Annotated in this window: 27 protein-coding genes (2 of these 27 running past the window's edge); 18 read left to right on the plus strand and 9 right to left on the minus strand. The window is 58.5% G+C overall.

Annotated elements, in window-relative coordinates:
* Both SH410x_RS23115 and epmA read right to left on the minus strand, forming a co-directional pair.
* Positions 1–733, minus strand: partial view of a divalent metal cation transporter gene (locus tag SH410x_RS23115; protein ID WP_473671143.1) — the 5' end (the start) only. Its footprint begins 1073 nt before the window's first position; the window shows 733 of its 1806 coding nt (coding positions 1–733); its start codon is at positions 731–733; its stop codon lies beyond the left edge, outside the window.
* Positions 734–941: 208 nt separating this feature from the next.
* The gene (gene epmA / locus SH410x_RS23120; protein ID WP_473671145.1) at positions 942–2018 is read right to left on the minus strand and encodes an EF-P lysine aminoacylase EpmA; all 1077 of its coding nucleotides are present in this window, start codon (positions 2016–2018) and stop codon (positions 942–944) included.
* Between the two features lie 305 nt (positions 2019–2323).
* On the opposite strand from epmA, the gene SH410x_RS23125 reads away from it, so the two are divergent.
* On the plus strand, positions 2324–3334 hold the full coding sequence (locus SH410x_RS23125) for an acyl-CoA desaturase (RefSeq protein ID WP_473677379.1): 1011 nt from the start codon (positions 2324–2326) through the stop codon (positions 3332–3334).
* Positions 3335–3409: 75 nt separating this feature from the next.
* Here the strand turns inward: SH410x_RS23125 and SH410x_RS23130 are convergent, their stop codons facing one another.
* The 3 genes from SH410x_RS23130 to SH410x_RS23140 all read right to left on the minus strand — a co-directional run bounded on the left by SH410x_RS23130 (position 3410) and on the right by SH410x_RS23140 (position 7702).
* Entirely contained in the window at positions 3410–4927 is a 1518-nt protein-coding gene (locus SH410x_RS23130; RefSeq protein WP_473671147.1) for a sulfatase family protein, read from the minus strand.
* A gap of 189 nt (positions 4928–5116) precedes the next feature.
* Complete coding sequence (locus SH410x_RS23135) at positions 5117–5284, minus strand: hypothetical protein (RefSeq protein ID WP_473671149.1); 168 nt, start codon at positions 5282–5284, stop codon at positions 5117–5119.
* 1302 nt (positions 5285–6586) lie between these two features.
* Positions 6587–7702 (minus strand): transposase, encoded by a 1116-nt coding sequence (locus SH410x_RS23140; protein ID WP_473671151.1) that lies wholly within the window; start codon positions 7700–7702, stop codon positions 6587–6589.
* Positions 7703–7825: 123 nt separating this feature from the next.
* Between SH410x_RS23140 and SH410x_RS23145 the strand changes: the two genes are divergently transcribed.
* Positions 7826–8233 (plus strand): DUF1559 family PulG-like putative transporter, encoded by a 408-nt coding sequence (locus tag SH410x_RS23145; protein ID WP_473671153.1) that lies wholly within the window; start codon positions 7826–7828, stop codon positions 8231–8233.
* A gap of 159 nt (positions 8234–8392) precedes the next feature.
* Here SH410x_RS23145 and SH410x_RS23150 read toward each other — a convergent pair whose 3' ends face one another.
* Complete coding sequence (locus tag SH410x_RS23150; RefSeq protein WP_473671155.1) at positions 8393–11164, minus strand: hypothetical protein; 2772 nt, start codon at positions 11162–11164, stop codon at positions 8393–8395.
* Positions 11165–11605: 441 nt separating this feature from the next.
* Between SH410x_RS23150 and SH410x_RS23155 the strand changes: the two genes are divergently transcribed.
* The 14 genes from SH410x_RS23155 (at position 11606) to SH410x_RS23220 (ending at position 50206) form a co-directional block, all read left to right on the plus strand.
* Positions 11606–12655, plus strand: a complete 1050-nt coding sequence (locus SH410x_RS23155) for a TIGR03009 domain-containing protein (protein WP_473671157.1) — start codon at positions 11606–11608, stop codon at positions 12653–12655.
* 130 nt (positions 12656–12785) lie between these two features.
* On the plus strand, positions 12786–13982 hold the full coding sequence (locus tag SH410x_RS23160; protein WP_473671159.1) for a cysteine desulfurase family protein: 1197 nt from the start codon (positions 12786–12788) through the stop codon (positions 13980–13982).
* A gap of 162 nt (positions 13983–14144) precedes the next feature.
* Positions 14145–15434, plus strand: a complete 1290-nt coding sequence (locus SH410x_RS23165; RefSeq protein ID WP_473677380.1) for a beta-ketoacyl-[acyl-carrier-protein] synthase family protein — start codon at positions 14145–14147, stop codon at positions 15432–15434.
* A 441-nt stretch (positions 15435–15875) separates the two neighbouring features.
* Positions 15876–16874, plus strand: a complete 999-nt coding sequence (locus SH410x_RS23170) for a hypothetical protein (protein WP_473671161.1) — start codon at positions 15876–15878, stop codon at positions 16872–16874.
* A gap of 155 nt (positions 16875–17029) precedes the next feature.
* On the plus strand, positions 17030–17290 hold the full coding sequence (locus SH410x_RS23175; RefSeq protein WP_473671163.1) for a membrane or secreted protein: 261 nt from the start codon (positions 17030–17032) through the stop codon (positions 17288–17290).
* 334 nt (positions 17291–17624) lie between these two features.
* Positions 17625–20681: a zinc-dependent metalloprotease gene (locus SH410x_RS23180; RefSeq protein WP_473671165.1), complete on the plus strand. Its 3057-nt coding sequence runs from the start codon at positions 17625–17627 to the stop codon at positions 20679–20681.
* Between the two features lie 440 nt (positions 20682–21121).
* A complete protein-coding gene (locus SH410x_RS23185) occupies positions 21122–21547 on the plus strand; it encodes a DoxX family protein (RefSeq protein ID WP_473671166.1) in 426 nt (141 codons plus the stop codon).
* Positions 21548–21870: 323 nt separating this feature from the next.
* Positions 21871–23178 carry a phosphoribosylamine--glycine ligase gene (gene purD / locus SH410x_RS23190; RefSeq protein WP_473671167.1) on the plus strand — a complete coding sequence of 436 codons (1308 nt, stop codon included), beginning with the start codon at positions 21871–21873 and terminating at the stop codon, positions 23176–23178.
* A gap of 148 nt (positions 23179–23326) precedes the next feature.
* Positions 23327–24730, plus strand: a complete 1404-nt coding sequence (locus SH410x_RS23195; RefSeq protein WP_473671169.1) for a UTP--glucose-1-phosphate uridylyltransferase — start codon at positions 23327–23329, stop codon at positions 24728–24730.
* A 359-nt stretch (positions 24731–25089) separates the two neighbouring features.
* On the plus strand, positions 25090–26706 hold the full coding sequence (locus tag SH410x_RS23200; RefSeq protein ID WP_473671171.1) for an efflux RND transporter periplasmic adaptor subunit: 1617 nt from the start codon (positions 25090–25092) through the stop codon (positions 26704–26706).
* On the plus strand, positions 26703–27566 hold the full coding sequence (locus tag SH410x_RS23205) for an ABC transporter ATP-binding protein (protein ID WP_473671173.1): 864 nt from the start codon (positions 26703–26705) through the stop codon (positions 27564–27566). Before SH410x_RS23200 ends, SH410x_RS23205 begins: the two co-directional genes overlap by 4 nt.
* A 16-nt stretch (positions 27567–27582) precedes the next feature.
* A complete protein-coding gene (locus SH410x_RS23210; protein WP_473677381.1) occupies positions 27583–28914 on the plus strand; it encodes an ABC transporter permease in 1332 nt (443 codons plus the stop codon).
* A 217-nt stretch (positions 28915–29131) separates the two neighbouring features.
* The gene (locus tag SH410x_RS23215) at positions 29132–39787 is read left to right on the plus strand and encodes a dockerin type I domain-containing protein (RefSeq protein WP_473671175.1); all 10656 of its coding nucleotides are present in this window, start codon (positions 29132–29134) and stop codon (positions 39785–39787) included.
* Positions 39788–40510: 723 nt separating this feature from the next.
* A complete protein-coding gene (locus SH410x_RS23220; RefSeq protein WP_473671177.1) occupies positions 40511–50206 on the plus strand; it encodes a dockerin type I domain-containing protein in 9696 nt (3231 codons plus the stop codon).
* Between the two features lie 77 nt (positions 50207–50283).
* On the opposite strand, the gene SH410x_RS23225 is transcribed toward SH410x_RS23220, so the two are convergent.
* Positions 50284–51483, minus strand: a complete 1200-nt coding sequence (locus tag SH410x_RS23225) for an Lpg1974 family pore-forming outer membrane protein (RefSeq protein WP_473671179.1) — start codon at positions 51481–51483, stop codon at positions 50284–50286.
* A gap of 542 nt (positions 51484–52025) precedes the next feature.
* Here SH410x_RS23225 and SH410x_RS23230 point away from each other — a divergent pair.
* Entirely contained in the window at positions 52026–53489 is a 1464-nt protein-coding gene (locus SH410x_RS23230; RefSeq protein WP_473671181.1) for a sulfatase family protein, read from the plus strand.
* A 145-nt stretch (positions 53490–53634) separates the two neighbouring features.
* Positions 53635–54006: a hypothetical protein gene (locus tag SH410x_RS23235; protein ID WP_473671183.1), complete on the plus strand. Its 372-nt coding sequence runs from the start codon at positions 53635–53637 to the stop codon at positions 54004–54006.
* 133 nt (positions 54007–54139) lie between these two features.
* Here the strand turns inward: SH410x_RS23235 and SH410x_RS23240 are convergent, their stop codons facing one another.
* Both SH410x_RS23240 and SH410x_RS23245 read right to left on the minus strand, forming a co-directional pair.
* Positions 54140–55045, minus strand: coding sequence for a polysaccharide biosynthesis/export family protein (locus SH410x_RS23240; RefSeq protein ID WP_473671185.1), 906 nt, complete (start codon positions 55043–55045; stop codon positions 54140–54142).
* 14 nt (positions 55046–55059) lie between these two features.
* Positions 55060–57671, minus strand: the 3' portion of a protein-coding gene (locus SH410x_RS23245) for a hypothetical protein (RefSeq protein WP_473671187.1). It continues 1279 nt past the right edge of the window; 2612 of the gene's 3891 nt are visible here — the last part of the coding sequence; the start codon falls outside the window, past its right edge; its stop codon occupies positions 55060–55062.

Raw genomic sequence — 57671 nt, forward strand, 5'->3', positions numbered from 1 at the left:
ACTGCGTGAAGTCAGGGATCATCCCGGTCATCATGCTGATGATATTGATTTCTCCCTTGGCCAACAGCAGGATCGCGACGCCAAAGAAGCAGAGCACAATCATGCCGATCAGCCCTTTCAGAAACACGTCAAATATCTTCGCTGCCTTGCCACCACGCAGGTTCAGCATCACGATGCCACCGGCGGCCAACAGCAACGCGATCGTGACGGTCCACTTCGTCGCCGCCTCGCCGCCAAGTCCAGCACCGCCGCCGATCGAAGAGAGATTTTTGTCGAGGGCGTCATAGCACAGGCTGAACTGTGGCATGCAGAAGATCATGTTGGCCATCACGGTCGCGATAACCCAGCCCCAGCCCAGTGCAGGATTGATTTCACTATTGATGGCTTCGAAAGGTCGGCGACCCGTCGACAAAGTCACGTAGCTGATCGCCGACAGCATCACCACGCCCAACACAATCGCGACGAGCTGCAGCCACAGCATGCTGGTGCCCCCCAGCACGCCGAGAAAGAGCGATCCGGCGAGCGAACCACCGCCCAGGGTGATCGCACTCTGTAGCCATCCTGGACCCGACAATTTGACGTACGCCCGCCACGCCGTGCCTTCCGCATGCGCTTTGCGGAGCGTCTCCCGGTCCGCACGAACCTTGTCGCTGATTTCTGCAGGCCCTCCTGTCAGTGGGTTTTCAGTTGGACCGGTGGGGCCTTGCGGCGCGGATTCAGGGGCGGACGCCATGAGCGAGTCGAGCGGGTTTTTGAGAATGGAAGGGGTGAGTTAGGTGCGCAAGTCAAACGCGTAGGGGCGAATCATAGCAGGCGAGGGCGGGAGAGTGGGAGAGCGGGATGGCAGCCAGACGACTCCGCCCGCCTGAACTGGGACGCGCCCCTTCCTCACGACGGATAGAACCGTCGAACGACCATCGTCACGCGATCGTGATCCATCGTCACGCGATCGTGATCGGCAGCGGAATCACTTCGTCAATCGAGCGGGCCCCGCTGAGCAGCATCTGCAGTCGATCAACGCCCACCGCCACGCCGCTGCAGGCGGGCAGCCCACGCCGCATCGCCGCGACGAGAGTTGTGTCAACAGCCAGCGGGTCACGCCCTGTTTGACGCCGGATTTCATTGTTGACTTCGTATCGACGGACCAACTCATCGGCGTCGAGGAGCTCATCGTAGCCGTTGGCCAACTCGACGCCGCGATAGAACAATTCAAATCGATGGGCAAATCGTGGGTCATCCGCACACGGACGCGCCAAAGCCGCCTGCGTGACCGGATATCGACTTAGGATCGCCGGTACGGCCCTGCCCAATTGCGGTTCGATGAAGTGCGACAGCAACACGTCCAACAGCCCATCACGGTCTTCGCCGATGGAAATCGCCAACCCCGAGTCGATCCCTCGGACGAGTTCGGAAACCCGTGCGATTGATGCCTCCACCGGATCGATAGCGAGGTGCTGGCCAAATGCATCGCGGTAGCTGATCGTTTCAAAATGGGGCGTTCGGAAAACCTGGGCAGCCAGATTCCCCAGCAGTTCCATAGCGGACGCGGCATCCCCCCCCACCTCATACCACTCGAGCATCGTGAACTCGACATTATGCCGAACGCCAATTTCACCCCGCCGGAAAACGGGTGAGATCGCGAAAATGGAGGGGGCCCCCTGAGCCAATAGGCGTTTCATCGCAGACTCTGCGGACGTCTGCAAAAAATATCGAGACGACGAGCTTGCATCGGGCGACTGGGGTATCCCAAGTTCGGTGCTGGGGATACCGATCGGGTCGAGGTAGGCATCGATCACACAGTCACGGCTCAGGCAGGGCGGCTGGACCTCGAGGAAGCGTTTTTCGTGAAAGTACTCACGAAGCTGCCTCAAAAGTCGGTCACGCAACTCCAATTGTCCCACAAAATCGACAAAACCGGTGCTCCCCAGCGGGAAATCAGACTCTGAGGCGCCGTCCCCGGAGGATCCGCAGAAATTCACCCTAACAGCGTTTTCCGCGGCTTTTTTCGCTAATTCCATCAGTGATCGTCTGCCTAAAGAACGCTGCGGTGAGAGTGTCGTCAAAACAATTACAAACCCGTTACATAGTAGTGCAACGAATGTGACATGGGACGGGCCGAGGCCCTGTATTCTACTGACAGTTTCAATATTTCCCTATCGCACGACGAGTTCAGGACCGCACTCTCATGTCGACTGTTACCGAACCCTCCCGCAATCGCGGCGGCAAAAAACATCATAATCATCATCCGATTTCCAACGTCACCCACGCAGCGGATACCGACACGCTCGATCCCGTTGACGCGGAAATCTGGAACCGTTCGGGCATGGCAGAGACTCCGAAGCTAGACACAGAGGGGGACATTCACCGCCCCGCAGCGGAGGATGCCGACGGTTTCTCGTCCCTCGTCGATCAGAAAGCGGCCAAGAAGCGCGACATGGCTCGGCCGACGAAAGAGGAGCGAGTTCGCACCGATAACTTGAGTTACTGGGCGATTGGTTGGTTGGGGATCGCCCACGTGGCCTGCCTCGCCGCCCCGTTCTACTTTTCCTGGCAAGCCGTCGTCACCGCGTTTGTGCTGCACTGGGTCGCGGGCAGCCTGGGGATTTGCTTGGGCTACCACCGCATGCTGACCCACACCGGCATGAAAACATACAATTGGGTACGCTACCTGTTCGCCGGCATCGGCTGCTTTGCGGGCGAAGGCTCGCCGCTGGACTGGGTTGCCGACCACCGCAAACACCACGCCCACAGCGATCAAGAAGGCGACCCGCACTCGCCGCGTGACGGCGGCCTGTGGAGCCACATCACCTGGCTGGCCTTCCACACTCACAATGGCGATCGCAAAGAGTATCTCGAGCGTTGGGCACCCGATTTGTACCGCGACCCCATGATGCGTGCCTTTGACAAGCTATTCTTGCCCATCCACATCATCGTCTCGCTGGCCCTGTTTGGTGGCGGATACTACTTCGGTGGGTTCTACATGGGCATGTCAATGCTGCTGTGGGGCATGTTCGTACGCCTCGTCTTCGTGCTGCACGCGACCTGGATGGTCAACAGTGCCTCGCACATGTTCGGATACAAGAACTACGAAACGACCGACGACAGCCGCAACAATTGGCTCGTCGCCATCGTCGCTTACGGCGAAGGCTGGCACAACAATCACCACGCCTACCCCCGCATGGCCAAGCACGGTCACAAATGGTGGGAGTTCGACATCACCTGGCAGTCGGTCCGATTGCTTCGCGCACTCGGTCTGGTCTGGGACGTCGTCGACTACCGCACGGCCGCCGAAAAACGTGCCGCCGCTGCCGCCAAGAAAGCCGCTGCGAAATAGCTCGGCGGTGATCGTAGGATGGGACCATTGTCCCGTCCGAGAAGTCCTTCCCCCGCTCGGGACAATGGTCCCGAGCTACGGCAGCCACACGACATTGCGATCGTTGCTCAGCTTTTTGCCTGGCGTGCAGCGCCCGTTGGTCACCTGTTCTTTGAGTAACGCGAGCAGTTCGGCAACTTTGTCGGGATATTCGGCGATCAGATTCGTTTCCTCACCCGGATCCACATCGAGATTGAAGAGCTGCATTTTGGGTAAGTTCTGCTTTTTGGCGAGCGCTTCCCGTGGCGCACTCCAACCGCCGCTGCCAGCACACAAACAGAGTTTCCAAGGACCCTGACGAATCGCGAACGAGCCTCCAATCGAGTGGCTGATTAACGTGTCACGCGCCGATGTGTCAGCCCCCGCCCATAGGGGCGAGAGGTCGAAACCGTCCTCGCCACCGCGGTCCTGACGAGGCACTCCAGCGATGGATTCGAGAGTCGAATAGATGTCCGTCAGACAGACGAGTGCATCGGTGTTGGTTCCAGGGGCGATATGTCCGGGCCAGCGCGCGATTAGCGGCACGCGGTGCCCGCCTTCATAGATGTCGGCTTTGTGACCGCGAAAACCACCGCTGGGGTCATGTTCGTGTTTGGCCAGGACGTCGAAGTTGGCCTCTGGCGAGCAACCATTGTCACTGGTGAAAATGACCAACGTATCCTGGTCCGCGCCCGCTTCCTTCAGGGCCGCCATCAGCTCACCCACATGATGATCGACCTGCATCACAAAGTCAGCATACGGATTCATGCCACTGGCGTCTTTGAACGGCGGGACAGGAACAATCGGGGTGTGGGGCGCCGGGAGCGCCAAATAGAGGAAGAAAGGCTTGTCTGATTTCGCGGAGTCTGCCTGAGACTTGACGTGCGTGATAGCTTTGCCGAATAAATGCGGCAGCACATCATTGATGACGAAGTCAGGAGCAATCGGCCCGTTACGGTACCAGCCATACGGTGCTTGATTTCGTGTAACGCCTTCTTCTCGCGTTGGGATGGCCGTGGCGTGTCCAGTGTCGACCCACACATAGGGCGGCATGTCGAGGGACCCGCAGTGCGCGTAGTACTGATCAAAACCATTGATATCAGGGCCGTTGGGGACGGGCTTGGAAAAATCAATTTTCCCATCGGTCTTGTTCCAATCCCAACCGAGATGCCATTTGCCGATCATCGCCGTGTGGTAGCCCGCATCATGCATGAGATGCCCGAGCGTCGGCCGATCGGCAGGAATCAGATGCTCACTGGTACCGCTGAGCACGCCCTTGGCGAGTCGTGATCGCCAATTGTACCTTCCCGTCAACAGCCCATATCGCGTCGGTGTGCAGACCGCGCTGGGCGTATGGGCGTCGTGGAAAGTCATCCCCTCGTCGGCAAGTTGTTGCAGGTGAGGTGTGGGGATTTTGCACTGCGGGTTCGTGGGTGAGATATCACCAATCCCCATGTCATCGGCGAGCACCACGATCACGTTGGGATGGGCTCCCATGGCGGGGGAAACCGAGCCAACGAGTGTGGTGATCAAACTGCCGATCATCAGCAGAGGAATGAAGCATCGGCGCATCATGTATCCGTTTCCGTCGTGAGAATTAGGAGGTTCAATGGGAGTCCATAATATAGCACGAATCATTTCCCAACGAATCAAATGATTCCACTTCGATGGGACGTAGGATGGGACCATTGTCCCTGACGAATCCCAATCGTTATCAGAACTCATGCGACTTTTCGAAGCGATCGACTGGGCGTGAGTGAAGGTTTAGCGGCTCGTCCGTGCCACCGATTGATCCGATTCGATCCGGCCGTCTCGCATGCGAATCACACGCTGTTCTGCCAGTGCAACTTCTTCGCTGTGCGTCACGGTGATCAGAACTCCACAGAGGATCCACAAAGGGACACAGCACTTCGTCCAGGATTCCGGATCCACAGAGAGGATCCACAAAGGGACACAGCACTTCGTCCAGGATTCTAACTTGCCCGTCGACCGGGAAGCTGATTTTGATGCTTTCTGTCGATCTCGGTTAGGAATCGAGCCACTTTCGCGGTCGTGAAGAAAGCTCAGACCGCAAGGGTGCCCGGCATTCCTCACGCAACAGGAACTCGTAAATCCTTTATAGACAATGCTTTAGTGTGACCCAGGACGGTTGCCGCGAGGCAACCGCTGTGACTTTCACACATTAGCCACTCCGCGAAAGTGGTACGAAGTAAAACCGCGAGCGACAATGCTTTCCGCTATTTTCGTGCGAAGATGCTATGTCCCTGGGATTTTCTGGTGCGAAGATGCTATGTCCCTGGGATTTTCCACTGGGATTTCTGGGATTGACGTTGAGGGATATTTGCTATGGAGTCGGAGTGACGAAGTCACGGCAGGCAATAGCCCCGGTCGCGGGTCCGGGGAACCGGTTGCAAACGATGATCGCGTAGTCCTGGAGGGACGGCAGGTCGCTCATAAACCGAACGATTTGCGGGAATATCATCGAAAAACGCCTGCCATCGCTTCGCGATTTCAAATGGCAGAGCGTTTGTGCCCCCGGACTGACGTCCGGGGCTATCGCATGCCACCGCTTTGCGGTTCCAGAGCAACGTCTCACCAGCCCATCCCCTTCAAAAAGACCCAAGGTCGGTGCTTCCAGACGGATCTCCAAAGGGGGCGTACGGGGCTCCACAGAGGGACACAGCACTTCGTCCAGGATTCTAACTTGCCCGTCGACCGGGAAGCTGATTTTGATGCTTTCCGCTATTTTCTTGCGAAGATGCTATGTCCCTCGGCTTTATTCGAAGATGCTATGTCCCTCGGCTTTACTCTAGTCAATCAGACCTTGCCAGTCCGCACGTGCACCGTTTTGTTATTCTCGGGTCTGGATTAATTGACGGGAATCATGTATCGCATCTGCAGTCTGTCGATCAATGGCCGTCACACGTAAACCACGTTCGCCTTTTTCGTCGGGAGTTAGTCGTAGGAACGCTTGGTCACGCATGTATCCGACGTAGCGACCGTCTCGTTCGTGTAGCAGCTTTAGCGGAACCTGAGGGACACAGCACCTTTCCAGGTTGTGCAATACCGAACCTATCGGGTGGGATTCCGATTGCCGCCGTCAGAACGTGGTCGCAAGTGACAGTCGGGTTGCATCACGCCCGAAAAACGACAGTTGGGATGCTGTGTGCGCGCACCTCTCTGCGTCGGCAACCCTAACCGAGGACCTTCATTCCGAACGAGGTGCGAGACGAACTAGTCCGTGGCAGTTAGAAGCTCACGGGCGCGGCGGCGAAGATGATAACGACGATGCGTCCGATGACAACGCATCGAGTCGACACACTCAGGACGCCCCGCCACACTGCAGAACAATCGACCAAAGTCGCCCACCAGTTCACACCAAGTCGCGGTATCCAGGCCCAGCCGAACTAGAATCGGTGGCGAGCCGCCGGGTGTGCGACCTCGTTTACCAGGGGCCGTCTGTTTCGCTGTCCAGTCCAGCAACTCCAGGTAATCCTCGATCGGCATCGCCAGAAAGCCTTTGTCGCTACAGCGTTCTCCCGATTCACTCTCGCACGCCCCAATCGGATCGGACTGCTCATCAATGAAGACAGGCGACAAAAAACCGTTACCGCCCCTGGCCGACCGACGACTCCGCCCGTCACAGGCCTCTCCACCACAGTCCGCAGCATTACTACCCGCCCCGCTGGCGACCGCCGCTTCGTCCACCAGCGCCTCGATCCGCCGCTGGACCGACGTGTGATCGCTCTGCTCCAGCGTCTCGGCCATCGCAGCCCGGATGGGATTGAGGTCCACATATGCGGCGCACGCCAGCAGCGAAGACTCATCAGCCAGCCGAGTGGCATGATACCTATCTTGGAAGAATCGACCGTTTTGCTCGTCTTCACGGTTGGCCCGCATTGCTACACGCTGGCACAACAGTCGCATCCACCAACTGAAACTACTCAATCGCTTGCGGATTTCCGCTCGCTTGATCGGGCAACCTGCGATGGACTTGATCTCAGGAACCGTCGGCGTCATCGGTGAACCGTCCGCTTGACGTCCCTGGGGACACAGCATCAGCCAGCGTCTGGCCACCTCCTCATCACTCCAGCTTGCCACGACATCCGGCCGTGACCTGAGTATCAGATGAAAATGGTTCGACAGAATCGAAAAACAGAGCAGATCGACCCCGAAATAAGCAGCGAATTGCCGCAAATACTCCTCAATCCATACCTTCCGATGGTCGAAGTTTTTACCCGAGACCGGGTCATCTCCCAACAGAAAGCACCTGCGACAAACGCGGGTGTAAACATGCGCCACCGCTACCTCGTCGGGATCAAAGATCTCGCACCGTGCCATTCGAGACATCACACACCTTGCATTCTCAGGGAAATTGCCGCAAGCGTCAAACTCAGCCTAGCCCCTCGCATGGCCATAGTCAAACTACACGGCAACGTGCTGTGTCCCTAATGTCGAGATGGATACGAAAAAATGATCGATCCACAACGTCCTGCGTTTTACTTGGAGACGACACCACTGAGCGAGTCCGGACGCGGCGGACGCTGGGCCGACGGTAGTGCGGGCGTCGCTTTGGCCAACACAATTTTGCCGCCCAACAGTATTAGTTTTGCTGTGGGAGGAGACGACGCCGTCGATGGGATCTACTCCGGTGGGAGCTATCACCGAGGCGGGATGCATGCGTTGATGGCCGACGGTGCCGTGAAATTCATTACCGATACCATCGAGTCTGGGGACGTAGGGTCCCCCGCTCCGAGTGCTTGGTATGAATCGATCGCACCATCCGCCGCGGACGCCGATCGAGCGAGTCCCTACGGTTTGTGGGGAGCACTCGGGACCGCGGCAGGCGCAGACCAGGATCAGATTGGCGACTTCGAGTAGCTTCGTTTACCACGCGTCAGCAAACGACAAAAACCGTGTGAGCCGCAACAGAATCGAGACCGTCCCATTCAGACCGGTGCCGACACACTCGGAATCGGTGTCGGTCTCCCGGCCTAAGCGGGCTGCTCTCGATAGCTTGCCGTTCTCGTGCACTGCGAGCTAGTGGTCGGCGTAGACCATCGTGCTTTCTTCTTTCGTTACTGGCACGCGAGATTGATCGCTGGTGACAACCGCTTTGATCACGTGTGTATCGGGCTGCACGCCACGGACACGAATGCGATACGTCATATCACCACCGGCGGGCAGATTCGCGTGCGGGGCGAACACCACTCCGCCGCGTCCGTCCGTACCCGCATCCGAGTCGCTCTCGAGCATTTCAAGGCCCGGTGGCAAGAGCAACCGAACTTGCACGTTCGTGTCGTTTCGTGACCCCGCGTTTCGAACTTTAATCTCGTAGGTCGTTTCGCTTCCCAGTTCGATCGGGTCGGCGGTGTCAGCGATACTGAACGTCAACTCGGCTTGAGATTCGACCGCCACGGTGTGTTCACTCTCGCTGCGGATATCCAAGTCAGCAGTGGCTTCCATCCGGATGACTTGATCGCCCGCTTCGATGGGCAGCACCGTGATGGGGACGGACGCCGATTCGCCGGCAGGCAATTCGACAATCGACCAGCGGACGGCGTGCCGATTGGGATCGTACTGACCATTGTTCTCCGTGCTAACGAAGGTGAATCCGCGATCGAGCCGAGCGATCACTTCGACATTGCGTGCCGCGGCGGTGCCCGGATTATCGACCTTGACGGTGTAGTTGGCCTGGCGTTCGAGGAACCGGCGACTCGGTCCTGATATGGCAACCTTAAGTCCGGGCGCGACGACCTCCACTTTCACCGAGTGGTTGGTGGGTTCAGCGTCTTCGGACGTAAGATAGACGACATTTTCGATCATCCCGGCATCGACAGCGCGCATCCTCAGCACCTCCCGGCGAACCTCACCGGGACGCAACACACCGAGCGAGTTATCGAGTTGCCGACCGTTGGGGTGATCGAGCCCCGGCGGCACGTCCGCCTGCAGGATCACACCGGTCGCGGCACCGGTGCCAATGTTGGAGACTTCCAATTCAATCTCGAGCTGCTGACCAATGAGCACTTTTTGCGGTGCTCGCTGAGTGATTTTGAGCTCGGGACGGGTACTTCGAGTTCGCACCGACGCGGCGGCTTCGAATGTAACACGAGCCACGCTGCCGAGTTCGCCTTCTTCTTGGGCGACCAATTGCATCGTGATCGAACGTTCGTCACCGGCCGGCATCGAACCGAGTTGCCAGACGAGCAGGTCGCCCTGCATGGTGGGCGAGGGTGTCGCGTCGACGAGTTGCATGCCCGCAGGAACGCGGTCGTGAACGAGAACACCGAGCGCTTCGGCAGTACCGGCATTGCGGACTTGAATGACGAACGTGGCAGGCTGGCCCACTTTGACTTCCGCGGGCGCCCGTTTGTGGATCACCACGCTCGGCGATTGCACGCCTTCGAGACGGCGATCGCCGGGCAAATTGATTGCGATGGGATCGTTTCCAGTCGCGAGATAAGCGTCTTGAGCCGAACCATTGCCCGCCCGGCCCTGCCCAGGCATGCCTAACGCTGGATTGGCCCCGCGTTGGTGACCTGCATATTGAGCGGGCGTCTGACGATAGGGCTGCTCGTTCTCGTAGGTGCCCTGACCCGCCGCAACGGCCGCAGTCGCCGCCGTCGCCGCAGTCGCGGCAGCTTCGTTCGGTGTGAAACCGTGGGGACCGTACCCGCTCGGCGCCGCGTTACTCGAAACAGCGTTGTTTGGCTCCGGCATGCCGCTGCCAACACTATTTTGATAGAGCGTGGGTTGGGGAAGCTCGGGCAGCGGAGACGGGTAAGGGCTGTTCGGTGCTGCAGCAACATCGCCTGGCACCGAGCGCAACTGATTCTCCATCCCCTCCGGTTGTCTCAGCGAATTGCCGCTAAACGATTCACCGGGACCACCTGCGTGTTCACCGACGAATCCCTGCATGGCAGGTGCTTGTTGCAGGGGCGGCGATTGTCGCATGCCAGCATCCTGCTGCATGCCAGGTCCTGCCTGCATTCCTGGCTCTGCCTGCATGCTAGGTCCTGCCTGCATATCTGGTCCCGCCTGCATGCCTGGTCCCTGTTGCATACCTGGCTCCTGCTGCATGGCTTGCGCCGAGCCAACCATTGCTGCGGCCCCAAACATCGCTGGCCCATCGTTCATGCCGGCCTGTGGCTGCGAGGGTGGAGACTGAGCCATCGGGGGTGAGTCATTCATCGGTGGCGCGGAATCCATCATCATGGGCCCTTGGTCAAACTGAACCTCCGGCAGCGGAGCCGTTTCGGGCATCTCGGGGTCTGGAGCCGCGTGTTCTTGTGGCAGTCCCATGAATGACATCGCCATGGCCGGGCCCTCATCGGCACCCTGTCCGTGGCCGGCGTGGTCAGCAGCACCGGCGTTCACTTCCGCCATTTCGCTGGGCATCCCCATCATGCCTGCGGGATTGAACGCTGCGGGAGGCATCGACATCGGCCCCTCATCAGCAGCGGGTTCGCCGACCGGATCGCTGACCGGTTCCTCGTGTGCGACCTGGGCGATCAAGGTGGTAGGGGGCGCGTCGTCAAACGTTGAGTCTGGCTGCGCGCCATCGACATCGCCCTGATCCATCGGTGGCATGGCGGCCACGAACGACGCAGGTTTCACAAGCGATGAGGGGCCGTCGTCGGCCGCGATGGGTTGGAGCAACGAATTAGCGGGGGCGGGTTGATGGACCTGCGGCACCTCGCTTTCGGGCGGCAATTCTTGACGCTGGACCTGCGCGGCAGCCAAAGCCCCCATCGCCACGGTAGCCACGCCACCGGTGAGTCGCCACGAGAGTCGTTTTCCGAATTCCATCATGGTTCGCATTCCTTTGCGTGTCCGCGCGGCCGATACCGCCCCTTTGCCAATCCATGACGAGGGTTTTGGACGTACTGTTCGGTGTTGTTAAAAGAGCCAATCGAACCGTTCCGAAGCAAACGCAGACTGACCGTGCGATAGCCTTTAGCAGAATCCCAACATCCCCGCCTAGAGCGAATTCTCGCACCCGAACCTACAACCTACTGGGATGTCGCTCGATTCGATATCTGTACGGAAATCGTGAGCCGCATCGCCGCAGGCCAATCAGCTACCGCACCGCGTCGGGACGCGTCTCGGCTCGCCAAATCGACTTCGTGTTTCGTCGAAAAGGAGATCGTGTCTGTTTCGCTCTTTCGTCAGCCGGTCGGGATTCGCTAGGCTCAGCGGAAATGGATGTTTCCGTCCTGCCCACCCCGACTCGATGCGTCAAGGATGATGCGAATGAATCTCTGTTGCCCCCCCAATGTCCTCGTGTGGCTGCCGATTGCCTCCCATTCACGCACTGCCGCCGAGCTGGCCCGCAGCTCTCGCTCGCTGATGAACTGGATGATGGTGACCGGAGCCCTGGTTTCGGTGCTAGCAATGAATCCTGCTTCCGCCCAAAACCAAGGCCAGCAACTTCAATCAAACAACGCGGGCCAGCCGACCGCTGGTACTGCTCAGGCGATCCCGGAGGCCTACGCGGCCCCATTCGAACCTTTGGACGCGAAAGCCCAAGCCCAACTCAATGCATTACTGCAGGCTTGGGAAACTCAGAGCAAGGGCACGAAAACGCTCGAATGCCGGTTTCAACGCTGGCACTATGACCTCTTCGCTGCGCCCGCGGGCGTGCATGCGACCAAGTGCCAGGGTGAAATTAAATACGCGGCCCCCGATCGCGGGCTGTTCAAAGTGGACCAAAAACTAACCTTCGACGGCATGAAGGCTGAAAAACCGCAGTACAGTGAAAAACCGGGCCAGTTCGGCGAACACTGGGTTTGCAATGGCGAAGAATTGCTGGAATTCGACCACAGCAAGAAAGAATGTCGCGTGCAACAGCTGCCACCGGAAATGCAAGGCAAGAAAATCTTTGAAAGCCCACTGCCATTCGTCTTCAACCTCGACGCCAAACAAATTGTCCAGCGGTACTGGGTCCGTCAGGTACAAGCTCCGAAGGAGGGCATGATTCTGATCGAGGCCTATCCCAAACGCCAAGAGGACCGGTCACAATACAAACTCGTTCAAATCGCCTTGAACGAAAAAACCTACATGCCCGAAGCCCTGTTGATGTACGCCCCCAATTTCAACATTAAAACGGCGCCGCGTTGGGATCATTATGAGTTCATTGATGTCCAGCGAAATTCGATCTCGCAAGGCTTGCTCGATCGCTTCATGAAAAAGTTCATTGATGAAAAGCCACCTGGCGATTGGAAGGTTTTCCATAACTCTTACCTGCCACAAGAACCCCCGCAAATGGCCAGCCCAGGCGAACCGGCCCATACACTGCGATAGGGTGGGTGGGCATCGCCATGACGCCACCCCGACATCATCGGAATGCGCCGGCCCCAAAAACCGACGTCCTGAAAGAGCCAGCGACTCGCTCCTGGCGAGTCTCTGAGCAGCCTGTTTATTGACCCATGACATGATTTATTTGGATTACCACGCCACGACGCCCTGTGATCGGCGCGTTGTTGAGGTCATGTTGCCGTGGTTGAGCGAGCATTTTGCGAATCCGCATAGCGATTCCCACACGGCGGGCCGGCAGGCTGGCGAGGCCATGGCGCAGGCGATCGCTTCGATTGCCCACGCGATCCATGCACCGGCCAGTTCACTGCTGATCACCTCAGGTGCGACCGAGAGCATTAATCTGGCCCTGCGAGGCGTGATGACTCATCCGCGCAATCGCCGCAATCACATGGTCGTGTGCAGCACCGAGCATCCCGCCGTGCTCGACGTCGCCGCCGATTTACAGCGTTCGGGCGTGGACGTCACGCACGTCGAGGTGCATCGGCAGGAGACCGGTGGCGACACGCAGGCGGGCATGATCGATCTCGATTCCCTCGCCAAGGCGATCACACCGGACACGGCGTTGGTCAACGTCATGCTGGTCAATAACGAAACAGGAGTCATTCAACCGATCGCCGAGGTCGTTCGGATCGCCCACGCGGCGGACGCCTTGGTGCACTGTGACGTCACACAAGCAATCGGGCGGATTCCTCTCGACGTCAGGGCATTGGGCGTCGATTTAGTCAGCGCCTCGGCGCACAAGTTCTACGGCCCCAAAGGGATCGGATTCCTAGTCGCCGGTGGCGGCGAACGGCGGGTCCGCCTGCGACCGCAGATCGTCGGTGGCGGGCAACAGCAGGGACTCCGTAGCGGCACCATGAATCCCGCTGGGATCATCGCCATGGACGCCGCCATCGGGCTGGCGACGGCGGCGGCCGACCCACAGAGCGAAGAATCGACTCGCATCGTTGGCTTGCGAAACCAATTATGGCAAATTCTCAGCGGCTCGATTGAGGGTTTGCAGCTCAACGGACCGCCGCTGGCGGACGAATCCGCCCGCGTGCGTGGAAATTTGAACTTGCACCTCCGCGAAGTCGAAGGGGAAACGTGGATGGCTGCCGCCCCCGGGGTTGCTTTCAGCAGCGGATCAGCCTGCAGTAGCGTCAATCCCTCGGCCAGCCACGTGTTACGTGCGATGGGGCTCAGCGAGTCTCAGGCCCGCCGAAGCGTGCGGTTTGGCATCGGGCGATTCACCACCCGCGACGAAATTGTGGCCGCTGGGAACGAACTCGTCGCAGCCTGGGAACGATTTCAGTCTCCCGAACCCCGCTAGCGACGTTCCTTCCGGCGGCAGGATTTGCTATCTTCCCAACGTTGTGACTTCAGCCTCTTTCGTCCGCGTCTATTGTCCATGCCCACAACCACTTCCCAAAACGCCCCCGTCGTCGACCCCGCTGCTACCGCCGCGCAGACGAGGAAACCTGCCACCAGCGTCGTGATCACGGGGTTGGGGGTCATCAGCCCGCTCGGCAACACGCCCGACGCGCTGCTCGAGGGCCTGCGCAGCGGTCGCTCTGGGATCGCCGAGTTCACGCAGATCCCCACGGGCGCGTATTGCGTCAGCAACGGGGCCGAAGCTCGCGAGTTCACCGGCGACATCCAGGACTACGGTCCGCTCGAAAAAGCGATGCAGCGAACGATCAAGAAGGGCAGTAAAGTCATGTGCCGCGAGATCGAAATGGGCGTCGCATCAGCTCAACTGGCACTGCATCATGCCGGCTTCTCCGCCGAGCAATTTGACCGTGACCGCATCGGTGTGCTCTTCGGTAGCGATTACATCATGTCGTTGCCCGAAGAATATGCCGAAGGAATCGCAGCGTGTATCGAAGATGGGAAATTCGATTTTTCCAAATGGGGCCAACAGGGACTGCCGGAGGTCAACCCGCTGTGGTTACTGAAATACCTGCCCAACATGCCCGCATCGCACATCGCCATCTACAACGATCTCCGCGGCCCGAACAACTCACTGACGCTGCGTGAAGCGTCGAGTTGTGCGGCGATCGCCGAAGCCACCTCCACGATCCTGCGAGGTCATGCCGACGCCCTCGTCGTGGGTGCGACCGGGTCTCGCGTCCATCCTCTACGCACCCTGCATGCCTCAACGCAAGAATCACTGGCGGCCGATCGCGACGATCCCGCTGAGATGTCACGCCCGTTCGACGCGACGCGAGACGGCAGTGTGCTCGGTGAGGGTGCGGCGTCGATGCTATTTGAATCACGTGAGCACGCCGAGGCCCGCGGAGCCACCATTCTCGGTGAAGTGATTGGTTACGGAACCAGCGCAGCGGGTGAATCCGCTGGTCCGCGCCCCATCCAAATTGCGATCGCCAATGCGCTGCGGGCCGCCATGCGGTCGGCCCAAAATTCCGGTCACGGCGACACCCCGGTCGGCCACGTCCACGCTCATGGTTTGGCCGATGTCGACATCGATCGTGACGAAGCCGCCGCGATCGTTGACGTTTTCGGGAGCATCGAATCTCAACCGCCCGTGACGACGGCCAAGGGTCACTTTGGCAATCTCGGCGCTGGCGGCGGGATGGTGGAAATCATCGGCAGCCTGATGTGCCTGGGCAGCGATCTGTTTGCCATTCGCAACCTTAACTCACTCGCGGACGATTGCCCGATCCGCGCCGTCACGGATACCAATGTGCCCGCGGGCGATAGTTTCATCAGCGTGAATGTCACGCCTCAAGGCCAGGCGGCCGCGGTATGGATCCGGCGCTGAGTACGCGATTCTCTCCGACACTGAACGCCAGTATCCCGGGGAGACGCTACTAAGCACATGCCAATAGGTCCTGGGCGAGACCCCCGAGATTTGCCGACGGACGCGAGCGCCTGTTACCGCGTAGAACGCGGAGCGTTTCGAGAACCGGGACTAGCGCCCATCGGCTAATTCCATACGAAAACTTCTGCACCGGTGCGCACTTTCTCGCCTTGCACCGCTCCGGCGTTTCTTGATAACGCTAGAGGATGAAAATTGCGGTACGCGGGACAACTGTGTACCAGCGGTTTCACAGGAAAGTTTCACAGTCGCGAGCCCCACTCGATGGGCCCGAACGCGAAAAACCTGCCTTGACTTTATGTTGCGTCGCGAAATGGTTGCTGCGTACGGAACTCATCAATGTGATGAGCGGCAGAGGATGGAACTGCTAAGTAGGAGCAAATCATGCGACGGAAAAAGAACACCAGAACCAAATCAAAATCGAGTTCAGTCGGGCTGTTTCAAGTCCTGCTGTTCACGACGTTTTTCTATATCGTCAATGGTGTCGCCTCCAATCCCCTGGAAACTCAAACAGTATCGGCCCAAACTTCAGCCCTGCCCTTTCAACCGATCGGCAGCGAGAGCGCGGTCGACCGGTACTCGGTCCGCGGCCAGTACACCGAAACGGGATACCACGCTGCCGAGACTCCGCCACCGCGAGCCACCCACTCGTATGCTCCTGTCCGCCAGGTATCGATGCAGTCCGGCGGGTTCAGTGCACCGCCTAACGGCGTGATGGTACCACCGCAACTGAACCAGGTGCCGACGCAGTTTGCACCGCCGCCGATCAACACGCCGCCCCAGCTGTCATCGCCAGGAACGGCCCTGCCGCCGAGCGATTCATCGCCGCTCTCACCCCCCAGCCTTCGCTTCAACGAGAGCGTCCCGCCACCATCAGCCACCTCGCCACCTCGGTCGCTGCCGAGCTCCACGCCCAGCGTGCCCTCCTACTCAGCCCCGCCCATCGCTGACTACGCGCCCGTCGCCCCTCCGCAACTATCCAACGGTGGCTATGCCACCATGGCGGACTGCCGGTTGATCACACCGCCGAGCCCGTACACAGCGATGAGTCCCTACGGCGATGCGTGCGGTGGCATCGCGCCGATCAATTACTCCAGTCCGTACACTCCGCCACCGGCTGAGATTGCAGCCCCCGCCGTGATGCCACCCATGGCGGCAGCACCGCCCATGGCGGCAGCACCGCCCATGACGGTAGCACCGCCCATCACCATGCCGCCTCCGGCAACCGTCATCAGCCCACCGTCGGCCGCACCCGTTGGGAGCTTGGTCACTTTTGGCCAAGAAGCCTTAACGGTCCAAGTCGGGCAGGGTTTGTGGGGCCAACCGGTCGCCTACGTCCCCGGCCAACGATGTCGTAATTGGCTACGGTACCTTTCATTTTAAACGAGCTGTGCGATTCAACCCGAAATGCCGCGCTGATCCGACCTCCTGAACCCTTCACCACTGCAGACGCGAGATTTGCAGTGACGCCGTGCCAGTGGCATTTCCGAAATGATGAACTATCTACCACCTCCCCCACTTCACGGATAGAAGATCCCATGCGCACCACGTTTTCCCTGGGGATCGCTTCGTGCCTCTTGCTTTCGCTGGTCGTCGCCGGATGTCGCAGCGGATCCTGCCTACCTCCCGCGGGTTCGCTCAACCAACAGAGAGCCGACGCGATCCTCCATGACCCGTTTCCGCTCGACGACATTGGACCGGATGACCACAGCGCCCGGCCGCTGAGCTATCAAAAGTCATTGCCCGAACCCGTCCGCGATCGCATCGTCGCTGATGCGATGCCGTGGCTGGGTCGGTAGCCCGCCGGCGACAGTGCCCGCTGGCGACAGTGTGCGCTGGCGACAGTGTGCGTTGGTGGCATGAAGACAGTCCGCCGGAGGTGAATTCCTTTGGCGGCGTAGCGAGCGTCCTCAAAATCGGGAATGCGATCGGGTCATTTCGCAGGGGGAGCCACTTCCAAAACCGCGTTCGCGGTGGCAATCTGTTTGCATGGGAGCGGTAATATCGGCTAAAACAGGTGGAATCGGCACCTCATGGCGACCCAAATTGCCAAGTTGTGACGTAGACTAGCGTATTGTCGCTCCTTCCTCCGCCGTTTCTGGCTCCCACCCCGGACCGATTGGACATTTTGGTATGACCCGAATTCGCCGGCGAATCACTCGTCTGTTTACCGTCCCTACCCTGGCTTTACTGACCGCAGCCCCCATCGCAGGGCTGGCGATCGCCACCCCATCGACGGTCCATGCCGCTGATTTGCCTGAGTTCTCGAAGATCTCCGAGGGATTCGAGAAGGTGGAGGTGTCCGATCAACAGACTGACAAAGGTCTGTTCAATATCTGGAAACGCGAGAAAGACTCGGCAGTGATCGGGGAATTGCCTAAAAACTTCAAAGGCAAGAGCTACTTTGTCGCCCTCACACTCAGCAGCGGTGACCGCTACGCTGGGTTACAGTCAGGCGACTGGGTCGTGCAATGGCGGCGATACGACGACCGCATCGCATTGATTGTCCCCAACCTCAATATCCGGGCCACGGGTGATGCCGAATCCAAGGCATCCGTGAAACGCCTGTTCACCGACACGGTCCTCTTGGACGTACCGATTCTCGCGATGGGCCCCGCCGGCGGTCCCGTGATCGACATGGATAGCCTGCTGATCGGCAACGCCAGCAAGTTCTTTGGCGGTGCAGTGCGGGTGACCAACCCACGACTGTACTCGATCGAGTCCTGCAAGGTGTTCCCTGAAAACGTAGAACTAGCGTTTGAAGTCGTCGGTTCGCGTGGTTTGCTGCAAACGCTCCACTATTCGTTCAGCGAAGTACCTAGCGCCAGTTCGGGATTCAAATCTCGCAAGGCGGACGAGCGGGTCGGATTCTTCACCACGTCGTTCTCGGACCTGAGTCTCTACGAGGACGATGAAACTCGCGTGCGATATATCAATCGCTGGAACCTGGAGAAACGCGACCCCAAACTCAAACTCAGCCCCCCCAAGGAACCGATCCGGTTCTACGTCGAGTACACCACGCCGGTCCGATACCGTCGCTGGATCAAAGCGGGGATCGCTTACTGGAACAAAGCGTTCGAAAAGGTCGGGATCGTTGACGCGATCGTGGTCGAATACCAGGACGCGGTCAGCAAGATCCATATGGAGAAGGATCCTGAAGACGTACGCTACAACTTCGTGCGCTGGCTCAACAACGACGTCGGCACCGCAATCGGCCCGAGTCGAGTGCATCCCGAGACAGGACAAATTCTCGATGCGGACATCATCCTGACCGACGGTTGGATCCGGCACTTCAATTTCAACTACGCTGACCTGATGCCCAACCTGGCGATGGAAGGGGTCAGTGCCGAAACGCTCGCGTGGCTGGGAACGCGACCCAACTGGGATCCACGCGTCCGCATGGGGGCCCCCGAAGACGTGCACTCGTTGCGTGCGAAATATGCTCGCCAAGCCGCATCACCGATGGCCGGATACATGATGGCCCAGGCGGATCCCGCCATGTTGGGAGACCAAGAGTACGATGGTCTGATCGGCCATGTCAGCCAAAAGAACGGTCTATGCATGGCCGCTACCGGCCGCAGCATGGATCTCGCGCTAGCTCGCATGGATTGGGCATTGTCGCTGCACGCTGACACCGAAGCGGAACAGGACAAAAAGCAGGCAGCGGAAAAGAAGAAAAAGGAAGACGCAGAAGCTGCCGAGAAGGCAAAATCTGAAAACGGCGAGACCAAGGACGACCCCGCCCAACCCGAGGCTGACAAGAAAGACGACGCCAAAGCTGACGACGAAAAAGAAGGCGAGAAAACACTCGACAAGAAAGACGTCGCAGAGACCGTCAAGAAGGACGAAGAAGAGATGCTCGACGGCATGCCGGAATGGTTCGTCGGCCCCTTGCTCGCCGATCTCGTCGCTCACGAAGTGGGTCACACTCTCGGCCTGCGTCACAACTTCAAAGCCTCCGCACTGCGAACGCTGGAGGAAGTCAACAGCAAAGAGGTCAAGGGCAAACTCCCCTTTGCGTCGTCGGTGATGGATTACAATCCGATCAACTACCGTTTTGAAACGGGAGATGTCCAAGGTGATTACACCATGATCGACATCGGCCCCTATGACTACTGGGCGATCGAGTACGGCTACACGATGAAGGATGCCGATCTCGAGAAAATCCTCAAACGTTGCGCCGAGCCTGAACTGCAGTACGCCACCGACGAGGACACCAGCGGCCCTGATCCGTACGCCCGTCGCTACGATTTTGCCAAAGATCCACTGGCTCACGCGACCGAGCAAATGAAACTCGTCAAACTGTATCGCGGCCGGCTGCTCGATAAGTTCGTCAAAGACGGTGACAGCTGGGCCAAGGCCCGCCGTGGATACGAACTCACCCTCGGACTGCAGATGCGAGCGGTCAGCATGATGGCGAACTGGGTCGGCGGTGCGTTCGTCAATCGCGACAAGAAAGGCGACCCGGGCAATCGAGTTCCCGTGGAAGTCGTGCCTGCCAAAGACCAACGTGATGCACTCATGTTCGTCATCGAGACGACGTTCCGTGACGATGCATACGGCCTCTCGCCGGTGATTCTCGAGCGGCTCGGAGTCGACAAATGGATCGACGGTGGACATAGCTCGGGAATGTCGGCCGAGGCGACCTGGCCGATCCATGATCGCGTGCTCGACATGCAAGCCTCAGCCCTCACTCTGCTGATGAACCCCACCACACTCCGCCGTGTTTACGACAACGAGATGCGACTGCGTGCGGAAACGGAAGCGTTGACGCTGCCAGAATTGCTCGGCAGCATCACCTCGGCGGTGTGGACCGAACTCGAGCAACCGTGCCCCGAAGGGCGGAATGATCGCAATCCGATGATTTCGTCACTGCGTCGCAACTTGCAACGCGAACACCTGCAGCGGCTCGTTGACCTGATCCTCGAGGATTCACCGAGCACGGCGGCATATAGCCCCATCACGAATCTTGCCCGCATGGAACTACGCGCTCTCGCCGCGTCGATGGAATCGACGATGAAGAAGTGCGAGGGCAAGATGGACGCCTACACACTCGCCCACCTGACCGAGAGCAAAGAGCGAATCACTCGCGCCCTCGAAGCTGGCTACACCTACGGTGGCAAGCAACAGGGAGCGGGCATGATGATGCTCCTTATGGGCCAACAAACCGCTGCCGGACAAAACGAGTAAGTAAATCGAGCACAGACTCGTATGCCCGGGGCACTGGTGAGACCACGAAATCTTGCCCGTCATTGATGATGACGGGCAAGATCAATGGCATCTAAGCACACCAGGGGAAATCAGCCGGCTGAACTCGTTCAGCCGCATGCCTGACCCGCCGCGTTTCGCCAACTCGTGCAGGGCGATGCCCAAGCGGTTCACTGGATTGACTTGATCGGATCTGCTTCGCAGCTAAAAAACCGTCCCGTCATACAGATTGTTGATGAGCTGGCGAGTTTGAATGAATTGCTGTTTCGCTCGCGAGAGCGTGCCGATTGACCGCGAGTTTTCTTGACCCGATTATCGGTTCCAACACAAACATGAATCCGGGTGACCGATCTCCAAGAATCAGACGCTTCGATCGTACCCTCGCCCCCCCCCCCAACCTTCCCTTCCTTGGATCAATCTCAATGCGACTTGGTACTCCCAAACAAATCGCCGTTGGCCTATTCGCTCTGCGTGTCATCTTTGGTTGCTTGATGCTGGTTCACGGCCTTCAGAAAGCAATGGGTTATTCAGCGATCTCCGATTCCTTTCCGGACCCGATCGGGGTTGGCAGCCAACTGAGTCTGTTGATGGCGATCGGAGCCGAAGTCGGCTGCTCGATCCTACTCATCCTGGGCCTCGGCACTCGACTGGCGGTCATTCCGCTCGCGTTCACGATGGTCATTGCGTTATTCGTCGTTCACGGGGCCGATCCCTGGAAAGTCAAAGAACTCGCGGCGAGCTATCTGGCGGTGTACGCAGTCATCTTTGTGACCGGGCCTGGTTGTATCTCAGTCGATGCGATACTGCTGGCGAGAAAAACGCAGGCCGCAGAGGCTGACTCGGCGTAGCGGCGGGTTATTCACCAATCGCAATTGCTTGCATGACTGGCAGCCCCTTTCGGCTGTCTACCGGTCCTCTCTCGACACGGGCCGGCGTCCCGTAGACGCGGGATAGGGCGAGCATCTCCCTATGGAGGCGAAATCGAGGTAGAATCCACCCCCGGGTCACTCGTCGCTCAGTGGCGAGCAAACCCGGCAGTCATTTCGACACAACAAAACGATCAAATAATCGTGGGAACGGGCAAATTGGCGGCGTACGTCTTTCCATTCTGCATTGGTTTCCTACTATCATCCGACCTTCCCCTCTTCGCTCCTTTCGCCCCCTCTGGTCCATGCCTTCTTTCAATGTTCTCATCGTCGGCAGCGGCGGTCGCGAGCACGCATTAGCCTGGAAAATCAATCAAAGCCCACGCGTTGATAAGGTGTTTGTCGCGCCTGGCAATGCCGGCACCGGGGTCGATGCGATCAATGTCGCGATCGCTCAAGACGATCACGAGGCATTGATTGCATTTGCTAAATCCAACAATGTTGGCCTCGTTGTGGTCGGCCCGGAGGCGCCGCTGGTCGCTGGCTTGGTCGACGACATGTTAGCGGCCGGGTTGAAGGCGTTCGGTCCATCCAAGGCAGCTGCCGAACTGGAAGGCAGCAAGGTCTTTTGCAAAAACCTGCTGCGTTCGGCGGATATTCCCACCGCAGACTACCGCACGTTTCGCTCAGCGGATGACGCCATGCGATACATCAAGGACCGCTACAGCGAGCCCAATGATCCCGTCAATGTGGTTGTGAAGGCGGACGGATTGGCTGCCGGGAAGGGAGTCGTTGTCTGTGCGACACGCAGCGAAGCGCTCGAAGCGATCGATCGGATCGCCGCCCGCAAAGAGTTCGGTGCCGCAGGCAAGGAACTGATCATCGAGGAACGATTGACCGGCCCTGAGGTCAGTGTCCTGGCGATCACCGACGGCGAAACAATCGTCACCCTCCCCACCGCTCAAGATCACAAACCGGCTCTCGACGGCGACCGCGGCCCCAACACCGGCGGCATGGGGGCCTACAGTCCCGCACCGGTACTCGACGAACAGACTCTCGCGGATGTGGAGTCCGGCATCCTCGTGCCGATCGTGCACGCCATGAAACGCGCCCGCCGTCCCTTCAAAGGCGTGCTGTACGCCGGATTGATGCTCACGCCGGCCGGCCCCAAAGTGCTCGAATTCAACGTTCGCTTTGGCGATCCAGAGTGCCAGCCGCTATTGATGAGACTGCAAACCGATATCGTCGATGTGATGCTAGCGACCGTGGAAGGACGATTGGGAGAGCTCGATGAACTGACGTTCGATCCACGCCCGGCCATCTGCGTCGTGATGGCCAGCGAAGGCTATCCCGCGTCCTACGAAAAGGGACACACGATCACAGGGATCGAGGCCGCCGACGAGCTGGAAGACGTCAAAGTGTTCCACGCCGGCACCAGCGTGGTCGATGGCAAGGTCGTCAACACGGGGGGACGAGTGCTCGGCGTTACCGCGATGGGCGATTCCATCAGTGCGGCCAAGTTACAGGCCTACAAAGCCGTGGCGAAAATTCGCTGGCAGGGTGCCTGGTGCCGCAAAGACATCAGCGACAAAGCCCTCGTGGTTGCGCGATAGGTTGCGTTCGAAAGCATTGTTCCATAGCGACCGTCGGCAGACGGTGGGAAACCGCATTCAGCTCGAAACCCACGCTCTGACGAGCGTAGGCTACCCATTTCAATTGTCCACGCTCTGGCGAGCATAGCTACCACCTACTGATTCTTCGATGACTAACACCCGCGACGAACTCACCGCCATTCTCGCTCCCTACGACCAGACGCAGGTCCTGCGTCATTGGGACGAGCTCGACTCCAGCGCTCGCGAACAACTCGCGGCGCAGATCCAGGCGGTCAACCTCGCCGAACTCGCACGCTTGGTCGGTGGCGATGAACAGTCCACCGACTACGCGAAAATGGCGCGTGGGGCGACGTTGCCGATGGCCGTATCCGCTGACGGCAGCGGTGTGTCGTGGTCTCCTGCGGAGGCTCGCCAGCGTGGCGAGGAATCGCTGCGTGCCGGTGAAATCGCCGTCATCCTCGTGGCGGGCGGTCAAGGCACACGACTCGGCTTTGATTCCCCCAAGGGCATGTTTCCCATCGGGCCGCTGAGCGAACGCACACTGTTTCAAATTTTTGCGGATCGTTTGATCGCGACCGGACGCCGTTACGGCGTGACCATTCCCTGGTACTTGATGACCAGCGAAGCGACCGATGCCCCCACGCGGGCCTACTTTGAGGAAAACGACAATCTCGGACTGGCGGCCGACCAGGTCGTGATTTTCAAGCAGGGCACGATGCCGGCGGTCGATGCGCAGACGGGAAAACTCCTGTTAGCCGAAAAAGACTCGCTCGCACTGAGCCCCGATGGACACGGCGGCACACTCACCGCCCTGGACCGCAATGGGTGCCTGGAACGCATGCAGGCCAGCGGACACCGGCATCTGTTCTACTTCCAGGTCGACAACCCGCTCGTCACGCTCTGCGATCCCGAATTTATCGGACATCACCTGCTCTCCGGCAGTGAGATGACGTCGCAGGTCATCCGCAAACGCTATCCCACGGAGAAAGTCGGCAACGTGGTCGAGGTGGACGGGCGAACACACGTCATCGAGTACAGCGATCTGCCTGACGAGGCAGCCGAGACGAGGGACGAAAAGGGCGGCTTGAAGCTGTGGGCGGGCAGCATTGCGGTGCACTTATTCGACGTCGCCTTTCTCGACCGCGAGCGAGGCAGCGACGCCGCATTGCCGTTTCACCGAGCCAGCAAGAAGGTTCCCTATCTCGACGAATCAGCCCAAACTGTACAGCCGAAAACTCCGAATGCGACCAAATTTGAGAAGTTCATCTTCGATTTATTGCCTGCGGCGGAGCGGACGATTATCTGCGAAGTCAAACCAGCCCAAGCGTTCGCGCCAGTCAAAAACGCCGACGGGGCGGAGACCGACACGCCATCCCTGGCACGTCAGGCGATGGTGGACCTGTACCGATCATGGATCGTGGAGGCGGGTGGAACAGTCGCCGATGGCGTGAAAGTTGAAATCAACGCGAAGTTTTCGCTCGATCCTGAGGAATTACGGGCTAAAATAGAACCGGGACTCCACGTTGGCTCGAATCAATACTTTGATGCCTAACGTTTTGTCTCAGACATCCACTCCTATCGCGGCCCCCATATTTTTGGCTGGTTGCGTCCTAGAACTGGGTCCGTTACCGCGTTAGCCAACGAGTACGGTCACCGGTTACCAAGCTGCTCGGCAGTGAATGCCGAGAGCAGACTTCAATGATTTTTTGGGCTGAGTTTTGTAGAAACCACCGATCGGTTTCCCGTTGACCGGGGTTTCATGGTTGCTCAGCGTTGTTTTTCCCGCGAATGGCCCCGTTGATAGCGCTCGTCCATGAGCGAGACTCACCCCTAAACCAGGGAAAGCCCTACCTAGAGAAAGCAAACACGCTTGCAGCCTCTGGCCCCCCTCCTCGCTCCCCCCGCCCCGCCATGTTCATCACTACTTCGAGTCGATGTCGTTCCGTCGCAACATCCCGTTGTGGAGGCGTGAAGATTATCCTGCTAGTCCTGCTAGCCATCACCGGTGGCGCGAGCTGGTACGCGTACGACGTGTATAAGGAGCGTAGCAAGCGGATTTCCCCCGACGACCTGCTCATCAGTGAGGTGATCCAGGGCCCCTTCGATCACACGATCGTTGAGCAGGGCGAGATCGAGAGCAGCAGTAACACCGAGGTGGTTTGCGAGATCGAGTCTCGCGGCAATTCCGGAACGGCCATTCTGTGGGTGATTGATGAGGGCACGCACGTTCGCGCGGGCGACAAACTCGTCGAACTCGACTCGTCGAACCTTGAGATTGAGTTGAAAGAGGATCGGATCGAAGTCATCACAGCCGAGGCGACCGTGGCAACGGCGGCAGCTCTTCTGGAGCAGGCGACGATTTCCCGAGAGGAATATCTCGAAGGTCTATTTCTGACCGAGGAGAAAGCGATTCTCAGTGAAATGGCGATCGCCGAACAAGAAATGCGAAAGGCACAATTGGCCCTTGAGAGCAGCGAGCGACTCGTCGCCAAAGGACTGGTCAATTCCTTGCAGCTCGAAGCCGACAAATTTGCCCTCGCCAATACCCGCAACCAACTCGATGGTGCCAAGGGCCGTTTACGCGTATTGCAGGATTTGACCAAACGCAAAATGCTGGTGCAGTTCAACAGTGATATCGAAGCGGCGAAAGCCGGATTGACGGCGGCCCGAGAGAAACTTTCGGAGGAACAGCAGGAATTCAAGCAGATTGAGCAACAGATCGCCAACTGCGTGATGGTCGCGCCGACCGAAGGTGTTGTCGTTCACGCCAACAAGCAGAGCCATCGAGGCGACTCGGAGTTTGTCGTCGAGGCGGGAGCTCTCGTCCGTGAGCGGCAAACACTCGTCCGGTTGCCCGATCCAAGTAAAATGCAAGTTCGCTGCAAGGTCAACGAGTCACGTATCACGCTGCTTCAAAAGGGCATGCCTGTCAAAATCCGCATCGATGCTCTGCCCAACCTGGTGCTCACCGGACATGTTGCGAAAGTCAATCGCTATGCCGAACCAGGCAGCTGGTTCAGTTCGTCGATCAAGGAGTACGGTGTCATTGTCGAGATTACCGATCCTCCCGAACACATTCGCACGGGGATGACCGCGGCAGTGGAAGTGTTCGTTGAACAGTTGCCCGACGCGACGCAGGTACCGATCCAAGCGGTCTATGAACACGACAAGAAGATGTTCGCCTTGATACAAACCGGTGAACAGGATTTCGAAACTCGCCAGGTGAAGATCTCCGCTACCAACGACACCATGGCCAGTATCACCGAAGGACTCGTTGCCGGTGATAAGGCGGTATTGAATCTTCGCGAGCATCTATCGTTGATGGATCTGCCCGAAGTCACTGCCGAGGACAACAGTGATATGATCAGAAAGATTCAGCCAGTCTCCACTGGCGATGCAGATTCCGCCGATCGGAAGGACGGGAGAGCTGACCAATCGGGTCCGCAGTCGACTCAGACATCCGGACGCGGCAAGGCGAAGAAAGCTGCGGAATTGACATCCGAAAAAACTGATCAACCGGCCGCATGAGAAACTTCCTGCAGCGTTTGGGTAAATCATCAACCTCGCGACCATCGCTCGAGACGCCGGGGGCAGCGCCTTACCAAACGTCCAAGCCAGCCCCCACGGCGAAACTCGCGACGCGGATCGATGGCTTGACGAAAGAGTATGTGCTCAAGAGCGAGACGGTTCGAGCTCTGCGGGGCGTGTCGTTTGATGTTCCGCAAGGCGACTACGTGGCCATCATGGGTCCGTCGGGTAGCGGCAAGAGTACGTTATTGAACATGCTCGGTTGCCTCGATCAACCCACCGCCGGCAGCCTCTTTCTCGGCGACGACAATATCAGTCTGATGTCTGACGATGAGCTCGCCGACATCCGCAGTCGCCGCATTGGATTTGTGTTCCAATCCTACAATTTAATTCAACAGCTCACCGTCGTTGAAAACATTCAAGTCCCGCTGTATTACCAGGGTCTGCTCGGTGCCAAAGAGTATGCCCGCGCCGTTGAATTGGCCGAACGGGTCGGACTGAGCGATCGACTCGATCACCGCCCCAATCAACTTTCCGGTGGACAGCAACAGCGCGTCGCCATCGCACGCAGTCTCGTTAACGATCCGTACTTCATTCTCGCCGACGAACCCACCGGGAACCTTGATAGTGTCACGACGGACGAGATCCTGGCAATCTTTGATCAACTCAATGGCGAAGGACGTACGATTATCCTGGTGACCCACGAGGACGATGTTGCCGAGCGTGCTCGCCGGATCGTACGACTGAAAGACGGCATGCTCCACAGTGACGAACCCGTCAGCGACGACCGACGGCAGGCCGCGCGGGAACTGCAAGCCGCCGCCGCACTCGCGGTGAAGAATAAGCAGGGACTCTCATGAAGGTGGTTCACCAATGTTGATATGGTTGCGAACGATCCGCATGGGCGTCAAGAGTCTGACGCTGCATCCGCTGCGCACCGGCCTGACCATGCTCGGCATCCTCATCGGCGTGTGGTCGGTGATTGTGTTGACCGCGATCAGTCAAGGAGCGAGCAACCAGGTGCAGAAGCAGATCGAGTCGCTCGGTGCGACCACGATCATTGTCCGCTCGGTGAAACCGCCCGAAGAGAAACTCGCGGGCTCGTCGGCGTCCAAGTATGGATTGTCACGCAACGAACTCGATCAGATTATTGCCACGTTGCCGATGATCGACCGAGCAGTGCCGATCCGCGAGATCAAACGCCAATTCACCCATGGGGATGCACTCATTTCGGGACGCCTGGTCGGATGCACGCCAGGATACCAAACCGTCAACCGGCTCGAGATACGGCGGCGTGGCGGCCGGTTCCTGTCCGATGCGGACGGCGCGAGAGCGGAGAATGTGTGCGTCATTGCATCGGGTATCGCCGAGGGGTTGTTCCCCTACGAAGATCCCGTGGGCAAGCGCATTTACGTTCCCGAACACACCGATTACTACCGCATCGTCGGTGTGCTTGAATCGCGTGGTGCATCGGCCGCAATCGGCGGTTCACTCGATTCTCAAGACTTCAATCGAGACGTCTACATCCCGATTGAAACCATGCAAAAGCGAATTGGCGACACGATCGTCACCCGCCGTAGCGGTCAGTTTCAAATCGAGATCATGGAACTCAACCAGATCACGATGCAGGTAGAGCGGGTCAGCCAAGTGCGACCGACGGCGAAGGTGATCGAGAACATTCTGGCGGCGAAGCACCGAGACGCGGGCGACATCGCCGTGGTCGTACCGCTTGAGCTACTCGAACAGGCTCGCAACCTGCGATTGATGTTTTTGGGGATTGGCGTTTTGATTGCGTGCATCTCACTTTTAGTGGGCGGCATCGGGATCATGAACATCATGCTGGCCAGTGTCACCGAACGGACCCGCGAGATCGGGATCCGCCGTGCCTTGGGCGCTCGCCGCCGCGATATTGTGCGACAGTTTTTGGTCGAAACCATTTTGCTGTCTTTCGCCGGTGCTGCACTGGGAATCGTTCTTGGGTTCCTCGGCCCGCCGATGTATCGCGGTGCGATCCTGCTCATTGCCAAGGGCTTCCCGGAGCAATTTGCGGTACTGCCCAGTGCGATTCGAGATTCTCAGCCCACAATCGTTTTGGAAACCATTCCGCTTGCCGTCGTGATCGCTGTTGCCGTGGGACTGGGCAGTGGCCTGTACCCCGCCATCCGCGCCGCCCGTATGAATCCCATCGACGCCCTCCGCCACGAGTAGCCTGCGGCCTGGCCGGTTCGTACAACTTCTTTTAACAGCGCGCAATCAGATTGCGCGCTCTCACTAAGGCTGTGGACAAAAGCCCCATCAGCCCTCTCCCTCGGCGGAGTCAGCCCCGCTCCCTCCTATGGGCCCAGGTGCGTTCGCCCTCTGTCATTTTGAGTTAAAGTGTGAGCCCGTCAATGTGAATGCGCCCCGCCACTGAAAACAAAACATGATGAGCAAGTTGTTTGGGTCCCAACGTCTGATGTTGCGAACAAAATCCCTCCGCCGACGTCGTCGTGCTCTGCAACGCTCGACCTTGGCGTCACTCTTCCTAGAACGCCTCGAAGATCGCCGCATGCTGGCGACCCTCGACTTCAGCGGCGGAGCGATCAGCTACGAAAATAGTACCACTGCAGGCACTCTGGCTGTTGCGCTCGTCGGCGCCGACTACCAATTTACCGATACGGAGAACATCACCGTCAGCGGCACGGACGCTGCAAGCTGCTCGGGAACCGGCACGATGGTTGTCTCCTGTACGGCGAGCGCGGTGACTTCCATGGACATTGACGTCGCCCACTCGGCAACGGTTGCTGACCTGACGCTCACCGGAAACCTGACCGTGACGGCGGATACCGTGACGCTCGACGGCTCAGTGACAAGTGGCGACACGGTCACGATGACTGCAAACGGCGGCGGTATCGTGGACAACAATATCAGTGATCCGGACATTGTGGGCACCAACATTATCCTGACTGCCGCCACGGGCATCGGCGCGTCGACGGATGCGAACCCCACCCTGGAAATGGATGGTACGAACCTCGACGCCACGACCAGCGCTGGCGACATTTACATTACCGACACGGCGGGCGGGGTGGCCCTGGGCGCGGTATCGGCGGGAGCAGGGTCGATTAGCCTGGCGGCGCAGAACGGAGCGATCACCGATGGCAACGGCGCCGACGTCAACCTCACCGCAGCCAACGGTGTGAATCTGACGACAACCGGGGCCAACAACGCGATCGGTACGGCGGGCGATGCGATCGAGACCGCGACCGGATCGCTCACGGCGACAACCAACGATGGCAACATTTACATCACCGACACGGCGGGCGGGGTGGCCCTGGGCGCGGTGTCGGCCGGAGCGGGGTTCATTGGGCTGACGGCGCAGAACGGAGCGATCACCGATGGCAACGGCGCCGACGTCAACCTCACCGCAGCCAACGGTGTGAATCTGACGACAACCGGGGCCAACAGCGCGATTGGTACGGCGGGCGATCCAATCGAGACCGCGACCGGATCGCTCACGGCGACAACCAACGATGGCAACATTTACATCACCGACACGGCGGGCGGGGTGGCCCTGGGCGCGGTGTCGGCCGGAGCGGGGTTCATTGGCCTGACGGCGCAGAACGGAGCGATCACCGATGGCAACGGCGCCGACGTTAACCTCACCGCAGCCAATGGTGTGAATCTAACAACGACGGGATCCAACAGCGCGATTGGTACGGCGGGCGATGCGATCGAGACCGCGATCGGATCGCTCATGGCCACAACCAACGATGGCGGCATCTTCATCGCCGACTCGAACGGACCAGGGATGATCATCAACGCCGTCCTGGCGAAGGAGGGAGGTAAAACTCCGTTCGTCGACGGCAGCAACCAAATCGTGTTGGATAACAGTGGTACCCAAGGCACCGATGACGTCTCCATCTCTGTGCAGGGGGACATCTTGTTCAATACCGTTACCGCTCCCGATAGTGTCACGATCACCTCGGTTGCGGGCAGGATCCTCGACATCAATCAAGCATCCAACAATGTCCTGGCACAGAGCGTCGATCTCGTCGCCCACGGCATGGTCGGACACGAAGGCGATGCCGTTGAATCGACGGTCGAGACGTTTCGTGCGAGCACAACCGACGGTCCGATCTTTCTGACACCATTGCTTGTCAGCACGGCAGCGTCCGTCGTCGCTGGCGGGGCGGGCAACGAAGTGTTGGTGACGAGTACGAGCCCAAGCCTGCGTATCCAAACCATTGCGGCGCAAGGCAATGTCACGGTGCAAAACGGAGGTGGGTCGCTGCTCGATGGTAACGGGACCGACGTAAACATCACCGGATCAACCGTCAGTCTGAGCGGTACGTCGGGCATCGGAACGGAAGTCGATCCGCTGGAGACAAACACCGCGAACTTAAACGCGACCGTCAGTGACGCCGCCGCGGGCATCACTCCGGCCGCAGCTATTTTCATCGACAACAACGATGGTGGCGCGGTCGCGTTAACCTCGGTCGCGGTGAACACGAATGCCGGCGATGTGGCGATTAACTTCCTTGGTGGATCTCTCTCGTTTGTCGGGAGCACGCAAGCACTCAACGCAGCCGGCGCGGCCGTGACATTCGAGACCAAGACGGGCGACGTTAAAGTTGGCCTCGTCGATGCGGGCACCGGTGATATCAACATCACCGCCCCCGGGGCGATCGCTGACAATTCCAACGATGCGGACCTGGACGTCCGTGGGGGCTCAGTGCAACTCGCTGCCGGGTCAGGCATCGGTGCAGACTCCCATGCCCTCGATACGGACGTCGCTGCGTTGGACGCGAAGACGGATTCAGGAGGTGTCTTTATCGATGAGGCGAGTGCGATCACAGTCGATGCCTCGGCGACGGCCGGCGACATCGATGTGCGCAACACGACGGGCAACATGACAGTGGGACTTGTTTCCTCTCCGAATCAGGTCACTCTCACCACGAATGGTGATCTTCTGGATGGGAACGGAGTTGATAACAATGTATCTGCAGATACGCTCAATCTTTCCGCGACCAACGGCATCGGTTCAGGCGGCGACGCCCTGGAGAGCTTGGTCAACACACTGACGGCTGACGGTGGAGCGGGCGGTGGAATGTTGCTTGCTAACAGCAAGTCGCTCGTGCTGACCTCGGCGGCGGCAACGGGTGGGGCCGTTTCCATCTCTGTCTCGGGAGACCTCACGCTCGGTTCGGTGACCGCGACCGGCCAAGACGTTACCTTGACCGCCACCGGCGAAGTCATCGATGGGAACGGTGGCACCACCAATGTTGTCGCCCTCAACGCCACACTGAAGGGGTCTTTGATTGGCACGTCCAGTGACAAAATCGAGACCGCTGTGTCCGTGCTCACAGCGGCCACCACGACCGGCGGAGTTTTCCTAAGCGACGCCAGCTCGGCAAGCCTGACCCTCACCGCCACGGCCGTGGGTCAGGCGGCCGATATTGATATCGACAGCGTGGGCAGCATCATTCTCAACACCGCCATCGCCCAGGGCGATACCGTGACGCTCAACGCAGCGGGGACGATCACCGACGGTAACGATTCTCCGTCGTCCGTTGAAGTCAATATTATCGCGAAAACGCTCGACATCACCGCTCCGGGCGGTATTGGCACGCCCACGGACCCCCTGGAAGCGGACGTGAATCAGGTGGCGGTGGCCGACGGTGGCGCGGCGGGCGCAAATATTAATTTCACCGGTCCGCTCTTGCTCACCGAAGCGGCGTTGGAGGCCGCGGGCAGTGGCACGCTGACGTTCAATGCCGACGCCATCGCGATTGAAGATATCAGCGACAACACTGCAACCATCGCTCCAGGCCGTTCGCTTGTGCTGCAGACGACAACGGGCTCTATCGTATTCCTCGATGCCGCGGACACAATTGAGACGTCCGAGGCAGGCGTGATCACCATCCAAGCAGGAACGGTTGTAGGCAGCGGGGCAGTCGCTGTGCTGGGCAACCTCAAGACCGCGGGCGGCGACATCTCGGTGAGCGCCGACCGTACCATCACCATTGGCCAGTTTGATGCGGGGGCGGGTGACGTGACGGTCCAATCTCGCGCGGGGATCATCGTGGACGGCAATGGGGCGGCGGTCAATGTGATTGCCGGGACAACGACACTCAGCGGTACCGCACCGACCGACCGCCAAGCCGAACTCGATGAAACCTTCGCGATCGCGGAGGCAGCGGCCTTCGGAGCCCAGGCGGCTGCGGAGCAGAGCAGGGTCGACTCGCTCGAGAGCCAGCTCACAATCATCAATTCCGATGTGCAAACCCTACAAGATACGGTCCAGAATGACTCCACTGCCGCCAATTCCGCTTCCGACGCATATGACCGTGCAACCAATACGTTGAACGGTCTGAACGTGACCTTGGCAACCGCGAACACCGTCGTCAGCGCTGCCAGTGTCGTCGCGAGTACTGCTTTGCTCGTCATGGGGCCCGCCCAAGCAATTCCGGTGACGGGTGATTTAGGTGCCGCCACGGTTTGGGCTGGACTGCAAGTGGCGTTTCAGGTTGCCGGTGTCGCTCTGAACGTGGCCTCCGTGGCGGCAACGTCCTATGCGTTTACAGTGACCAACTTGGGCAATGAAAAGTCAGCCGCGAACGCGCAACTTATCGCCGACACGTCTTCGCTGAATCTGGCGCAGTCGTTGAAGAATTCATTGATGGAAGCGAACTCCATTTCTTTAGCAGCGGCCACCAACTCGGCGATCGTTCGCGATGCCTCCGAGCGTGTTCGTGACCAGGCCATCCTGGCCCGCGATCAGGCCGATGTGATCGGATCCTATACCGAGCCACTGGGCCTCGACGTTGATGGAGTGATCAATGTGACCGCTGGCGCAACGGATAGCTACTTGCAAGTGGTCGGCGCCACAGCCATCGACCAAATTCAGACGACCGGCAGCGTCACCCTGATTTCGACCGGGGCCATCAGCGACGCGGACGCGGGAGCTGGGGCGGATGTCCTAGCGACGGGGCTGAACATGGTTGCCGAGGGTGGCATTGGAGCAACCACGGATCCCATCGAGACACGCGTCGCCACGCTCAATGCAACCAACACGACGGGCGGAAATATTGTGATCGCCAACATCGCCGGCGCCCCGGCGGCCCTCGACATCACGGGGATCGCGAACTCCGGTGGCGGCGATGTTGTGATTTCGAATCAGGGCAGCACGGCGGCCGGTGAGGGCATCACGGTCAGTGGCCCGATCCGTGCGCGCGATGCTGCGGCCGCGGTGACGATCAGTTCCGGCAGCCCTCTGACAATCGACTCGGACATTACAGCGGCGGGCGCCATCCTGCTGACTGCGGCGGATACGGCGAACGCCGGCGATGACCTAACGGTTAATTCCGGGGCCACCATCGAGTCCAAAAGCTCATCCGTCACGCTCAACGCAGGCGATAATATCACGGTTGCGTCCGGCGCGACGATCCAGGCGAGTACCGGGATTACGATCACTGCCGATTTCGACGACGATGCAGCCGACACCACCGGCACTACGGTGATCGTTGCCGGCACACTCATCGCGCCGATGGCCGCGATCGGCGTCGACGCGGCGGCCGACGACGATGACACGTTTACGATCACGCCCCAGATCGCGACGCCGATCACGGTGGATGCCGAGGATGGCAGCGACACGCTGAACTTCAACGCCGATGGTCTTGCTGTCACCATCGTCGGCAACCAGATCACGGCTGCGGGCATGCAACCGGTGACGTTCAACAACTTCGAGTTCGTCAACATCCTCAACGCGAGTGGCGGTGGCAGCATCGCGCTGTTGGCGGAGGCTGGTGACGCCGACACGCTAACCCTGACGGGCACCGGTCCGAAAGCGGGCACGTTCACGCTCAACGGCGGCGTGCCCATCTCGTTTAGCGGTGTCGACAGTTTCAGTTTCAACGCGAACGATCTGGCTGACGTGGTCACCGTGACGCCGTTCGCCACATCGGTGCTGCCGTGGAATATCGCTGTTGCAATCGATGGCGGCGTGGGGGCCGACCGCATCCTCTACAACAATGTAGCTGGGCTGATTGACAGCACCCACGTGACGGCGACTGCCCCGCAGGCGGGCCACATCGACTCACCCGGTGTGACGTCCTCGCTCAACAGCCAACTGGTCTTATTTACCAATACCGAGGATATCACAGCGAGCGCAAACGCTGGCGAGGACGAGCAGCTGATCGTGAGCCAGCGTGACACGTCGGCTGCCGACACGACCACCCTGCTCGACGATACCGTCGAACTGGTCGGACTCTTTAGCATCGAGACTGAGAACTTCGTCGGCCTAACGCTCCACGGCAACGGTGGTAACGACACATTTAATATCACACCTGGCACCCTCCCGGTATTTGTCGACGGCGGCAACCCGATCGGCAGTACGGCTGGCGACTCGATCAACTTCTTACCAACAACCACGTACACACTCGAACCAGGCCCCGAGAATGACTCGGGTGGAATCGTGCCTGGTGACGCACAACGCGTCAGCTGGGACCATATCGAGCAGGTTTCCGTCACCGGCGGTACAGGAGGCCGGTTCCTGGGGACCAACGGTGACGACGCCATCACCATTATCGCTCGCGATAGCTCCACTCACGTGGGAGCCGATGGCGTTCAGGACTTCACCGTCAGCCTCAACGCCGGGCCGAGCATCCTGTTCCTGAACACACCGGCACTCACGGTGGACGCGTTGGCCGGTGACGACGATATCGTCCTACAGACCCTCGACCCAACCACGGCGGTCTGGGACGTGGACTTGACCGTCAACGGTGGAGCTTCTTCTAACAAGACCGGCAACGGACAACAGGGAGACGTCGTCTCGCTGGAAACCCAGGGGATACAAACGGTGTCCTACTCACCATCGGGCATCGACATCGCTGAAATGTTGTCGACCATCAACATCAGCGCCGTGGAACAGATTGTCTACGACGGTCAGGGCAGCGATACGCTGATCATCGACGGCACGGATCGGGATGACACCTTTGTCGTGAGTCTGAACAACGGCGGCAGCGGTAGCCATCGTTCCAACGGCGCGCCGACATTCGACTACAGTGGCGCGAGCGATGTGAGAGTCAACGGCGGAACGGACGGTTTCGATGTCCTGAGCGTCCTCGGCGGCGCAAGCGTCGATACCGTGACCTCGACCGCCACGGTGGTCACGATCGCTGGCCAAGGCACCGCCACTCTCGGCAGCAACCTGAGCCGCTTCGAGCTGCATACCCTAGGCAGCGATGACCATATCAACCTCGACCTCAATACGCCTGGCATGCAAACGTTTGTCGATGCCGGTGACGGCAACGACATCATTAATCTGGCTGATTCACGGGGGGCGACGATCTTCGGCGGTCTGGGCAATGACACGATCACCGGCACAAACGAGGCGGACTTGATCTTTGGCGGTCCGGGGCAGGACGTGATCCTGGCCGGCAGCGGGGACGACGATGTCTATGGCGAGGCGGGCAATGACAGCATCACAGGCGGCGCAGGTACCGATCGGCTGCACGGGGGCGAGGACTTCGACATCTTCAACTGGAATGCTGGCGACGGCAGCGACCTCATCGACGGCGGTAGCGACGCCGGCGATACCCTGAACGTCAACGGTAGCGTTGCGGCGGACGCCTTCCTGTTGCAACCGGCCGACGACTCGACGCATCAAAGTATCGTGCTCGGCGCGGACGTCGTTGATACGCAGGGCGTTGCGCAGATCAACATCAACGGTCTGGGCGGCGGTGACACTTACACAGTGGCCGACCTCACCACGACCGAAGTGGTCAAGGTCAAACTGAACCTCGGCGCCGCGGGATCGAAAGACACCGTCGTGATCAATGGTCGCAGCGTCGCCGACGACCTACTCGTGTCCCGTGCGGGTGGCGTCGTGAATGTCGCTGGGCTGGAATACGACGTCGAGATCAAGAATGCTGCCGCCGCAGATCTAGATCTCCTAACGCTGCTGGGCAACGACGGCAACGACCACCTCTCGGCGGCATCGGGCGTCGAGGACACGATCCGAATGACCTTTGACGGCGGATTGGGAGATGACGTGCTTTCCGCCGACGCCACCTTGATTGGCGGTCCCGGCGACGATTTTCTCGAAGGTGGCGCGGGCGAGAATCACTTGTTCGGCAACGAGGGCGAGGACACGCTGGTCGGCGGTACAGGCAACGACACGCTCGATGGCGGAAGCGGCTTCGATACGATCTTGATCCTGGGAACGTCCGCCAGCGACAGCATCGCCGTCGACCAGACTTCCGCGACGTCGCTTACCGTACAGCTCAATGGCGTGGATGATACCGACACGCTCGTGGCGGGCACCGTCGAGCAAGCCCAGGTGGATGCTGGGCAGGGCAATGATGACATTGCGGTGCGAGTGTCGCAGGGACTCAATGCGACCCCAGCGAGCAGCCTTCGCGTTACCGTTCACGGCGGTGAACCCGGCGCCAGTGATCGGCTGCTGGTCCTCGATGATGGGATTGGGAACACCGTGCAAAACCATCAAGGGTCCGATGAACAAAGCGGTACCGTGATCGTCGGTCCTCTGTCACCCGTGTCGTACAGTGGAATCGCATACGTCAACATCGCCCCGCTCGATACCGATCCATCGAGCAGCACGTTCGGCGGCACGGGAAGCGATGGACTCGGCCGTATCGTCGTTTTTCACCCGGATGTGTTCTCGTATAACAGCACCTTTCACAATCCCACGGAATGGTCCGACTTGGTGCAGTACACGGCCAAACCGTCCATTGCCCCTGGCACTCAGGCAGATCCCTTTGGACTCGGGTCGGAGTTCCAAGCCGACGTGGACTGGTATCGCTTTACCGCCCCCAAGACGGGCGACTTCCAATTCAAGTTGCTCTTGGATGCCGTTCCTACGCTCGCCAACGGCCAGCCCGGATTACCGGGGGATGGACAATTGCGAATTGACATGTTCAATGCCGACGGAACACCAATCCTTCGTATGCCTTCGGAAACGGATGACACAATCCAGACGATCGGCACGGAAGCGGGACACAACTACTTGATGCGTATCCAGGGCGCGACTCCGGACGCGATCAACATCTATGATATCAACCTTGCTGATGCGGACTTGCTAGGACCGCAGATTGTTGATCCCGATGGTGCCGGACCGCAGCAGGCAATTCAAATCACCGGAAATCCCACCTATAACATTTTTGATGTTGAACCATTGAGCCAAGGGCCTACGCCGTTGGTCAATAGCCTGACCATCAACATTCAGGACGGGCCGAATCGGTCCCCCGGATTCATTTACGGAGCATTGGACACCGACATCGCATCAGCGGCCGGTCACTATACCTTGACCGGAGATCACAATGGGATCATTGCGATCGCGGACATCATTGTGAGCAACGCCCCTGTCGCAGAGGGCGGGCTGGCGACCGCCACAATCGAACTCAGGTTCGATTCTCCACTGCCGGACGATCGCTACACGCTCACCCTGAGCGACTCCATCGTGGACCCGAGCGGTAACAAACTCGATGGTGAAAGCAACGCCCAAGAGCCGCAAGGCAGTCCCACGTTTCCCTCGGGGGATACCGTCCCGGGTGGCGATTTTGTGGCGAGATTTACAGTGGATTCGCGAGCCGAAATTGGGGTATACGCCGACGGTAGCGTCTTCCTCGATACCAACGGCAATCGACTGTTCGATCCCGAAGCGATTGACAGCGATTTTACGAACGAGGACATCGTCTACAAACAGGGGAACCAAAACTCTCTGACTGTTGCCGGGAATTTTGTACGCGGTGCTGATGATGTCGCCGATGGATACGACAAACTCGCAACCTATGGTTCTTTCGGGGGAGCGTTGCGTTGGTTGATTGATACCAACAACAACGGTGTTCCCGATCTCGTCGTGACGACAGCCCCCCAGACGAACGGACAACCCTTTGCCGGAAACTTTGACGACAATCCTGTCAACGGTGATGAGGTGGGACTCAAGTCTGGGATGACGTGGCATCTCGATACCGATCATGACTTCCAAGTCGACCTAGCGCTCGCGGGCGACATGTCAGGATCGCCGTTCGTGGGTGATTTTGACGGCGATGGGATCGATGATCTCGGCGCCTGGTCCAATGATCTGTTCGTGCTCGACCTCAGCAGTGACGGCCTCGACGGGATGACGGATGTTTCCTTCACGTTCGGTTTTCCTGGTGTCGATGAACAACCCTTCGCGGCTGATTTCAACGGAGACGGCCTCGCTGACATCGGCCTGTGGCAGCCTGACGGACGAGGCGTGGTGCCTGAGGAACAGGGGGAGTTCTATGTTTTAATGAGCCATCGAACACTGCTCGCTGAGACACCATTGGCGGGCAATCCGGCATCGGTAGTCACCGTGCCGGACCGGATCACACCTACGATTGATGGTTCGGGAGGCAATGAAATTCCTTTCACGCCCCAGTCCTTTGGATCGGACTTCTTCGCCGCCTTTGGTGATTCGGACGCCTTGCCCGTTGCCGGCAACTTTGCTCGCCCCTCGCTAACCGCTACGGGAAATCCAGTGGCCCCCGTCAGCTTGGTGGCTCTCGGGACAACGAACCTCGATAACCCCTTCGATGTCAACGGCGACGGCAATGTTACGGCCTTGGACGCGTTGTCGATCATCAACTACCTCAACAGCGAACCGTCGACATCGGTCGACTCCATCCTGGTCGAGTCCGGCAGCACATTCCTAGATGAGGGGCCGATGTTCAACGTCAATGGAGATGCATTCATCACGGCCTTGGACGCACTCAACGTGATCAACTACCTCAACCAACTCGACACCCAGGTAGCGAACCCCGAACCCGCCCCGCCGGTGAGTTTTCCGGTGGTCTCTGCCGCGCAGATCCCCGATCGCGAAGCTGAGAGGGCAAGGGAACTCGCAACGGTGATTGGCGAAGTCGCCGAGGGATTGGTCAAATCGTCAGAGCGTGCGTTGCAGGGAAGTTCACAACTGGGAGTCTCGACCAGCACTTCGCAGGTGCGAGTCGATGACGTCTTTTCAAACTGGGACCGAGAGGCCGATCCAGATCAATCGGCGACAGAGGATTCAGACTTGTCATTCGACGTCGAACTTTTGGCGAAAACCGGTCGCTAGCGACCGCGAATGAATCGACCGGGTCGCTACGTCCGCCAGAACGTGGATCCCACGCGCTGGCAAGCGTAGCTACGCTTGCATTCGACGCGTCCAAATGTCTCGCCGTCGCCTCGCGAACTGGGGATCCGTCGTTTCAACGGCTCGGACGTGTCCAGAGCCTCCCTCATCGCTCGATGAGCGGTCATTGTTTTTTGAATGCACGATGATCCATTGAAAATCTCCGGTTCGACGCGGTGTCAACTGGGGTCGATTGACGCTCGTTTTGGCAGAGTCCGTTCCCTCGGCAGACTCCGCTACAGGTTCAGGTTCGCGTTGTTCGCTAACGATGACGGCGCGATGAACTCATTGTGATTTCCCACTCGATATGAGTTTGTTGCCGAATTGCCTGAAAAACCAGGCCAAACCGAGACGACTCGCTTTTGCAGTTGACGCACTCTTGCTTTTGCCCATCGGATAGGTTCACATAGGTACAGTCAACAAAGATGGGGGTAGTGAACCCCTCTTTTCCACGTGTCGCGTCGAGCCCGTCCATGTTGTCCATGCACTCGGCAGGAGTTGATCACTTCCTCCCTTTGCATTCGTAAGAGGAAGTATGTAACAGTCGTTGTGATTGTGCACGGTCGGTTCAAAGGAAAAACGATGAAGAAGCTGTTTGGAACTAAGCGTTCGTTGGTGTTACGATCACGTTCGTTTCGGCGCCGTCGTGCCGTGCGGCGGTCGACCATGGCGTCGCTCTTTCTGGAACACCTCGAAGATCGCCGCCTGTTGGCGACCCTCGACTTCAGCGGCGGCGTCATCAACTATGACGGTGGCGCTGCGGGAAGTACTTTGGCGGTGGAACTTGTCGGCGCAAACTATCGCTTTACCGACACGGAAAACATCACGGTCAGTGGCGGGCAAGCGGGCAGTGTTACAGGCTCGGGCACGATGGTTGTGCTCACTCCAACCAACCTCGTGACGACCATTGACATTGATCTGCTCGGCGGCACCGACGCGGTGACGATTGCTGATCTGACGCTCACGGGAAACCTTTCTGTGACGGCAGAAAATGTGACGCTCAACGGCCCGGTCACCAGCGGCGACACGGTCACGATTAACGCCAACGGCGGCGCGATCACGGATAACAATGCCACTGATCCCGACATCGTCGCGACCAACATTAACCTCACGGCTGTTACGGGCATTGGGAAATCGACAGACGCCAATCCCACCCTAGAAATCAACGCCACAAACCTGAATGCCACAACCGTTTCGGGAGGCGTGTTCATCACCGACACAGCGGGCGGAGTGGCTCTTGGATCGGTGTCGGCCGGAGCGGGGTTCATTACTCTGACAGCGCTCAATGGTGCGATGACCGATGGCAACGGCGCGGCCGTCAACCTGACTGCGGCCAACGGTGTGAGTCTGACGACGACAGGGGCCAACAGCGCGATCGGTACGGCTGGCAACGCGATCGAGACCGCGATCGGCGCGCTCAATGTTACGACCAACGATGGCGGTATTTACATTGCCGACTCGAACGGGCCGGGGATGATCATCAACTCCGTGCTGGCGAAGGAGGGGGACAAAACTCCATTCCTAAACGGCAGCAATCAAATTGTATTGGATGACAACAATACCCCCGGCACGAAGGATGTTTCGATCTCCGCTCAGGGAGACATTTTGCTCAATACCGTTACCGCTCCCGATTTGGTGACGATCACCTCCGCGACGGGCAGAATACTTGATATCAATCAAGCTTCCAACAATATTCTTGCCCGCGGACAGAACCTCGTTGCCAACGGCACAGTCGGCCAAGACGGTGATGCGATTGAATCGACAGTCGAGACGTTTAGTTCCAGTACCATGGACGGCCCGATCTTCCTGTCACAATTGATTTCGAACACAGCGGTGTCCGTCGTTGCTGGTGGCGCGAGCAACAATGTGCTGGTGACGAGTACCGGTGCAAACCTGCGTGTTCAAACCATCTCCGCCCAAGGTGTTGTGAGGGTAACCAACGCCAATGGGGCGTTGCTCGATAGCAACGGGTCGACTGTGAATATCACTGGATCGACCGTTCACCTGACTGGTTCATCCGGCATCGGAACCGCCGTCGATCCGCTGGAGACAAACACCTCTGACTTAAACACGACGGTCAATGCGGCTGCAGTTGGCATCACTCCTGCTGCTTCCATTTACGTCGATAACAAGAACGGTGCTCTGGTCGCAATGAACTCCGTCTCGGCCAAGACGGATGCGGGCGATGTGGTGATCAATTACCTTGGTGGCTCGCTCTCGTTTGTCTCGTCCACGCAGTTGCTCAATGCAGCAGGCGCAGCGGTAACCTTCCAAACCAAAACGGGAGACGTCAAGCTTGGCCTTGTCGACGCTGGTAGTAAAGACGTCAACATCACCGCCGCTGGCGCGATCGCGGACAATGCTAACGATTCCGCCGTGGACATCCGCGGGGGCACAACCACTCTCGTGGCTGGAACCGGCATCGGAGATAATCTCAATGGAATCGAAACGGATGTGGTGACGCTGAACGCAAAGACGGACAGTGGGGGCATTTACATCCAAGAAACCAATGCCTTCACAGTGAGTGCAATCGCGAAGGTTGGCGACATTGACGTACGCAACGCGACGGGCGACATGACCGTGGGACTGCTCTCCTCGCCTAGTCAGGTAACCGTCGACACGAATGGTGCGATGCTGGATGGGAACGGCGCCGATAACAATTTATTTGCCGACACACTCAGTCTTGTTGCGGCCAGCGGAATCGGTGCTGGAGGTGACGCCCTGGAGAGTTCTGTCAATACTCTGACGGCAGACGGCGGAACGGGCGGTGGTCTGTTGATCGCCAATAGCAAAGCACTCTCGCTGACATCGGCATCGGCAACGGGCGGTGCAATTTCCATCTCGGTCTCGGGAGATCTGACGCTTGGTCCGGTGACCGCGCCTGGTCGAGATGTCACGTTGACGGCCAACGGTAAATTGATCGATGGCAACGGAGCTGCCTCCAACGTCAGCGCCCTCAGTGCCACGTTGAATGGGGCCATGATCGGGGCGTCTAGCAACAAGATCGAGACCAACGTGTCCACGATCACCGCCGCCACGACGAGCGGTGGGGTTTTCTTGAGCGATGTGAGCCTCGCAAGTCTGACCCTTACCGCCACGTCGCTGGGGCAGGCCGCCGATATTGATATCGACAGCGCGGGCAGTATCGTGCTCAACACCGCCATCGCCCAAGGCGACATCGTGAAGCTTCGCGCTGCTGGATCGATCACTGATGGCAACGACCCACCGGCTCCCATTGAAGTTAACATTGTCGCAAAGACGCTCGACATTGCTGCACCTGGCGGTATTGGAACCCCGGCCAATCCGCTGGAAGCTGACGTCGATCAAGTAGCCCTGGCTGACGGTGGTGCCGTGGGCGCGAGCATCACGTTTACCGGTCCACTCCTACTCACCGAGGCTGCGTTGGAAGCAGCGGGCAGCGGCACGCTGACGTTCGATGCCGAGTCCATCACGATTGAAAATATCAGCGACGATACCGCGACGATCGCTGCGGATCGTTCGCTTGTGCTGCGGACACCCACGGGTGCGATTGTATTTCTCGATGCAGCGGACACGATCGAAACCTCCGGTGTAGGTGCGATCACCGTCCAAGCTGGCACGGTCGTGGGCAGCGGCGCAGTCGCCGTGCTGGGCAACCTAAAAACGGCTGGCGGCAACATCTTGGTTACCGCCGACCGCACCATCACCATCGGCCAATTCAACGCTGGAGCGGGTGACGTAACCGTTCAATCCCGGGCTGGAATCATTATCGATGGCAACGGGACGGCACTCAACGTGATTGCTGGGACGGCCACTCTCAGCGGCAACGCTCCGACCGTTCGTGAGGCTGAACTTGATGAAGAGTTTGCAATCGCAAACGCAGCGGCTTTCGGTGCGCAAGCAGCCTCGGAGCAAACCACCGCTGATGCCTTTAACAGCCAGCTCTCAATCATCAATGTCGATATAGAAGCCCTTCGAAATACGGTGGCCTATGATACTATCGTCGCCACTGCCGCCGACAATGCCTACACCGAATCAACGAATACTCTCAATGGCCTGAATGTGGCCGTGGCAGCGGCGAACACCGTCGTCAGCATTGCCAGTACGGCAGCGAGCGTTTCACTACTGATTATGGGCCCCGCGCAAGCAGTTCCGTTGGTAGGTGATGCCGGTGCCGCCACGGTTTGGGCTGGACTCCAAATCGCCTTTCAGGTTGCCACGGTCGCGCTCAATGCGGCCTCCGTCGCAGCCAGTGCGTATGGGTTTGAAGTAACCGACCTGGGCAACAAAGCCGTCGTCGCCGACGCTCAACTGATCGCTGACACATCGTCACTCGCTCTGGGGGAGGACTTGCAGAATTCATTGGAGGAAGCCAACTCAATCGCACAGGCGGCAGCAGCCAATTCAGCGATCGTTCGCGATGCCTCCGAGCGTATCCGTGACCAATCCATCCTCGCCCGCGATCAAGCAAATGTGATCGGCACCGCAGCGGCGCCACTTGGCTTGGACGTCGCCGGGGTGGTCAATGTGACTGCCGGACCGACGGACAGCTACTTGCAAGTGGTCGGCGACACGGCCATTGACCTGATCGAAGCCACCGGCAGCGTCACTCTGGTCTCGACGGGGACCATCAGTGACGCCGACGCGGGTGCTGGGGCGGACATCCTGGCCGCGGGGCTGAAAGTTGTCGCTGCGGGCGGTATTGGAACCACCGCCGATCCGATCGAGACCCGCGTGGCCTCGCTTAACGCAACCAACACGAGCAGCGGAAATATCGCGATTGCCAATACGGCGGGTACCCCGGCGGCCCTCGACATCACGGGTATTTCGAACTCCGGTGGCGGCGATGTCATCATCTCCAGTCATGGCAGCACGCTGGCCGGTGAGGGTATCACAGTCAGCGGTCCGATCACCGCGAGTGATGCTGCCGCTGCCGTGACGATCAACTCAGGCAGCCCGCTGACGATTGACTCGGACATCACAGCGGCCGGCGCCATTGTGCTGACCGCGGCTGAAACTTCCGACGCTGGCGATGACCTGAGCGTGAATTCAGGTGCAACCATCGAGTCGACCGGCTCGTCCGTGACGCTTCGCGCTGGTGACAATATCACGATTGCGTCCGGATCGACGATCCAAGCCAGCACTGGGATTAACATCACGGCCAATTTCAACGACGATCCGGCCGACATCTCCGGAGCCAACGTGGTTGTCGCCGGCACGCTGATCGCGCCGATCGCCACGATCGGTGTCGATCCCGCCGCCGACGACAATGACACGTTTACAATCACGCCTTCAGTCGTGACGCCGATCACCGTCGATGCCGAAGATGGCAGCGATACGCTGAACTTCATCGCCGATGGTCTTCCTGTGACCATCGTGGGGAACCAGATCACGGCTGCGGGCCGGCAAACGGTGACGTTCACCAACTTTGAGTTCGTCAACATTATCAACGCAAGTGGTGGCGGCAACGTCACGGTTTTGGCAGAGCCTGGCGACGCCGACTCGCTGGTCCTGATCGGCACCGGTCAGAAGGCGGGCACGTTCACGCTCAACGGAGGCGTCCCGATATCCTTCAGTGGGGTGGACAGTTTTAACTTCAACGCGGGCGATCTGGACGACGTCATCACCGTGACGCCGTTCGCCACGTCGGTACTTCCGTGGAATGTCGCCGTCGGGATCGATGGTGGCGATGGCGCGGACCGGATCATCTACAATAACGTAGTCGGACTGGTCGACAGTACCCGCGTGACGGCAACGGCCCCTCAGGCGGGACACATCGATTCGCCAGGAGTGACGTCGGCGCTCAACAGCCAACTGGTCTCGTTCACGAATGTGGAGGACATTACCGCGAACGCCAACCCCGGCGAAGACGAGCAGTTGACGGTGAACCAGCGGAGCACTTCGGCTGACGATACGACGATTCTACTCAACAATGATTTCCAACTCGTCGGGCTCTTTAATGTCGATACGGAAGACTACGTTGGCCTGACGCTCAATGGTCACGCTGGCAACGACACGTTTAACATCACTCCCGGCACCATTCCAGTGTTCGTCGACGGAGGGGACCCCATTGGTGCCACTGCCGGCGACTTAATCAACTTCCTACCGGTTACTTCCTACACACTTGAACCGGGACCCGAGAATGACTCCGGTGGATTCGTTCCCGATGGCCCAGGCATCCAACGTGTCAGTTGGGACCACATCGAAGAGGTTTCCGTCACCGGTGGCGTTCCAGGCGTCTTTCTGGGTACCAATGGCGACGACGACATCACGATCATCGCCCGCGATAGTTCCACCCATGCGGGCGCCGATGGTGTGCAGGACTTCACCGTCAGCCTCAATGCCGGGCCGAGCGTCCTGTTTCTCGATACACCGGTATTCTCCATCAAAGCTCTGGCCGGCGACGATGACATCGTGCTGCGGACGCTGGACCCAACGGTCGCCGTCTGGGACGTCGATTTGACTATCGACGGCGGCACGCCTGCCGCAACCACGGGCGTGGGCCAGCAGGGTGACGTGTTCGAACTGGAAACTCAAGGCGTTCAAACGGTCACCTACAGTCCGAGCGAGATGAGTATCGCTGAACTTTCCTCCGTGATCGACTTCAGTGAAATGGAACAGGTCGTCTTCCGTGGCCAGGGTGATGACACGCTCACCATGAACGGTACAGATCGAGACGATTACTTTGTAATCAATCCCACCAATGGCGGCAGTGGCAGCCATCGCTCGAACTTGTCACCAACCTTTAACTTCACCGGTGCCAACATCATCACCGCGACGGGCGGTAACAGCGGCACCGACAAAGTCGTCGTGGAAGCCACGGACAACAACGATGTACTGACGGCGTCGGCAGCGACGCGACTGGTCACGCTCAAGAGTTCCTCTGGGCTGACATTCTCGCCAGTCGTGCTCGGAGCGGGAATCGATATAGTGACCATCGAAGCCAAAGCAGGCGACGATCTGATCCTGGTGTCACCCGATCCGGTTGGAGGTGCCCGTTTGCAGTTCAACGTCAATGGCGACCTCCCCAATGCCAGCGACCGATTGGTCGTTGAAGATCAAGGAATTGGAAACACGATCCAACACCATCAAGGCCCCGATCAAAGAAGCGGTTCAGTCGTCGTGGGCGACTTGCCACCGGTATCCTACGAAGGGATCGAATACCTCGACATCGCTCCGCTGGACACCAATCCATCCAGTAGTACATTCGGAGGCACAGGCAGCGACGGTCTCGGCCGCATCGTCGTGTTCCACTCAGATATTTTCTCATACAACAGCAGTTTTCATAATCCCACCGATTTGTCCGATTTGGCCCAGTCCACGAGCCAACCGAACATTAACCCTGGCGCACAGACGGATCCCTTTGGAACCGGATTGAATCTTCACGGTGATGAAGACTGGTATCGCTTTATCGCCCCGAAAACCGGCACGTTCCAGTTCAATGTTCTGTTTGACGCGGTACCCACACTCGCTAATGGGCAACCCGGTCTCCCCGGGGATGGACGCTTGCGAGTGGACCTATTCACGGCTGACGGAACACCCATTACTCGTTTGGCGGCGGAGACGGACGCGGCAATCCAGACCATCGGCACGAAAGCTGGCCGAAGCTACCTGGTGCGAGTTCAGGGGGCGACTCCCGATTCGATCAACCCCTATGATGTCAACGTTCAAGACATGGATTTGTTGGGGCCACAGGTCTTCGATCCAGATGGCACCGGACCACAGCAGGCAATCCAAATCACGGGAAGCCCAGCCTACAACATTTTTGACGTGAAACCGGTCAGCCAAGGCCCCACGCCGTTGGTCAATAGCCTAACGATTAACCTACAGGATCTACCGACTCGATTCCCCGGATTCGTTTACAGTGCGTTGGATACCGACATTTCTTCGGCGGCAGGTCTGTACCATCTGATCGGAGATCACAATGGGATCGTGCCGATCTCGGATGTCATTATTGTCAACGCCCCCGTTGTGCCAGGAAATCTGGCGACCGCGACGATCGAGTTACGGTTCGATTCCCCATTGCCCGATGACCGCTACACGCTCACGCTCAGCGACTCCATCGTTGACCCGAGCGGGAACAAACTCGATGGCGAGAGCAATGCCCAGGAACCGCAAGGTGGCCCATCACTACCCTCAGGTGACGGTGTCTCGGGCGGCGATTTTGTCGCACGCTTCACCGTCGACTCGCGTGCCGAACTTGGGTTGTATTCCAATGGCAGTGTCTACATTGACACCAACGGTAATAACCTGTTTGATCCCGAGGCGATCGACAGCGATGATACCAACGAGGATATTGTCTACAAATTGGGGAACCAAACCTCTCTCACGATTGCCGGCAACTTTGTAGGCGGTGCCGCTGATGTCGCCGATGGATACGACAAACTCGCGACGTACGGATCCTTTGGGGGAGCCTTCCGTTGGTTGATCGACACCAACAACAATGGAGTTCCCGATCTCGTCGTGACGACGGCTCCGCAGACCAGTGGGTTGCCTTTCGCGGGAAACTTTGACGGCAATTCTGTCAACGGTGATGAGGTGGGACTCAAGTCTGGGACGACGTGGCGTCTCGACACCAACCACGACTTCCAAGTCGACCTGACGCTCGCAGGCAACATGACCGGCTTGCCGTTTGTCGGTGATTTTGACGGTGATGGTATCGACGACCTAGGCGCTTGGTCCAACGATCTGGTTGTACTCGATCTCAGCAGCGACGGCATCGACGGGAAGACCGATGTTTCTTTCAAGTTCGGTTTCCCCGGTGTGCGCGAGATCCCCTTCGCGGCAGATTTCAATGGAGATGGCATTGATGACATCGGCTTGTGGCAGCCTGATGGTTCCGGCGTGTCGCCTGCTGGACAGGCCGAATACTATGTTTTGATGAGTCAGAGGATTGCCCCAACGCTGCTCAATGCGGCACGATTTGCAGGCGATGGACAGGTACAAACGACGCAGCCGTACCAAGTCAAGACGGCCGATGCGTTCATCCCCATCGATCCCACCCAGGCCTATGTGCTCTCGGGCGAAGCACGCTCGGGTGATGGCGACGGCGGGTTGTACGATCCGGCCAACAAACAGTCTTTCGGGTTTGCTAGTTATGATATCGACCAGCTTAGAATCGAACCTTGGCAAGTGCTCAAATACGCAGGTGCGACGGATACGGTCTTGACCGCTGACCTGAAGCCTGGTGACACACAAGTGTTCGTGCAGAATGCGTCGGGGTGGTCCAATGGGGGACCTGGCTACACTCGTAGCCTAGCTTGGTACGGGTACACTAATAGTCAGGGTCATACCTATGATGATTTTACTTATACTCGCAACGTTGCGATCGACAATACGAGCGGAGCTTGGAATGCTGGCGGTGTTGCTGGAAATGTGATCACGCTCAATGCCCCCTGGACCGGCCCGTCAATTTCGGCGGGAACTGCCGTTCGCAACGCTACATCGGGCAGCAATTTCAACTACGCCGGCTTTTCAAACCAATCGGTACCGGATGTCTGGACCCGATATGAAGCGACGTTGAGTGGTACCGGATTAGGCAACACGCAGTTCCGTCCAGGAACTGCTTTCATCAAGCCCATTATGCTGACAAACTACCAAGGCAATACGGATAACGAGATCGCTTGGAAAGAAGTTCAGGTGCGTACCACGGCATCGGTAATTCCGCTGGTGCAGCGGATCACGCCCACCACGGATGGCACAGGAGGCAATGAAATTGCTTTCACACCGCAGCCGTTCGGGCCAGACTTGTTCGCAACCTTTGGCAATTCCGCCGCTTCGCCCGTCGTCGGCAACTTCGATCCTCCTGTCGTCGCCTCGGCTGGAAATCCAGTGGTCCCCGTTCGTCTCGAGAGCCTGGGAACAACGAATTTGGATAATCGTTATGACGTCAACGGCGACGGGCTGGTAACGGCTCTCGACGCCCTGTCGATCATCAACTATCTCAATACCGAGCACGCGTCCACTGGAGAATCGATTCTGATCGAAGCGGGCAGTACGGTGTACGACGACGGACCGATGCTAAACGTCAATGGGGATGACTTTATCACGGCTTTGGACGCACTCAACGTCATTAACCACCTGAACTCACTCGACACGGTCGAGCCAAGTTCCGAGCCCGTCGCGTCAGCCGCCGTGCCGATGGCGTCTCCTGTTAGCTATCAAGAACCACAGCGGGAAGATGAGGGCGAACTAGCATCCATCATCAGCGATGTCGCCGAAGGGTTGATCAATTCCTCTCACGTCACCCCCGCCGACGGACCACTCGATCGCCTCGATCGTGCATTTTCGACTTGGGATGAAGATCTCGATGAGAAGAAAACGGCCGACGAACGTTTGACTTCGTCGGTGGAGAGTGAAATGCTCGCGTTGCTCGATCGCTAAGCTCTGAGCGGCGAGCCACGCGGTCACCTCGTTCTCAATCCGGACATTGAGAGCGAGGCGAGTCGGTGTGTCCGGGCTTAAAACCGCAATTCAGCGCGTGCATTGAATCCGTCGAACGTGATCGCTTGACTCATGTCCGCGAAGTGATTATTGTTGTCGCGGACGCCGTCGATCCAATCCGCTGTCGTGATACTGTTGAACCAACCACTAACGGAGTATCCGGCCGAGAGACGGCAGTGTTGGCTAGCCTGCCATCCCGCTCCGACTTCCATATCGAGAATGGTAACCAATCGTGCGGCGTTGAAGTCGGTTGATGATACGTAGGCGCCATCTCGCGTGTTGAGATAGCTGGCGTCAAACTCACCGGCGAGGAAACTAGCGTTTGCTTTGCCGTAAGCGTACAGTCCATGTCTGACGTGGTGCTCCGCATCAAGCCCCAAGCGAAGGCCACCTCCGTCGAAATCTATTCCAGATGACACAGCATCGACATTCCCGACTGTCTGATACATCGCGTCAATCTCTTGTTCCATGTGGGCGTAGCGTGCCCCAATAAGCATGTTGATGGCGCTGTAATCATTCCCATGCAGCAAGAAGCGGTAATCGAGATCGAAAACATGGAAGTCTAACGCCGTACGTCCTGACGCCGTTAGCGCATTCGACGCCGCGTTGAGCGCGTCAGGGTGAATCAACATTTTACTCAGGGCCGCACCGGCGATCTGGTCATCGTTTTCACTCGTAAAACCTGTGTAGGTCGCAACGATGCTGTGGCAGCGGTCGAACGCTTTGATCAAACCCACTCGATATCCAAAATCAAATTCGCTGTCGAGCACACCGGTGCTGCCCGCTGGAACCGTCCCATTGACCGGCGCGGCATAGGCGGTATCGCTGTTGCGAGCACGCAACAACATGCCTTCGCCAAAAAGGCCTGAGCGATGCTCCCAAGGTGGCACGCAGCACAGGGCAACTGGAGCAGGGCAACTCGCCGCGGTGACATGAGATCCCGCACTGCTCGTTGGCACTTGATGACCTGCCAAACTCAATGGGGCGCCGAAGTCGGGGTTTGGAAAAAACGAGAACGGAGGTGGTTCAACAGTCTCCCGCGGACTGATGGCGCCCGCTTCGATCGCAGCCTTCAACTTTTTGATGGGTGTGGAATCGATCGCCGATGCATCCAGGTAGGAAATCGGCGATTCAGTCGATGCATCGTCGGCGAGCACGGGACCGCAGAACACCAAGAGCGTGCCAGCAGCAAGCCAGCGACGAAGGCACAGCAACATTGTTTCATCCTAAGTGAGGTAGAGTGTTCATTCCATCATGGACCCTCACTTCCTAGTTCGTCACCAGCGGGCGTGCGACCGCAATAAAGAGAATGCCGTCCCAATAACCGAAAACTTTAACGCGACCGAACGACGCTGCATCACCGCCAACCGTCCAACTCTAGTTTGCACGCCTCTTTGATTGCGTTTTACCGTCACGGGTCCTCGCCATCAAAAATGCCTCGGGGCTCCTTCACTCCTGATTCAGTGGAGAGGAGGCTGGGAGAATGTTCCAGCTAAGGAACGCGGGATCAATAACTGGCGTAGTGGATCTTGTTAAAGATCCATCCAGAACAGGATCTTTTACAAGATCCACTACGGTAAACCCGTCACTTATTGTTCATGGTATCCTAAACTCGGTGGACGGCGATCACGGGCAGTGGCCAATGCTACAATTCAAGCATCACTTCGGTCCTTGCCCGCTCGAATCGATATCCTCGCAATAAACTTTCGTCAGTTCTAACCATCATCAACGAATCGATATGTTTGCAATCCGTGTATCCATGTTTCCCGCAATAATCCTCACAACACTGTTGACTGTTCTTAGCAGCGTCCATTCTGGCATTGCATCGAGGTTACATGCTGATTCCGTCGAACGCCCGAATTTCGTCATCATCTTCACCGACGATCAAGGCTACGGGGACCTGGGCTGTTTTGGTTCAACGAAAATCGAGACACCCAATATCGACAAAATGGCTAGCGAGGGCCGGCGTTTCACTAGTTTCATGGTGGCTTCCCCAGTCTGCACGCCGTCTCGCGCCGCGTTGTTGACGGGGTGCTATCCGAAGCGAGTGGGCATGCACCATCACGTTTTGTTTCCCCAATCGACCATCGGGTTGAACCCCGAGGAAGTCACCATTGCCGATCACCTTCGTGGGTTGGGATACGCGACGGCTTGCTACGGCAAATGGCATCTTGGCCATCACCCCGAGACGCTGCCACGGCAAAACGGTTTTGACGAGTATTTCGGGATCCCCTATTCCAACGACATGAATCATCCCGACAACAAGGGCAAGCCGAGAATTCCGTCGGATCAATTGTGGCTAGACCCATCCTCGGCAATCACTCAGTGGAATACCCCCCTCATTCGGAATGAGACGATTGTCGAGTTGCCGGTTGACCAGCGTACGATCACCCGGCGTTACACCGACCACGCAGTCGACTTCATCAAAGCGAACCAGGACAAACCGTTCTTCATTTACTTGGCGCATTCGATGCCCCATATTCCGCTCTACGTGCCCGCTGACGCGTACGACCCCAACCCAGAAAACGCGTACACCTGCGTGATCGAGCACATCGATGCGGAGGTGGGCCGCGTGATGACGACCATTGACGAGTTGAACCTAGCCGACAACACGTACGTCATCTTCACGTCTGACAACGGACCGTGGTTGCAGTTTAAAAATCACGGGGGATCGGCCGGACCGCTGCGAGACGGCAAGGGCACCACGTTTGAAGGCGGACAACGCGTGCCCTGCGTGATGTGGGGGCCGGGGCGCATCCCTGCGGACTCCGTGTGCAACGAACTGATGGGGACGATCGACATGCTGCCCACGATTGCTGCACTGACCAATTCCACGCTCTCGCCTGATCGCAAAATCGATGGCATGGATCTATCCGCCCTCGTCCTCGGTGAGGCAACGGAATCACCACGACGGGAATTCCTGCACTACACCTCGCAGGGCGATTTGGAAGGAATTCGGCATGGAAAATGGAAGCTGCTCGTCAAAAAAGTCCGCAAAAAGCCACGCAACCAAGCGAGTGCCGACAAAATCGAATCCAGAATCATGTTATTTGATTTGGCCGCCGATGTCGGTGAAAAGCAAAATCTTGCGACCGAGCATCCCGATGTCGTCGAAAAACTGCAGCGGCGCATGATTGAACTCGATGCCGAGATCGAATCGGGAGCCCGCGCTCCATGGAAAATGCCCGAGAAATCGAACGCCGATAAAAAGCTGGCAAATTGATCTTTCACTATTCGTCGATTTTTCTATGATCGCGTTGACGCGCGGCTCGCCCGAGTACGCGATAGTTTGACTGAACAGTCGTTGCACTCAAGGATGAGCGATGCGGACAATACTTTTTTTGGGGTTGGCTATCGGAGCCGCTTTCATGGCCAATTGGTTCACGATCGAGCGTGACGGTGATCGCACTCGGATCGATATCAACAAAGAAGAGATTCGCAACGATGCGCAGCATGCGATCGAAAAAGGACGCGAAATTCTCGACAAACGAGAGCATGGTCAGCAGGTCAATGCACCTTTTTCAGAGGACGCTGCGCCAGCCAAGCGAAGCTGGACGCACGGGACACCCGCCCAAAGCACCGGATACAGGGAGCAGGGAGCCAATGGCAATCAGTCGCCCTACGGCGAACAGAATTACGGTGGGCAACGCCAAGCCCCAACCTCTGGCGGACAACCCTACGAGACCCAAGCACCGACCTATCCGGCTTCGGCGAGAACCCCACCGCCGTGGCAGCGTTGAACACGCCGAACTGACACTCGGCAACATCCGCTTTCTCGGGCATCTGCAGGCCGCCCATCGTGAGATGTTTTACGGCCCATCATCATGGCAGTCCCGATCGATCAGGTCGCCTGAAACCATCGGTGAGAACGCATCAGTGGTTTTCTGAATATTCGCGACAATGGGGGCAACTCTTTTCGTTTCCCCAAGCCAGACTCTGCTTAATGTCCTCCCACAACGTCATGCTGGGGATGTAGATCCGATCGCCCGGCATGATTTGGTAATTGGTTGACACATCGCCCAGTTGCAGAATTTGCTGGTAGCAGATCGGCACGATCAATGCATCTTCGTTCGGTTGCGGTCGGGTGAGGATGATCTTGTGGTCATTCGCTCGATCGGACAGTCCCCCCGCCGCGATCACTGCGTCGAGAACCGTTTCATGTCCCACCAAGGGATACGATCCGGGTGCGTTGACTTCGCCCATCACATAGAACAGAGCGCTGTCTTTGTTGACCAACCGCACGGTCACGCCATAGTCCACCGGTTCGGCGTCCTCAGGCGGCGCACCGAGCCCTTGGCTGCGGTGTGCGGCCAGTGCGAAGCGAGTTTGTTGTTTCACGACTTCTTGAGTCGTCACCACGTGCTGCACCCGTCCCTGTATTTCTTCCGCGGACATCCCCGCGACTTGCAATCGCCCATAGGCGCCCAACTCGATCGTGCCGTCTTGCTGGACGGTTTGGTCGGCTGAGAGCCGCACGGGCGAATTGAAATCATTCGGTTCAATCACGAGGACGTCCCCCGCATGAACCCGGTGGGCAGGCAAACTCGTTTTGGCGAGTTCCGTGGGCACTCCGGACGCATGGCCCACAGCCTGCCGCTCCTTATTGGCGTGCGACAACAACTTGTGGCCGCCGGCGGCAACCGGCAGCCCCATCGAAGCGGCCGTGCGGCAACCGGATTGAGTGGCAACCGTGACGGCGAGCAGGCCGCAACTGACGATGCAGCCAACGGCGATGCCCATTCTGACGCGGCCTGAGAAATGTTTGTCTTCTGTAGTCATGATGAATTCTCGTCTTAACGTAGTTGGCTCTTCGACCCTAAATCAGACACCTGCGTGGCGGCCGATCCGAAACTGTTGGTCAGGAAAAATCTGACCGCGTCCTGCGTGAGTTGTTTTCCAGGTTGCAACCGCAACGTGGGGTATCCAGCGGTGCCCCCGACATGCAGACGGACCACGCGATCCTTCAGCAAATCATTTGCCTTGGCAATCAGCGCCACCGGCGCCGGCGCCGCCAACATCAGCGGCGAATCGAGCATGGAAACCAGTTGGTCGGTGGGGCTGGTCGATTCCGTACTGACGATGACATCGAGGTCTAGTTTGCCCTGCAGGGTCGCCTTTCCGGAAACCAAGACCTGCACATTGCTTTGGTGGACTGCAATCTCATCGACATGTACCAATCCGCCACCAATGCGACCACGAATGGTGGCGCCATCTTGACCACGACCGGGTACGGGCGGCGACAGGCTGACCATTTTGGGCAGTTGATTGAGCACGGGAATATCCAGTGCATGAATATTCTTCATTTCAAAGTCGTAGGTACCGACGAACTGTTGCGGTGACCGTGCGTGCTTGGCGCGGACGATCACCACGCCATCAACGATCCCGGACCCCGCCGATCCATGCTGCATGAGTTTCGACAGATCGACTCGTTCGACGCGGACGGTGCTGTTCATATTGAGCGATTTGGCATAGCTGCCATGAGTGGCAATTCGCACATTTCCGCCACCCACTGAAACGCTGCCGGCGCGGCACTGCCAACGAACGGTTTTTGCGGTGGGGGTGACCGTCCAATCAATCGGTAAGCGTATCTGGCGCACATCGACCCCGGCCGCGACAGCGTTCTCGACGGTCACGTCGGCGCGTCCCGTGATCAGGTGTCCCAACCGCCCCCGCAGTTTCACGGTCCCACTGCCGGAAACGTCAGCAATGCCAAACGCGGAAGTCGCCCGGCGGAGGTTCACGCGGCTGGCGACAAATTCAAATCGCCCCGTCGGTGTGCTCTCCAATGCCACAATGGCCTTCCCGGATAGATTTCCATCGGCAAAGCGCCCCTGGACACTGTTCAGCTCGACCTGGGTGGGATGCACGATGAGATCGGCGGTGATGCGGTTGGACAATTGAGCATGCTTCCATCGCACATTGTCGACGCTGGCGGTCACCGTGGCGAGGTGCCGCCCGTCGCGCGCGGCCTCATCCCGCAATACATCCGCCGACAGGGTCCCACCGAGGGAACGCATTTCCCGCGGTAGTTGCAGCGCCATCGCAACGGGTGCCATCGGCATGCTGTCCAAACGAAATTGTGCGACGATGGGTGTTTCGGCAAGGGGCGGATTGGGTCGAGCAAAGAACTCAGTTAGCTCCACCAAAGACGCCTGAGCGGTGGCATGGAAGCGTCCCTCAGCAATTTGTCCATCGCCGCCCGCATGGACGATGCCCTGCTGCACGGTGACATGCGTTTGCGCCAATTCGAGCGGCACTCTCTGCAGCGTCAATTGGCGACTTCGCATCCAAGCGTCACCCGTCAGGTCACTCAGACTGGCGATTGATGTCACGTTGAAACCGCCTTCCACAATGCCGGTCGAGGGCACGCGTTGCCGCGTCAGCGACACCAATCGAGCGACCTGAACTTCTGCAAAAGTGCCGTCAATCGAAGTCTTCGTCCAATCCAGTTCAGCCACGCGAGCGTTCACGTCGAACCGGCCGCCAAGAAAATCATCCGATGAGGTGCTTAGCACGAGACCATCGAGGTTTGCCAACCAGCGCAGCCCCGCATCGCCGATCCGCGTACGTGAGAAAACCGCTTGTTCCAAGTTCGCATTACCGAACCCATGCAAAGTCTTTGTGCCGGAGGTCAAATCGTGGCGGTACAGCAACTGGCCATCAACGTTGGCCAGCCCCGTGACCGGCAACGGCGACTTAGAAAATCGCGATAAAACTTCACTGGCGTCCTGCAACTTCCATCCCGCCGCAGTGAGTTTCCCGCACACCGAAATCGAATCATTCACCTCACCCTCGGCTTGAATCGTGCAGGTATTGTCGCGCCATTTCACCACCAGAGGACTGGCCGTTAACTGGCCGTCACTCAGTTTCGCATGCAGCTGAATATCACTTATTTCTTCGCCGGCGATCGCTACCGCCTGCGACTGAGCGACCGCTGTCACCGACCATGCACGAGGACTCGCCAACTCACTCAGTAAACATCCCCCCTCGACGCGGCATGACAAGCGACCGCTTGGCTGGACCTCGCTCAGTCCCAGCGCGCTGATCAGTTCTTGCGATGGTTCAAGACGAACCTCGGCATTGGCATCCAGTCGCCCCTGATCGCCCAGGGACGCGACGGCTAACCCTTTGACGTCGGCGATCGATTTCCCGTTGATATCTTGCAGATGAATCCCCGCCACGTCGACGGTGGCAATTCCGTCACTCAGGGTGGCGGAGACTCCACTATTGGGAACGTTCATCTGGACTCCCGCAATGTCCCGCAACTCAACGCGTGCCTCCGCTCGATAGCTGGTTGGATCTGTCAATCGATCCAGTGGCAGATCGATGCTCCCACTGGCCAGCACTTCACCGACGATCTCGGGTAGCTCAAATCGTTTCGCCACCTGACTCAGCTGGAGTGAAG

Source organism: Rhodopirellula sp. SH410, from assembly GCF_055811895.1.

Coding starts and splice junctions, on each gene's coding strand:
- SH410x_RS23215 (WP_473671175.1), top strand. CDS start 29,132: ATGAGCAAGTTGTTTGGGTCCCAACGTCTGATGTTGCGAACAAAATCC.
- SH410x_RS23220 (WP_473671177.1), top strand. CDS start 40,511: ATGGCGTCGCTCTTTCTGGAACACCTCGAAGATCGCCGCCTGTTGGCG.
- SH410x_RS23150 (WP_473671155.1), bottom strand. CDS start 11,164: ATGATGGAATTCGGAAAACGACTCTCGTGGCGACTCACCGGTGGCGTG.
- SH410x_RS23130 (WP_473671147.1), bottom strand. CDS start 4,927: ATGATGCGCCGATGCTTCATTCCTCTGCTGATGATCGGCAGTTTGATC.
- SH410x_RS23155 (WP_473671157.1), top strand. CDS start 11,606: ATGAATCTCTGTTGCCCCCCCAATGTCCTCGTGTGGCTGCCGATTGCC.
- SH410x_RS23140 (WP_473671151.1), bottom strand. CDS start 7,702: ATGTCTCGAATGGCACGGTGCGAGATCTTTGATCCCGACGAGGTAGCG.
- SH410x_RS23230 (WP_473671181.1), top strand. CDS start 52,026: ATGTTTCCCGCAATAATCCTCACAACACTGTTGACTGTTCTTAGCAGC.
- purD (WP_473671167.1), top strand. CDS start 21,871: ATGCCTTCTTTCAATGTTCTCATCGTCGGCAGCGGCGGTCGCGAGCAC.
- SH410x_RS23175 (WP_473671163.1), top strand. CDS start 17,030: ATGCGCACCACGTTTTCCCTGGGGATCGCTTCGTGCCTCTTGCTTTCG.
- SH410x_RS23235 (WP_473671183.1), top strand. CDS start 53,635: ATGGCCAATTGGTTCACGATCGAGCGTGACGGTGATCGCACTCGGATC.
- SH410x_RS23240 (WP_473671185.1), bottom strand. CDS start 55,045: ATGACTACAGAAGACAAACATTTCTCAGGCCGCGTCAGAATGGGCATC.
- SH410x_RS23225 (WP_473671179.1), bottom strand. CDS start 51,483: ATGTTGCTGTGCCTTCGTCGCTGGCTTGCTGCTGGCACGCTCTTGGTG.
- SH410x_RS23200 (WP_473671171.1), top strand. CDS start 25,090: ATGTTCATCACTACTTCGAGTCGATGTCGTTCCGTCGCAACATCCCGT.
- epmA (WP_473671145.1), bottom strand. CDS start 2,018: ATGGAATTAGCGAAAAAAGCCGCGGAAAACGCTGTTAGGGTGAATTTC.
- SH410x_RS23195 (WP_473671169.1), top strand. CDS start 23,327: ATGACTAACACCCGCGACGAACTCACCGCCATTCTCGCTCCCTACGAC.
- SH410x_RS23170 (WP_473671161.1), top strand. CDS start 15,876: ATGCGACGGAAAAAGAACACCAGAACCAAATCAAAATCGAGTTCAGTC.
- SH410x_RS23180 (WP_473671165.1), top strand. CDS start 17,625: ATGACCCGAATTCGCCGGCGAATCACTCGTCTGTTTACCGTCCCTACC.
- SH410x_RS23160 (WP_473671159.1), top strand. CDS start 12,786: ATGATTTATTTGGATTACCACGCCACGACGCCCTGTGATCGGCGCGTT.
- SH410x_RS23185 (WP_473671166.1), top strand. CDS start 21,122: ATGCGACTTGGTACTCCCAAACAAATCGCCGTTGGCCTATTCGCTCTG.
- SH410x_RS23205 (WP_473671173.1), top strand. CDS start 26,703: ATGAGAAACTTCCTGCAGCGTTTGGGTAAATCATCAACCTCGCGACCA.
- SH410x_RS23145 (WP_473671153.1), top strand. CDS start 7,826: ATGATCGATCCACAACGTCCTGCGTTTTACTTGGAGACGACACCACTG.
- SH410x_RS23125 (WP_473677379.1), top strand. CDS start 2,324: ATGGCAGAGACTCCGAAGCTAGACACAGAGGGGGACATTCACCGCCCC.